The organism is Cellulomonas chengniuliangii, from assembly GCF_024508335.1.
In the GTDB taxonomy this organism is placed as follows: Bacteria; Actinomycetota; Actinomycetes; order Actinomycetales; family Cellulomonadaceae; genus Cellulomonas_A; species Cellulomonas_A chengniuliangii.
The window spans coordinates 2,969,685-3,027,355 of sequence record NZ_CP101988.1; the positions used below are offsets into that span (position 1 = coordinate 2,969,685).

At 74.0% G+C, this 57,671-nt stretch carries 45 protein-coding genes, 3 tRNA genes and 1 pseudogene (2 of these 49 cut by a window edge); 14 read left to right on the forward strand and 35 right to left on the reverse strand.

What is annotated here, in order from left to right; translation table 11 throughout:
• Positions 1-113, reverse strand: partial view of an MFS transporter gene (locus tag NP064_RS13805; RefSeq protein ID WP_227570286.1) — the 5' end (the start) only. It extends 1,291 nt beyond the left edge of the window; 113 of the gene's 1,404 nt are visible here — the first part of the coding sequence; its start codon is at positions 111-113; its stop codon lies off the left edge, out of view.
• A 177-nt stretch (positions 114-290) separates the two neighbouring features.
• Here NP064_RS13805 and NP064_RS13810 point away from each other — a divergent pair, with 177 nt between their 5' ends.
• Positions 291-1,352: a LacI family DNA-binding transcriptional regulator gene (locus NP064_RS13810; protein ID WP_227570408.1), complete on the forward strand. Its 1,062-nt coding sequence runs from the start codon at positions 291-293 to the stop codon at positions 1,350-1,352.
• Between the two features lie 35 nt (positions 1,353-1,387).
• Here NP064_RS13810 and NP064_RS13815 read toward each other — a convergent pair whose 3' ends face one another.
• From NP064_RS13815 to NP064_RS13840, 6 genes are all read right to left on the reverse strand, one after another.
• The gene (locus NP064_RS13815; protein ID WP_227570285.1) at positions 1,388-2,725 is read right to left on the reverse strand and encodes a Tat pathway signal sequence domain protein; all 1,338 of its coding nucleotides are present in this window, start codon (positions 2,723-2,725) and stop codon (positions 1,388-1,390) included.
• Between the two features lie 289 nt (positions 2,726-3,014).
• Positions 3,015-3,464, reverse strand: a complete 450-nt coding sequence (locus NP064_RS13820) for a MaoC family dehydratase (protein ID WP_227570284.1) — start codon at positions 3,462-3,464, stop codon at positions 3,015-3,017.
• Entirely contained in the window at positions 3,461-3,910 is a 450-nt protein-coding gene (locus tag NP064_RS13825) for a MaoC family dehydratase N-terminal domain-containing protein (RefSeq protein WP_227570283.1), read from the reverse strand. The genes NP064_RS13820 and NP064_RS13825 overlap by 4 nt, the downstream gene beginning before the upstream one ends.
• Positions 3,911-3,921: 11 nt before the next feature.
• Positions 3,922-4,092 (reverse strand): 50S ribosomal protein L33, encoded by a 171-nt coding sequence (gene rpmG / locus NP064_RS13830; protein WP_066582309.1) that lies wholly within the window; start codon positions 4,090-4,092, stop codon positions 3,922-3,924.
• Between the two features lie 79 nt (positions 4,093-4,171).
• A tRNA-Met gene (locus NP064_RS13835) sits at positions 4,172-4,248 on the reverse strand.
• Positions 4,249-4,311: 63 nt separating this feature from the next.
• Positions 4,312-4,384 (reverse strand) — tRNA-Thr (locus NP064_RS13840).
• A gap of 190 nt (positions 4,385-4,574) precedes the next feature.
• Between NP064_RS13840 and NP064_RS13845 the strand changes: the two genes are divergently transcribed.
• Complete coding sequence (locus tag NP064_RS13845; protein WP_227570282.1) at positions 4,575-4,772, forward strand: hypothetical protein; 198 nt, start codon at positions 4,575-4,577, stop codon at positions 4,770-4,772.
• Between the two features lie 88 nt (positions 4,773-4,860).
• Entirely contained in the window at positions 4,861-5,301 is a 441-nt protein-coding gene (locus tag NP064_RS13850) for a hypothetical protein (RefSeq protein ID WP_227570281.1), read from the forward strand.
• Positions 5,302-5,393: 92 nt separating this feature from the next.
• Here NP064_RS13850 and NP064_RS13855 read toward each other — a convergent pair.
• Positions 5,394-5,475: transfer RNA gene (locus tag NP064_RS13855), tRNA-Tyr, on the reverse strand.
• 125 nt (positions 5,476-5,600) lie between these two features.
• Here NP064_RS13855 and NP064_RS13860 point away from each other — a divergent pair.
• The gene (locus NP064_RS13860) at positions 5,601-6,098 is read left to right on the forward strand and encodes a YajQ family cyclic di-GMP-binding protein (protein ID WP_227570280.1); all 498 of its coding nucleotides are present in this window, start codon (positions 5,601-5,603) and stop codon (positions 6,096-6,098) included.
• A gap of 123 nt (positions 6,099-6,221) precedes the next feature.
• On the opposite strand, the gene NP064_RS13865 is transcribed toward NP064_RS13860, so the two are convergent.
• Both NP064_RS13865 and htpX read right to left on the reverse strand, forming a co-directional pair.
• Positions 6,222-7,493, reverse strand: coding sequence for an FAD-dependent oxidoreductase (locus NP064_RS13865; RefSeq protein ID WP_227570279.1), 1,272 nt, complete (start codon positions 7,491-7,493; stop codon positions 6,222-6,224).
• 108 nt (positions 7,494-7,601) lie between these two features.
• On the reverse strand, positions 7,602-8,465 hold the full coding sequence (gene htpX, locus NP064_RS13870) for a zinc metalloprotease HtpX (protein WP_227570278.1): 864 nt from the start codon (positions 8,463-8,465) through the stop codon (positions 7,602-7,604).
• 99 nt (positions 8,466-8,564) lie between these two features.
• Here htpX and NP064_RS13875 point away from each other — a divergent pair, with 99 nt between their 5' ends.
• From NP064_RS13875 to NP064_RS13885, 3 genes are read left to right on the forward strand one after another with little or no spacing between them, the layout of a single operon-like run.
• Positions 8,565-9,398, forward strand: coding sequence for an ABC transporter substrate-binding protein (locus tag NP064_RS13875; RefSeq protein WP_227570277.1), 834 nt, complete (start codon positions 8,565-8,567; stop codon positions 9,396-9,398).
• Entirely contained in the window at positions 9,398-10,285 is an 888-nt protein-coding gene (locus NP064_RS13880; RefSeq protein WP_227570276.1) for an amino acid ABC transporter permease, read from the forward strand. The genes NP064_RS13875 and NP064_RS13880 overlap by 1 nt, the downstream gene beginning before the upstream one ends.
• Complete coding sequence (locus NP064_RS13885) at positions 10,282-11,085, forward strand: amino acid ABC transporter ATP-binding protein (RefSeq protein ID WP_227570275.1); 804 nt, start codon at positions 10,282-10,284, stop codon at positions 11,083-11,085. The genes NP064_RS13880 and NP064_RS13885 overlap by 4 nt, the downstream gene beginning before the upstream one ends.
• An 85-nt stretch (positions 11,086-11,170) precedes the next feature.
• Here the strand turns inward: NP064_RS13885 and NP064_RS13890 are convergent, their stop codons facing one another.
• From NP064_RS13890 to NP064_RS13900, 3 genes are all read right to left on the reverse strand, one after another.
• Entirely contained in the window at positions 11,171-18,913 is a 7,743-nt protein-coding gene (locus NP064_RS13890) for a DUF5979 domain-containing protein (protein ID WP_227570274.1), read from the reverse strand.
• Between the two features lie 162 nt (positions 18,914-19,075).
• A complete protein-coding gene (locus NP064_RS13895) occupies positions 19,076-20,773 on the reverse strand; it encodes a helix-turn-helix domain-containing protein (RefSeq protein WP_227570273.1) in 1,698 nt (565 codons plus the stop codon).
• 194 nt (positions 20,774-20,967) lie between these two features.
• Positions 20,968-22,365 carry an FAD-dependent oxidoreductase gene (locus tag NP064_RS13900; protein WP_227570272.1) on the reverse strand — a complete coding sequence of 466 codons (1,398 nt, stop codon included), beginning with the start codon at positions 22,363-22,365 and terminating at the stop codon, positions 20,968-20,970.
• A gap of 265 nt (positions 22,366-22,630) precedes the next feature.
• Between NP064_RS13900 and rarD the strand changes: the two genes are divergently transcribed.
• Complete coding sequence (gene rarD / locus NP064_RS13905; protein WP_227570271.1) at positions 22,631-23,626, forward strand: EamA family transporter RarD; 996 nt, start codon at positions 22,631-22,633, stop codon at positions 23,624-23,626.
• Here rarD and NP064_RS13910 read toward each other — a convergent pair.
• Genes NP064_RS13910 through NP064_RS13920 form a run of 3 tightly spaced genes read right to left on the reverse strand, consistent with a single transcriptional unit; the run spans position 23,602 to position 27,609 of the window.
• On the reverse strand, positions 23,602-24,876 hold the full coding sequence (locus NP064_RS13910; RefSeq protein ID WP_227570270.1) for a S8 family serine peptidase: 1,275 nt from the start codon (positions 24,874-24,876) through the stop codon (positions 23,602-23,604). The genes rarD and NP064_RS13910 overlap by 25 nt on opposite strands.
• Complete coding sequence (gene eccB / locus NP064_RS13915) at positions 24,873-26,255, reverse strand: type VII secretion protein EccB (RefSeq protein ID WP_227570269.1); 1,383 nt, start codon at positions 26,253-26,255, stop codon at positions 24,873-24,875. Before eccB ends, NP064_RS13910 begins: the two co-directional genes overlap by 4 nt.
• Positions 26,256-26,259: 4 nt before the next feature.
• On the reverse strand, positions 26,260-27,609 hold the full coding sequence (locus NP064_RS13920) for an EsaB/YukD family protein (protein ID WP_227570268.1): 1,350 nt from the start codon (positions 27,607-27,609) through the stop codon (positions 26,260-26,262).
• Between the two features lie 289 nt (positions 27,610-27,898).
• Here NP064_RS13920 and NP064_RS13925 point away from each other — a divergent pair, with 289 nt between their 5' ends.
• The 5 genes from NP064_RS13925 to NP064_RS13945 all read left to right on the forward strand — a co-directional run bounded on the left by NP064_RS13925 (position 27,899) and on the right by NP064_RS13945 (position 31,850).
• A complete protein-coding gene (locus NP064_RS13925; RefSeq protein ID WP_227570267.1) occupies positions 27,899-28,210 on the forward strand; it encodes a WXG100 family type VII secretion target in 312 nt (103 codons plus the stop codon).
• A gap of 26 nt (positions 28,211-28,236) precedes the next feature.
• Complete coding sequence (locus tag NP064_RS13930) at positions 28,237-28,521, forward strand: WXG100 family type VII secretion target (RefSeq protein ID WP_227570266.1); 285 nt, start codon at positions 28,237-28,239, stop codon at positions 28,519-28,521.
• Between the two features lie 131 nt (positions 28,522-28,652).
• Complete coding sequence (locus tag NP064_RS13935) at positions 28,653-29,009, forward strand: hypothetical protein (RefSeq protein WP_227570260.1); 357 nt, start codon at positions 28,653-28,655, stop codon at positions 29,007-29,009.
• Positions 29,006-30,319 (forward strand): S8 family serine peptidase, encoded by a 1,314-nt coding sequence (locus tag NP064_RS13940; RefSeq protein ID WP_227570259.1) that lies wholly within the window; start codon positions 29,006-29,008, stop codon positions 30,317-30,319. The genes NP064_RS13935 and NP064_RS13940 overlap by 4 nt, the downstream gene beginning before the upstream one ends.
• A gap of 13 nt (positions 30,320-30,332) precedes the next feature.
• Entirely contained in the window at positions 30,333-31,850 is a 1,518-nt protein-coding gene (locus NP064_RS13945) for a hypothetical protein (protein ID WP_227570258.1), read from the forward strand.
• Positions 31,851-31,905: 55 nt separating this feature from the next.
• Here NP064_RS13945 and NP064_RS13950 read toward each other — a convergent pair whose 3' ends face one another.
• The 3 genes and pseudogenes from NP064_RS13950 to NP064_RS13955 form a co-directional block, all read right to left on the reverse strand.
• Complete coding sequence (locus NP064_RS13950) at positions 31,906-32,028, reverse strand: hypothetical protein (protein ID WP_255624007.1); 123 nt, start codon at positions 32,026-32,028, stop codon at positions 31,906-31,908.
• A gap of 563 nt (positions 32,029-32,591) precedes the next feature.
• Positions 32,592-33,236, reverse strand: a pseudogene (locus tag NP064_RS16775) (hypothetical protein); the annotation flags it as partial.
• Between the two features lie 31 nt (positions 33,237-33,267).
• Complete coding sequence (locus NP064_RS13955) at positions 33,268-34,635, reverse strand: hypothetical protein (protein WP_227570257.1); 1,368 nt, start codon at positions 34,633-34,635, stop codon at positions 33,268-33,270.
• A gap of 256 nt (positions 34,636-34,891) precedes the next feature.
• Between NP064_RS13955 and eccCa the strand changes: the two genes are divergently transcribed.
• Positions 34,892-38,869, forward strand: a complete 3,978-nt coding sequence (eccCa, locus tag NP064_RS13960; protein WP_227570256.1) for a type VII secretion protein EccCa — start codon at positions 34,892-34,894, stop codon at positions 38,867-38,869.
• A gap of 52 nt (positions 38,870-38,921) precedes the next feature.
• On the opposite strand, the gene NP064_RS13965 is transcribed toward eccCa, so the two are convergent.
• The 16 genes in view from NP064_RS13965 to NP064_RS14040 are tightly spaced (at most 34 nt apart) and all read right to left on the reverse strand, a layout consistent with a single transcriptional unit that may run on beyond the window.
• A complete protein-coding gene (locus NP064_RS13965; protein ID WP_227570255.1) occupies positions 38,922-39,656 on the reverse strand; it encodes a PP2C family protein-serine/threonine phosphatase in 735 nt (244 codons plus the stop codon).
• Positions 39,653-40,894 (reverse strand): RDD family protein, encoded by a 1,242-nt coding sequence (locus NP064_RS13970; RefSeq protein ID WP_227570254.1) that lies wholly within the window; start codon positions 40,892-40,894, stop codon positions 39,653-39,655. The genes NP064_RS13965 and NP064_RS13970 overlap by 4 nt, the downstream gene beginning before the upstream one ends.
• Positions 40,895-40,928: 34 nt before the next feature.
• Complete coding sequence (locus NP064_RS13975) at positions 40,929-41,936, reverse strand: polyprenyl synthetase family protein (protein WP_227570253.1); 1,008 nt, start codon at positions 41,934-41,936, stop codon at positions 40,929-40,931.
• A complete protein-coding gene (gene nuoN / locus NP064_RS13980; protein ID WP_227570252.1) occupies positions 41,933-43,606 on the reverse strand; it encodes an NADH-quinone oxidoreductase subunit NuoN in 1,674 nt (557 codons plus the stop codon). Before nuoN ends, NP064_RS13975 begins: the two co-directional genes overlap by 4 nt.
• Positions 43,603-45,165 (reverse strand): NADH-quinone oxidoreductase subunit M, encoded by a 1,563-nt coding sequence (locus NP064_RS13985; protein WP_227570251.1) that lies wholly within the window; start codon positions 45,163-45,165, stop codon positions 43,603-43,605. The genes nuoN and NP064_RS13985 overlap by 4 nt, the downstream gene beginning before the upstream one ends.
• A 15-nt stretch (positions 45,166-45,180) precedes the next feature.
• Positions 45,181-47,154, reverse strand: a complete 1,974-nt coding sequence (gene nuoL / locus NP064_RS13990) for an NADH-quinone oxidoreductase subunit L (RefSeq protein ID WP_372456404.1) — start codon at positions 47,152-47,154, stop codon at positions 45,181-45,183.
• 10 nt (positions 47,155-47,164) lie between these two features.
• A complete protein-coding gene (nuoK, locus tag NP064_RS13995) occupies positions 47,165-47,464 on the reverse strand; it encodes an NADH-quinone oxidoreductase subunit NuoK (RefSeq protein WP_227570250.1) in 300 nt (99 codons plus the stop codon).
• Positions 47,461-48,354, reverse strand: a complete 894-nt coding sequence (locus NP064_RS14000) for an NADH-quinone oxidoreductase subunit J (RefSeq protein WP_227570249.1) — start codon at positions 48,352-48,354, stop codon at positions 47,461-47,463. Before NP064_RS14000 ends, nuoK begins: the two co-directional genes overlap by 4 nt.
• Complete coding sequence (nuoI, locus tag NP064_RS14005; RefSeq protein WP_372456403.1) at positions 48,351-49,067, reverse strand: NADH-quinone oxidoreductase subunit NuoI; 717 nt, start codon at positions 49,065-49,067, stop codon at positions 48,351-48,353. The genes NP064_RS14000 and nuoI overlap by 4 nt, the downstream gene beginning before the upstream one ends.
• On the reverse strand, positions 49,060-50,427 hold the full coding sequence (nuoH, locus tag NP064_RS14010; RefSeq protein ID WP_227570248.1) for an NADH-quinone oxidoreductase subunit NuoH: 1,368 nt from the start codon (positions 50,425-50,427) through the stop codon (positions 49,060-49,062). The genes nuoI and nuoH overlap by 8 nt, the downstream gene beginning before the upstream one ends.
• Positions 50,424-53,042, reverse strand: a complete 2,619-nt coding sequence (locus NP064_RS14015; protein WP_227570247.1) for an NADH-quinone oxidoreductase subunit G — start codon at positions 53,040-53,042, stop codon at positions 50,424-50,426. Before NP064_RS14015 ends, nuoH begins: the two co-directional genes overlap by 4 nt.
• Positions 53,039-54,385 (reverse strand): NADH-quinone oxidoreductase subunit NuoF, encoded by a 1,347-nt coding sequence (gene nuoF, locus NP064_RS14020; RefSeq protein ID WP_227570246.1) that lies wholly within the window; start codon positions 54,383-54,385, stop codon positions 53,039-53,041. The genes NP064_RS14015 and nuoF overlap by 4 nt, the downstream gene beginning before the upstream one ends.
• Positions 54,385-55,266 carry an NADH-quinone oxidoreductase subunit NuoE gene (gene nuoE, locus NP064_RS14025; RefSeq protein WP_227570245.1) on the reverse strand — a complete coding sequence of 294 codons (882 nt, stop codon included), beginning with the start codon at positions 55,264-55,266 and terminating at the stop codon, positions 54,385-54,387. Before nuoE ends, nuoF begins: the two co-directional genes overlap by 1 nt.
• Positions 55,266-56,630: an NADH-quinone oxidoreductase subunit D gene (locus NP064_RS14030; protein ID WP_227570244.1), complete on the reverse strand. Its 1,365-nt coding sequence runs from the start codon at positions 56,628-56,630 to the stop codon at positions 55,266-55,268. Before NP064_RS14030 ends, nuoE begins: the two co-directional genes overlap by 1 nt.
• Positions 56,630-57,475, reverse strand: coding sequence for an NADH-quinone oxidoreductase subunit C (locus NP064_RS14035; protein WP_227570243.1), 846 nt, complete (start codon positions 57,473-57,475; stop codon positions 56,630-56,632). The genes NP064_RS14030 and NP064_RS14035 overlap by 1 nt, the downstream gene beginning before the upstream one ends.
• A protein-coding gene (locus tag NP064_RS14040; protein ID WP_227570242.1) for a NuoB/complex I 20 kDa subunit family protein crosses the window boundary here: on the reverse strand, positions 57,472-57,671 show its 3' portion. Its footprint extends 352 nt past the window's final position; only the last 200 of its 552 coding nucleotides appear in the window; the start codon falls outside the window, past its right edge; its stop codon occupies positions 57,472-57,474. Before NP064_RS14040 ends, NP064_RS14035 begins: the two co-directional genes overlap by 4 nt.

Genomic DNA, 57,671 nt, shown 5'->3' on the forward strand with positions numbered 1-57,671 from the left:
GGGATGCGGGCGAGCCAGCTCGAGAACATCAGCCCGTTGAGGGCGAAGAGGCCCAGGAGCGCCAGGCGGGTGCGCCCGAGCGACCGCGTGGATTGGGATCGCAGGTTGCGCACAACTACTCCGGAGCGACGGCAGGATGATGGCGAATCGATTCGATCACACAGGTCAGGCCTGTGTCGAATCGATTTGATCGCGTGTTCCGTCTGACAGGTACGCTGGCTGCTCCTGACCACACGCGCAGCCCTCACGTGATGCTGCCACTCGCCACGTCCGAAGGGCGGTGAACTCCCCTGTCGAGCGATCGCCCGACCCTCGCCGACGTCGCCGCGGCCGCCGGAGTGTCGGTGTCCACAGCGTCGCTCGCCTTCTCCGGCGCTGGCCCCATCGCGGCTGCGACCCGCGAGCGCGTCATCCGCGCCGCCGAGGAGATGGACTACGCCGGCCCGAACCCGCTCGGCCGCCAGCTGCGCAGCGGGCGCTCCGGCATCGTGGGCGTGGTGGTCGGCGACGCGCTGCGCCGCTCGTTCCGCGACCCCGTCGCCGTGCAGATGCTCGACGGGCTCGTCCGCACCCTCGGGCCGCTCGGGCTCGGGGTGCTGCTCATCCCCGGCTCGGGGAGCGCCGAGCAGCGCGGGGTGGACCCCCTGGTCGAGACCGCGGCGATGGACGTCGCCGCGATCATCTGGGGCGGCACGGTGGAGAACCCGAACCTCATGGCCCTGCGCCGGCGCGGCATCCCCACCGTGGTCGTCGAGGGCCAGGCTGTGGACGACGTGGCCGCGATCGGCATCGACGACAGGGCCGGGACTGCCGCGATCGGCAGGCACCTGCTCGAGCTCGGCCACCGGCGCATCGCCACCGTCACCCTCCCGTTCAACGAGATGGGCCGCGCCGGGCTCGTGGACGAGGACCGCATCGCCTCGCTGTCGTGGGAGATCACCCGTCGCCGGATCGAGGGCGTCCGCGACGCCGGCATCGTGCCGGTCGCCACGTGGGAGGCGCCCGCGTCACTCGTCGAGCACGGCACCGACGCCGGGCGGGCGCTTCTCAGCGGCCCGGACCGGCCCACCGCCATCCTGGCGCAATCCGACCTGCTGGCCTCCGGCGTCGTGCTGGCCGCCCGTGAGCTCGGCCTGCGCGTGCCCGAGGACGTGTCCATCGCGGGCTTCGACGGGCTCGACCTGCCCTGGCTGGCGCCCGACCAGCTCACCAGCGTCGTCCAGCCTCTCGCCGAGAAGGGCGCCGCGGTGGGCCACGCCATCGAGGCTCTCCTCGAGGGCAGGGTGCCGCCGCCGGTCATGCTGCCGGTGTCGCTGCGGCTCGGCACCACGACGGGACCGGCGCCCGCCTAACCCGTCGTCAGGCTGGCGCCGGTCCGGTCAGGCGGTCACCTCAACCCACCGCGGACGAACGGGTTCGCCTCCTGCGACGCCATCAGCTGCCAGGACGTGGCGCCCACGTGCTGGACCTGGAAGTAGCCGAAGCCGAACCCGCTGTCGATGAGGCTCGACGCCGCGACCACGCCGCCACCGTCCGGCAAGGGCTCGCCACCCTTGTGCTGGCCACCGCCCAGCGCCCGCTGGGCCACCCGCACCTGCTCGACGAGCGCCTGAGCGCGGGCCTTGTCGCCCCGTGCCCCGCGGTCCGCGAACGCGGTCGCGAGCTGCGCCGTCCCCTCGAGCCACACCCCCTGCGGATGCACCTGGATGTCGTTGTACCGCGCCGTCGACTCCAGGCTGGCCGAGCTGAACGTGACGCCCGAGACCGCGACGCCCGGGGGCATCTGCGAGGTGGCCGGCCCCGCCACGTCCCGTGCGGCGAGCGCCTGTGCCGCCCAGTCGAGGGCCCGGGCGTACCGCTTCTCCCGCAGGGCCAGCCAGCTCCAGGTCTGCGGGTCGAGCGGCAGCGGCTCCCGGTTGACCTCGGTCCCGTCATTGGTCCCCGTGTAGAAGTAGCCGCCCCGGGGCTCCCACATCCGGTCGACGAAGGCCCGTGCCACCTTGGCGCGCTCCTTCCACGCCCGCCCGCCCGCGACGTGGTGGAGCAGCGTGAAGAACGCCGTGACGTCGATGTTGTGCTCGGTGGACCCGTTCGGGATCGGCTGGTCCGCGCCGTCGACCCCGAACGTGTACCCGCCCAAGGGGAACGACGACGTGGCCCGGTCCACGATCCACTCAGCGATCCGCACGGCGCCGTCGAGGTGGCGGCGGTCCCGCGTGCGCTCGTAGAGCTGCACCAGCGCGATGCCCGGCCACGCCATGTCGCCCACCGCGGTGCCGAGGAACCCGAACTGCCAGCCGACGTTCGCGGCGCCGTCGCCCCGCACGAGGCCGTCGGGCTGCGGGGAGCCGTCATAGAACGTGTAGGGCCCCACGTTGTAGGCCTGGCGCAGCCGCCCGTCCGCGAAGTCGGGGTCGTGCTCCTGGGCGAAGAGCAGCCCGTCCCCCAGCGCGCGGGCGTCGGGATCGACACCGCGACGGGCGCCGAGCAGGGCGCAGATCGCGAGCGCGTTGTCATAGACGAACGCCGTGCTGAACAGGCCCAGCTCGTCGGCGTAGGACTGCGCGAGCCGCGGCCCGGTGTTCACCTCCGGGTAGGCGTTGGCCATCGTGCGCAGGAAGCCCAGCGCGGCCTCGTCGCTCGCCCGACCGCCGTGGCCGCCGTGCCCGCCGCCGCCCGGGCGTGTCCCCCCGGCCCCGCCGGCCGCCGCTGACGACGCTGTCACGCCGATCCAGGCGGCCGCCGCGCCGGCGCCTGACGCCGCGAGGAATCCTCGTCGACTGAGAGACCGCGAGGCTCCGGGCATGGGCTCCGCCACTGCGCCCGTGGCTGTGGCTCGCGCGGAGGCAGTTCTCGCGGAGGTGGACGGTGACGCGTTGGCTGACATGGCTACTCCCCTGTGCTGGTCGCCCCGTTGCGACCGGTCGCACCGTCGCGACCTGCGCGTCACGGTATCGACGTTCGGACGAATCCGACAGAGGGGTCGACCCGGGCGTCAGGGGTGGTGGGGCGCCTCAGCCGAGGCGGACGACCGCCTGCGCCTTGCCGAGCACGCGCGCGCCCTCGCAGGTCACGGTGAGGTCGATCCGGGCGGAGCCCGCCTCGTGGTCGATGCCGCCGACGACGGCAGTCACCTCGACGGTCGCGGCGCCGGGGTCGGGCACCGGGACAGGGCGGGTGAAGCGCACCTGGTAGTCCACCACGGAGCCGGGGTCACCAGCCCAGTCGGCGACGACGCCGACGGCAGCGCCCATCGTCCACATCCCGTGCGCGATGACGCCGGGCAGGCCGACCTCGGTCGCCACCCGATCGTTCCAGTGGATCGGGTTGAAGTCGCCGCTCGCGCCGGCGTACCGGACCAGGCGGGAACGGTCGACCTCGAGCGTCCTCTGGCCCACCACCTGGCCGACCTCGAGCTCGGCGAGGGAGGGGCGGGCCGGTGGCGCCGGGTGCGTGGCGGTCACGCGTCGGCCCCCCGCACGGCGAGGGTCGAGCGCACGGTCGCGACGGGCTCGTGGGCCTCGGTCGAGATCTCCGCGCGGGTGCTGACCATGGACAGCCCCGCGCGCTCGGTGATCGCGTCGACGTGCAGCACGGTGACGAGGCGGTCGCCCGCGCAGATGGGCCGGTGATGGGTGAACCGCTGCTCCGCGTGGACCACGCGGCTGAAGTCGATCCCAGCGGCTGGGTCCTGGATCAACTGCGCCTCGGCGCGCTGGGCGACGAGCACCGCGAACGTCGCCGGAGCGATGACATCGGGGTGCCCGAGCGCACGCGCAGCCGAGGCGTCAGTGTGTGCTGGGTGGGCCGCGCCCACCGACTCAGCGAACTCGCGGATCTTCTCCCGCCCGACCTCGTACGAGGCGTTCGGCGGGTACTCGCGACCGATGTAGTCGGCGTTGACGGCCACAGGCGCTGAGATCAGCGGGTCTCGCGGTGCACCGTGTGGCGACCGTCACGCGGGCAGAACTTCTTCATCTCCAGGCGGTCGGGGTCGTTCCGACGGTTCTTCTTGGTGATGTAGTTCCGCTCCTTGCACTCGGTGCAGGCGAGCGTGATCTTCGGGCGAACGTCAGAGCTCTTGCTGGCCATGGTCTTGCCACCTCTCGCGCCGCCGGGGCGCTGCGTACGGGTTGCGCACGTCGCCGGCCGACGTGCGGATGTGTCCTGTTGGTAGCGGGGGCGGGACTCGAACCCGCGACACCACGATTATGAGCCGTGTGCTCTAACCACCTGAGCTACCCCGCCATCTATCGGTGGACGGGGGTTGTGCGGCGGACGAGCCGTCGCACAACCCCCGGACACCAACAGAGCCCCGAAAGGGAATCGAACCCTTGACCTTCTCCTTACCATGGAGACGCTCTGCCGACTGAGCTATCGGGGCAGCGCGTGCAAGGTTACATGCTCTGGGGCCGTGCAGTGAAATCGGCTCCGGGAGGCCCGGAACCATCGCCTCGAAGCCTATCCAGATCCCGAGACACCCATGGCCCAGGTGGGTGATCTGCACGCGTGCCGGGGGTGGCATCTGCTCATACCCCTCGCCCCCAAGCCCTGCGCTGCGTCAGAGTACGTCCGTGCCCACAGACGACGACCTCCGCGTGGAGATCCTGGATGCCGACGTGCGTGCCGCCAAGCAGGACTGGCTGGCGGCCCGCGACGGCGGCGCGCCCACCTCGATCGTGGACGCCACGTTCTGGCTGTACACGCGCCTGATGTCAACGCAGGCCCAGCAGCTGGCCGACGAGTTCCGCAAGACGCGCAAGTTCTCCTGACGCGCACCGTGGCCAGCGCGGCCGTCAGCGCCGCGTAAACGTTTCGAATCATCGCGGGCCGCTCAGGCGGCGTGCCAGCATCCCCGGCATGCGTACCCGACGGCGCACCGCGCCCGCTGCCCCCCTCGTCCTGCTGTGCGCCCTCGTCCTCGCCTCCGGCTGCACGAGCGGGACGGAGGCCGTCGCGCCGCAGCCCACCCTGGAGTGGCCCGAGGCGCTCGCCCTGGGCCCCGACACGCCCGACCCGTTCTGGGTCGTGTGGACGGCCGTCACCGAGCAGGGCGACGCGTCCGCCGCGGCGCTGCAGCCCTCGATCGAGCAGCTCGACGCGGCCGGGTACGCCGCCGAGGCGTGGGACCCGGCCTGCCAGACGGGCGCCGAGGAGCAGCTCGCCGCGCTCACCGGCTTCACCGACGTGGTGGCAGTGGGCGTCCCCTTCGCGTCGGAGCAGGACGCCGGCGTCTTCGACACCCTCTACGAGGGCTCCGTCGTGTCCGTCACCCCCGGCGCGTACACCTGCGCCAACTGACCTGGCGCTCGAGGCCAGGCCGGCCGCATGCCGTCCGGGCCCAGACGCACGAACGGGGCGCCCTCTCCGAAGAGAGGACGCCCCGTCTGATGTGGCGGGTGAGGGATTCGAACCCCCGTAGGCGTTGCCAGCTGATTTACAGTCAGCCCCCTTTGGCCACTCGGGTAACCCGCCAGGGTCGCATCGCCGCGAACAGCGTGCGGATGGAAGGATAGCAACGAATCCGAGGGCTCACGCACGGGCGCCTCGGACGACCAACGGATCACGGCGCCCGCAGAGGCTCCGGCAGGGAGGGAACCATGGCGAGCGAGTCCTCGTTCGACGTCGTCAGCAAGGTCGACCGGCAGGAGGTCGACAACGCGCTCAACCAGGCCGCCAAGGAGGTCTCGCAGCGCTACGACTTCAAGAACGTCGGAGCGTCGGTCGCGTGGAGCGGCGACAAGATCGTGATGATCGCGAACTCCGAGGAGCGCGTCCTCGCGATCCTCGACGTGCTGCAGACCAAGCTGATCAAGCGCGGCATCTCGCTCAAGTCGCTGGACACCGGTGAGGGGACCCCGAAGGCGTCGGGGCGCGAGTACCGGCTCGAGGCGACCCTCAAGGAGGGCCTCGACAGCGAGACCGCCAAGAAGATCGGCAAGATCATCCGGGACGAGGGCCCCAAGGGGGTCAAGTCGCAGATCACCGGTGACGAGGTGCGCGTCACGGCCAAGAGCCGCGACGACCTGCAGTCGGTCATCGCGCTGCTCAAGGGCGCCGACCTGGACGCCGCCCTCCAGTTCACGAACTACCGCTGACGCCTCGGGCCCGGCCTGGTCAGCGCGCTCGTCGCCGACTAGGCCGGGCCCGGCCATGTCCGCCCGAGCACGTCTGCTCTGCCAGGGCCGACGATCACGCGCGAGCCCTGGCTGGCGCTGCCGTCAGGCCGCGGCCACCGGCTCGGCAGAGTCGGCGGGCTCCGCGGGCCTGTCCGAGGCGAACCTCGCCAGGGCGAACATCGAGAGGTCGACGCCGGGAGCGTCCGGCTCCTCCCCCAGCGCCAGGCTCGCCAAGATCTGGCCGATGCCGGGCGTGAACTTGAACCCGTGGCCGGAGAACCCGGCGCCGAGCACCACCGGGCCCACCCTGTCGAGCAGGAAGCGCTCGTCAGGGGTGGTCGTGTAGGTGCAGCTGATCGGCTCGGGCGCGTCCGCGTCGACGCCCGGGAACCACTCGCGCACGTAGTCGCGCAGCGCGGCCAGCCGCCCCGGCTCGGCAGCGAAGTCGCGCTCGTCGGGATCCACCACGGGCCCGGTGCCGTGGTGCCCCACCTTGATGCCCACGCCCGGGGTGTGATGGCCGTAGACCCCCAGCCGGGGGTACGCGGGATCGGCGCCCAGGTCGCCACGGGCCGCCGCATGGCCCTCCGGGTCGACGTGGTGGATGAAGCTGGGCCAGTCGTCGCCCGCGACCAGGGCCTCGTCCCGCACCGGGAAGTGCGCCGGCTGCTCCTGGGTGACGACCAGCCGTGGCAGGCCCTCGAGGCCGGGCACATCGGCCAGCAGTCCCGCGGTCCACGCCCCGACTGCCACCACGACCGCTCGGGCGCGGATCACCTCCACCTCGGGGGCGGCCCCGCCCTCGGCAGCCGGCGCGCCGGTGACGCAGAGCACGGCGCCGCCGTCCTCCACGGCGATCGACAGCACCCGGGCGCCGTGCCGCACCTGGGCGCCGTGCCGCACCGCCTCGGACTGCAGCGCGGCCACCGTGCGGTCCGCGTGGGCGCGCCCGGCGATGGGCTGCACGATCGCGCGGTCGTCGAGCCGCATGCCCGGCCAGCGGGCCTGCGCCTCGAGCCCGGTCATGTACTCGAACGGCACGTCGCAGTCCTGGAGGGTCTGGGCGAGGTCCCGCAGGGCGAGGACCGGCCCGTGGTCCACGCAGCCGTTGAGGGTGAGCAGCTGCTCGCCCGACTCCTCCTGCAGCACGTCCCACCAGCGGTGGGCGTGCTGGGCGAGCCGCACGTGGGATGGGTCGGTGTAGCCAAGCCGGAAGATGCGTCCCGCCCCGTGCGAGGCCCCGCGCACGTGGCCGGGCTCGAACTGCTCGAGGAGGGTGACCCGCGTCCCTCGCCGTGCCAGGGCCCACGCGGTCGCCGAGCCCATCGCGCCGCCACCGACGACGACCACGTCGACGTCCCACCCCTGGTCCATGCTGTTCGCCCCTCGTCGCCCGTCGTGTCGTGTCCGACACGGTATCTGGGGGTGTGCGGTGGACGGCGCTGCCGCTCACCCACAGGACAGCATGAGCCCACTACGGGCTCAGTACGGCGGCAGGCCCGCCATCCGCTGCAGCCGGTCGATCCGCTCGGGCATCGGCGGGTGGGTCTGGAACAGGCGGCCCACCCCTGCCCCACGGAACGGGTTGGCGATCATCAGGTGCGACACGTCCACCAGCTCGCGGTCCTGCGGCAGCGGCCGCGCCTGCGTGCCGGCCTCGAGCTTGCGCAGCGCCGACGCGAGCGCGAGCGGGTCGCCGGTGAGCCGGGCGCCGTCCTCATCCGCGTCGAACTCGCGGGTGCGGCTGATCGCGAGCTGGATGAGCGTCGCCGCCACCGGGGCCAACAGGGCCGTGGCCAGCACCGCCAACGGGTTGCCGCCGCGCTCGCGGTCCCCGCCGCCGAAGATCAGCATGACCTGCGCCGCGGAGGTGATGACGCCCGCGACCGCCGCCGCGATCGACGACGTGAGGATGTCGCGGTTGTAGACGTGCATGAGCTCGTGGCCCAGGACGCCGCGCAACTCGCGCTCATCGAGGATGTGCAGGATCCCCTCGGTGCAGCACACCGCCGCGTTCCGCGGGCTGCGGCCGGTGGCGAACGCGTTGGGCGCCGCGGTCGGGGACACGTACAGCCGGGGCATGGGCTGGCGGGCCGCCGTGGAGAGCTCACGGACGATGCGGTACATGGCCGGCTGCTCGAGCTCGCTGACCGGGCGGGCGTGCATGGCCTTGATCGCGATCTTGTCCGAGTTCCAGTACGAGTACGCCGTCATGACGACCCCGAAGAGCGCGAACAGGTAGATGTACTGACCGCCGCCCACGAGGGCCCCGATGCCGAGCAGGACCGCCCACAGCACGCCGAACAGAGCCGCCGTCTTCAAGCCGTTGAAATGTTGGTGCCCCATCGGGATGAACCTCCTAGTCGTACCTCGGACAACGCCCGATCGTGCCGCGTGGTTCCCCTACTCTGACCCCGCCCCACCCCATCCCCCCGAGGAGCACCCGTGCGCACCCACCGCGTCCTTGCCCTGGCAGCCCTGAGCGCCCTGGCGCTCGCGGCCTGCGCACCCGCCGACGAGACCCCTGCTGAGGCCGTCGACGGCGCCCTCGCGACGGTCACCGCGGGCAAGCTCACCATCGGCACCTCCGACCCGGGCTACGAGCCGTGGATCGTCGACAACGACCCGTCCACCGGGCAGGGATTCGAGTCCGCGGTCGCCTACGCCGTCGCCGCCGAGCTCGGCTTCGAGGCCGACGACGTGGTCTGGACGCCGGTCAGCTTCGAGCAGATCATCGCCCCCGGCGCCAAGAGCTTCGACTTCGCGATCAACCAGGTCTCCATCAGCGACGAGCGACGGGCCAACCTGGACCTCACCGGGAGCTACTACGACACGGCGCAGGCCGTGGTCGCCCTCGAGGGCAACCCCGCCGCCTCCGCCACGACCATCGCCGGGCTCGCCGGCCTGCGCATCGGCGCCATGGTCGGGACGACCAGCCTCACGGTGGCCACCGACGCGATCAAGCCCACGACCGACGTCGCGGTCTTCAACGACAACGACCAGGCCAAGCAGGCCCTCGTCGCCGGGCTCGTCGACGCGATCGTGGTCGACCTGCCCACCGCGCTCTACATCACCGCTGCCGAGCTCGACGGCGGCGTGCTGGTGGGCCAGCTCCCCGCCGGGGACGACCCCGACCAGTTCGGCCTGGTGCTGGACCAGGGATCGGCGCTCACGAGCGCGGTGTCCGCGGCCGTCGAGGCGCTGCGCGCGGACGGCACGCTCGCCGCGCTCGAGGCCGAGTGGCTCACCGACGCGGCCGGCGCGCCGGTCCTGCGGTAGTGGCCAGCGCCCCGCCGACGGCGGAGTGGGCGCCCTCCGCCGTCCAGCGCGAGCGCCTCGCCTACCGGCGGGCCCGGGGGCGGCGCTCGACCGTGGTGGCGCTCGCCTCGACGCTCGCCTGCGCGGCGGTGGCGTGGCTCGCCCTGACCAGCGCCCCGGGGTGGCCCCGGGTGCGCGCGTCGTTCTTCGACCCCGAGGTCGCCCTCGAGTCGCTGCCCCGCGTGCTCCAGGGACTGTGGCTCAACGTGCGCGTCATGGCGGTGTGCGCCGTGGTCATCGTCGTCGTGGCCCTCGCGCTCGCCCTCGCACGGACCCTGCGAGGGCCCGCGTTCCTGCCACTGCGCGTCGCCGCGACGGCGTACGTGGACGTCTTCCGCGGGCTCCCGCTGCTGCTCGTGCTGCTGCTCGTGGGCTTCGGCGTGCCCGGCCTGCGGCTGCAGGGCATCCCCGCGTCGGCGGTGGTGCTCGGCGGCGCCGCCCTGGTGCTGACGTACTCCGCGTACGTGGCCGAGGTGTTCCGTGCCGGCATCGAGTCGGTGCACCCGTCGCAGGTCGCCGCGGCCCGGGCCCTCGGACTCACCCGCGGCCAGGCGCTGCGGCACGTCGTGCTCCCCCAGGCCGTGCGCCGTGTCATCCCGCCGCTGCTCAACGACCTCGTCGCGCTCTCGAAGGACTCGGGGCTGATCTCGATCCTCGGCGCGGTGGACGCAGTGCGCGCCGCGCAGATCCAGACGGCGACGCACGCCAACTTCACTCCCTACGTCGTCGCCGGGGTGCTCTTCGTGCTGCTGACCATCCCGCTGACCCGGTTCACCGACGCGCTCGCGCGGCGAAGCGGCTGGCTCGGCGCCCAAGGCGCCCTCGCCGGCGCGGGACCGCTGCGATGACCGGGCAGCCGCAAGCGGCAGAGACCGCCACGACCCTGCCGGCGCCAGCGCCCGACGGCGGCGCCAGCGCCCTGCTGCGGGTGCGCGGGGTCCGGAAGGCCTTCGGCGAGCACGTGGTGCTCGACGACCTGGACCTCGACGTGCACGCGCACCAGGTGGTCGTGCTCGTGGGGGCATCAGGCTCCGGCAAATCGACCCTATTGCGCTGCGTCAACCTCCTCGAGGAAGTGGACGACGGCGTCATCGAGGTCGAGGGCCGCGACGTGACCGACCCGCGCGCCGACGCCGACGCGGTCCGGGCCCGGATCGGCACCGTCTTCCAGGCGTACAACCTGTTCCCGCACCTGCGGGTGCTCGACAACGTGACCCTCGCGCTACGGCTCGTGCACCGCACGCCGCGGGCCGACGCCGACGCGCGGGCGCTCGCGATGCTCGAGCGCGTCGGGCTCGCCGACAAGGCGCGGGCCTTCCCCGACCAGCTCTCGGGCGGCCAGCAGCAGCGCGTGGCGATCGCGCGCGCCCTCGTGAGCCAGCCCGCGCTGATGCTGCTCGACGAGGTCACCAGCGCGCTCGACCCCGAGCTCGTGGGCGAGGTGCTCGACCTGCTCGGCGAGCTCAAGGACGAGGGCACCACGATGCTCGTCGCGACCCACGAGATGGCCTTCGCGCGGCACGTCGCCGACGAGGTGGTGTTCCTCCACGAGGGCCGGGTGCACGAGCGCGGCGCTCCCGAGCAGGTGCTCGACGACCCGCGCGAGCCCCGCACACAGGAGTTCCTGCGCAGGTTCCGGGGGGCCTGAGCCCTACCCCGCATGACGCGGCGCCCCGCACCCCCGTCCGGGAGGTGCAGGGCGCCGCGTCGTCAGCAGGCAGCCGAGCCGCCCGTCAGGTCGTCCGGCGCCTCCTGCTGAACGTCACCGCCAGGACCCCGAGGCCCACCAGCAGGGCCGACGCGATCGCAGCCTGGGCCAGCGCCGCGCCGGTCGTGGCGAGCACCGAGCTCATCTGCACGGCGGCTGTCCCCGTGCCTGACGAGCGCAGGGCTGCCGGGTCGGCGGGGTCGGTCCACACGACACCCGCGGTGTTGACGAGCCGCCCCGTCTCCGGGCTGCTCGAGGCCTGCACCGCGAGCGTCACGACCGGCGCCGACGAGCGCGGCGCGAGCCAGCCGTCGAGCACGCAGGTCACCAGGCCGCCGAAGCCTGACGCGTCCCGGCCCGTCACGGTGCACGGGAACCAGGTGGGACCGTCCACGGTGGCCGCGCCAGCGACGCGCACCTCCGTGACGCGCAGCCCCGACGGCACCTGGTCGGTGAGCGTCACGTCATCCGTCGTGCCCAACCCCGTGTTGTGCACCGCGAGCGTGTACTCGAACTCCCGGTTGGGACCCGCCCGGTCGATCGACGCCGTCTTGGTCAGCCCGAGGCCCGGGGCGCGGACGAGGTCGCAGCCCACACCAGTGGCCGGGTAGACGGCCAGCAGCGTGGTGGCAGCCGCGGTCCCCGCGTCGACCCCCACGAGCACCCCGCCGCGCAGCGTCGAGGTGGCCAGCGCCGGGTCCAGCACGAGGTTCTGCCACGTGGGCGTCTCCCCGGCGCGCACGACCCGCATGCCGGGCTGCGTCAGCGCGGCGCCGTCCTGGTCCACGGTCGTGCCGGGCCACAGCAGCCGCGTGGACAGGTCGCCGCCGGCCGGGATGGTCTCGACGTGCACCGCGGCGCCGTCGGGCGCCCCGTCCTGGTCCGCGTCGGCGAACCACGTGAGCGTGACCGGTGTCGTGGCGGCGTCGATGTTGCGCAGGTCGAGGTCGACGTCGAGCCAGCGGGCGTCCGCGACGCACGTCGGGGCGGAGGCCGCCACGATCCGGCGCACCGGGACCCGCACGACGTCGTCGTCCTCGCGGACCGGCGGCGCCGGGTTGGGCGAGCCCGTGTCGGTCCAGCGCACCGTCGCGACGTTGACGAGCTCGTCGACCGCGATGCCCGCCGCGACGCCCACCGTGACGGTGACGACCGGTGCGGTCGCCCCCGCGGCGAGGGTGGCGCCCGAGCCGTATGCGCACGAGACCGTCTCGCCCGCGGCCGGGTCGGCCGGGTCGGTCGGGTCGACCGTGCAGGCCCACGGCGCCGGGGCCGTGACCGCGGCGACCGCGAGCTCGGCGGGGAGCCGGTCGGTCAGGCGCACGTCGCCCGTCGGGGCCGGCCCCGTGTTCGCGACCGTCAGCGTGTAGTCGAACGTGTCGCCGGCCTGCGCGCTCGTGACGGTCGCCGCCTTGGACACGTCGAGCTCCGAGAACGCGTTCTCGATGCCCACCACGTTGTCGGCCGCATCAGCGCCGAGGGTGAGCGTGCCGTCGCCGGCCTGCACCACGCCGCCCACGCGGTAGCCGATCGTCGCCCCGTGCGAGCTCGTCTCGGTCACGACGCACTCGGCCCCGACGGGCAGGTCGTCGACGGTGCGGCGGTCGCCCGAGCGCAGCGTGAACGCCGCGTCGGCCGCGGGCAGCGTGAGCGGGCTGCCCGCGAGGGCGCACACGAGGGTCAGGTCGAACGTCGAGGTCGCGAGCGCGCCGCTCGCCCCGTCGGACTGCTTCGTGACGGTGAGCGAGGTGGCCTCGTACACGTTGGCCACGGTGACGTGGTTGTCGGCCGCTGTCTCGCCCGCGAGCACCTCGATCGGCGCGGACGCCGACGGGTCGGCCCCCGCGGGGGTGAACGTCGTGCTGCTCGCCCCCTGCCGGTCAGGCTCGGTGACCACGCACGTCGCGCCGCCCGGGACGTGGTCGACCTGTCCCTCCCAGCCGTTGGCGGCGTCGAGCGTCACGACGCCGCCGCCTGGCAGCACGACTGGGCTGCGAGCCCCGGCCGGGTCGGTGGGATCGGTGGGCACGGTGCACGTCACGAGCACGTCGACCGACGACGGCAGCAGGCCGAGCCCGGTGTCGTCACGCATCGTCTTCGAGACGCCCAGCGAGCCCTCGGGGAACACCACGCCGGCCTTGCGGGGCTGGGTCGTGTACGTGTCGTCGGAGACTCCCTGGTAGCCGAACGTGTTCCACGCGACGGCCCCCTGCCAGGCGTCGCCCGACAAGTCGGTGGGCGCCCGCATGGTCCAGGCCGCGCGCACGGTCGACCCCGCGGGCATCTGGCCACCCGTCACACCCGTGAAGCCGAGCACGAGTTTGAAGCCCGTGAGGGTGGTCGGGTCAGCCGGCGGCGTCGCCGACCACGTGGCGTCAGGAGTCGAGGTGTAGGTGATCGCCGGGTCCGCCGCGGTCGCGTGGAGCACCGTGAGCGTGGTCCCCGCGGGGGCGCCGTCGAGCGCAGGAGCCACGCCGTCCCAGGTCGGGCGCCAGTCGGTGTTCCGGGGCAGGCCCGTCTCCTCGCCGACGTCCCCGCGGTGGGGCAGCACGTCCACCAGCACCAACGAGGTCGCCGGGACGTTGCCGGCCGTGACCGAGGTGCGCCAGCGCATCAGGCCGCCGGGCTGCACCACCGCCGCGCACGGGTACGCGACGTAGCCGTCGGCGTCGGCCGCGCAGGTCGACGCCGTGGGCCGCGTGTCCATCGCGCCGAGGTCGGTGGGCCACGCGCGGACGTCCTTGCGAGACGTGAACGCGCCCGAGCTCGTCACGTTCAACGGCACGGCGACCCGGCACGAGCGGTCCGCGCCCGCGTAGGAGCGCGTGCCGGCGCCGGTCGCGGTGCACGTCGAGTCCTCGACGTAGCGCGTCGTGGACGTCGAGCCGAAGCCGAGCGTGTTCGTCGTCGCGCCGAGCGCGCTCGAGCGCACCGCGAGCGGCAGCGTCACCTTGATCGTCTGGCCCGGGAGCAGCACGGCCCCCGGCTGCCACGTCACGACCACCGAGTGCGCGGGGACGACCACACCGTCGATCGTCACGGCCGTCTCGCCCGGGTTGTAGCGCAGCGCCTGCGGGTCGCCCAGCAGGTTCTCGCCTGGCCCCACGAGCTCGACGCCCCACGGACTGTTGCCCGATCCCGCGACCAGCCCGGTCTCGGTGGTGTCCAGGCTCAGGACCTGGCCGATGCCGTCGGTGGGCAGGTGGTCCGTGAGGACCGGGTCCGGCAGGTCGGCGGTGCCCGTGTGGGTCGAGCTGAGCGTGAACGCCACGATCGAGCCCGGCTTGACCGACCCGGTCGGGGTCTTCGAGACCTCGACCGCGATGCGCCCGGCGCGCACCGACAGGTCGTCGGTCGCCGTGCGCACGGTCGACGGCAGGGAGCCCGCGTCAGCCCGCCCGGTCACCGTGTCGCCGACCCGTCCCACGACGGCCTCGCCGGGGTTGGGCGTCGAGTCGTTCATGGCCGCCGGGACGCCGCCCGTGGCCGAGGGCGCGCCGCCCGAGCGCAGCTCGTCCCGCAGCACCGCGCCGAGGGTCACCCGGCCCACCTGGCCGGGGGACGCGAGCGCGGATCCGAGGAACACGACGCGGACGCCGACGACATCGGCCCAGGCTGTGCCGCCGGGCAGCGCGAGGGCGCCCGTCGCGGCCGGGACGGGAGCGCCCGTGGCCCACGTGCCACCGGTCACGGAGAGGTCCGTCCCGTCAGCCGTGAACGTGGAGCCCACCAGCACGTCGAGCCGCATCTGCTGCGCGCCGGTCGGGAGCGTCGTGACGGTCGCGCCGGTGAGCGTGACCGCGTCGTAGAACGGCCCCGAGGCGTGCTCGGCCGGCTGCGCGCCGGTCACCGCGTCAGCGGCCGGCATGCTGGCCGCGTCGGTGAGGGCGAGCGCTGTGGCCGGGCTGTTGCCGACGTTCTGCACCGTCAGGCGCACGTCGAACGCCTGCGCCGCGGCGAGGTCGCGGTCGATCGTCGCCCGGGAGATGTCCTTGGTCACCTCGACGTCCGTGGACGGCGCGCTGATCGTCAGGGCATCGGAGGCCTGTGCCGTGGCCGGCTCGAGCACGCACGGTGAGACCTGCTCGTTGCGGGTCGCGCCCGCGGTCGAGTCGACGCACACACGGCCGTCGGTGGCGGTGGCGAGCGCGGTGTTCGCCACCGGCGCGCCCGGGGCCGTGGCCGTCACCGGGTCACCGGCGCCGCGCACCGTCGACCGCAGCCGGGTGTCGAGCGTGAGGGCACCGGTGGCGCCGGGGGCGATGCGGCCGTTGAACTCGACCTCCACCCGCACCGCGTCCGCGAGGAACGCCGGAGTCAGCGAGCCGACGGGGACGGCGACGAGCCCCGATCCCGTGTCGACGCGGTACACCGTGCGCGCGGGGTCGGCGCCGGTCGGCGCGACCGCCGCGATGCCGGTGACCGTGAACCGGTCGAACGGGTTGCTCCCGGCGGCGCCCAGCGCCGCGGGCTCCGTGATCGTCAGGCGGTCGACGGCCGAGCTGGCCGTCGCGTTCGTCGCAGTGAGGGCCAGCGTCGCGTGCGGGTACTCGATCTCGGGCGTGCCCGCGCCGGGCAGCGCCAGGTCCTGCGGCATCTGGCCGTACGCGTCGGCGCGCAGCCACGACTTGGTCGTCTGGACCGCGAGCGCCATGGGCAGGATCGTGACGGTGCGCTCGTCCGGGAGGTTCCCCGCGACGCCGGGACCGACCGGGGTCATCGACCCCGCGGACGGCCCGCCGCGCACCAGGCCGTCGTTGACGACCTGGCCCACGCAGGCGGGCAGCGGCGGGGACACGACGGCGCCCGCCGCGCACGCGTTGTACGAGCGTGCGTCGTTGACCGGCAGGGTGCTGTCAGAGCGCAGGGTGTCGCGGAGCTGGGCCTGCAGACGGATCCCGCGGATCGTGTCACCTGCGGGCACGGCGGCGACGCCGGTCTCGCTCGGGGCGATCGCGGCGCGCCAGTCCCCTGCGGCGACGAGCGCGGCGAGCGTCGCCGCTCGCTCGCTCGCGGGCCGAGCCACGTACACCAGCCGCACGGCCCAGGCCGCGGCGCGATCGGCGGTGGTAAGCGTCACGCCGGGGAACGACCCGGTGCAGGCCGCCTCGACTGCGCACGGGTCGTTCGCCAGCCGCCGCCACGTCGTGCCGTCCCACAGCTCGACGGCGGCGACCCGGTCGAAGACGAGATAGGGGTCCCAGGCGCTGCTGCCCTGCGCGGCGGCTCCCGAGGTGATGGGCGCGACGCGCTCGATGTCGAACACGTCCCAGAACGAGTCCGAGCCGTCGATCCCGTCGCCCGTGGTGGTCTGCGCCATGTCGGAGACCTCGACGCGGGCCAGGTCGCCCGCGCCGTTGGTGCTCCACCGCAGGTCCACCGTGCGCTGGCCGGCTGCGTCGACCGCGCCCTCGACGACCGTGGACTTCGCCTGCTTCGTGAGCGGGTGCGCCTGGCCGCCGCCCGGGAGCACGACTCCCGTGAGGGTCGCGCAGGCCTGCGCGCCGTTCGCGGAGCGCGAGCCCAGGGCGGCCGAGGGCACGACGCAGTTGGTGACCTGCTCGGCGCCGAACGACGTGCCGGGACGGACGGCGAACGTGAGGTTCGCCCGCACCGTGGCGCCGTCCTCGAAGCCCGCGGCCCGGGTGACGACGAGGCGCACGCCGGTCACGGGGCCGCTCAGTCCCGCGTCCGCGACGGCGTCTTGCAGGTCGAGCTCGACGGTGGTCGGGCCGGTCGCGGTGTGCACCGCGGTCCACACTCCACCGACGAGCACCTCGGCGGTGAGCACGTCACCCGAGGCGACGGGCGTCGCGGCGACCGCGGTCGGGCCGAACACCTCCCACCAGCGCTCGGAGCCCGCGTCGCCCGCGACCCGCTGCTCGGTCAGCACGAGGCTCGAGGGGCGCGCGTTACCGCCCGTGGGGCCGCCCATGCGGGCGGTCGCCGCGAGCACCGCTGTCGTCGTGGTGCCCGGGGCGGTCGAGACGTTCGTCGACGTCAGCCGCTTGGACCCGGTCGCCGCGACCGTCGGGTCCACCAGGGTCAGCACCGCGCACGCGGGAGTGCTCGGCACGGACGTCTCCCCCGCGGCCGAGGTGCTCGCGGAGACGCAGTTGGTGAGCGGGCTGCCCGCGGCCGTCACGGTCGCCGACGGACCGGCCTGGACCCGGTACGGCACCGCGGCGCTGGCGCCGACGGGGATCGGCCCCGCGAAGGTGATCGAGAAGCCCGTCACGTCGCCCCACGACGCCACACCCAGGTCGCCCAGCGAGGGCAGCGTGTGGGCGGTCGTCGCGGTGGCGTCGTGCGTGCCCGCGCTCGTCGTGACCTCGAGCCGTGCCGACGTCGCCCCGGACGGCCACACCACGCCCGCCCCGGCGCCGTCCGTGCCGAAGCCCTCGATCAGCACCCCGGACGCGCCGAAGAAGCCGGTGGACCCCGCGGCCGGGTCGGTCAGCGTCAGGCCTTGGACCTGGACGTTCGCTGTGCTCGTGCCGCGGATCGTCACGGTCGACGTGGCTCCGGCGAGCGGCAGCTGCGCCGGCGAGAAGGCCGTCTTGGCCGACGTCGCGGCCAGCTCGGCGCGCACCAGCATGAACGCGTCGGCAGCGGAGGCGGCAGGCGAGGTGTGCTCGGCGCCGTCCACGGCGCCCGAGGCGACCACGGAGATGCTGTTCTGCACCGTGCCGGCCAGGGCCCCGCCCGATCGCGGGGTGGCGCGCTGCGTGGTGCTCACCGCGAGCGCCCCCCTCGCGCCCGTGGGCATGGCGCCGGAGAACTCGAGGCGCAGGCCGGTCACGTCAGCCGCCGTGACCCCGCCCGGCAGCCCCGCGAGGAGGTCTGTCGTCGCGGTCGTCGCGGCACGTGCGAAGGCGCCGGTGGTGTGCGGCGTCCCCCCGACGTACGCGACGACAGTCACGTCGACCGCGCCGTCGGGCCATGTGACGTCGGCGCCGGTGAGCGATGCGAGGTCGAGCACGTCGAACGCGCTGCGGGCCGCGGTCCGCGACGGGTCCGAGGGCTCGGTCACGACCAGCGACGACGCCGCGAAGTTGGAGGCGTTGGCGAATCCGAGCGTGACCTGCTTGGCCGCGCCCGGTTGGGCGATCTCGTCCGCCGCGCCCGGGCCAGGGCCGGCCACCGCGGAAGCCCACGACTTGGTGGCCGTCGCCTTCGGGGTGGGGACGACGTCGACCGTGACCTCCGCCGAGGAGGTGCGTGCTCCGCGGTTGCTCGCGGTGAGCGATGCGGTGTTGGTGACCGTCAGGTCGCCCTCGTTCGCGTCGCGCGGCAGGAACCGCGCGTAGACGCGCACCGAGCCCGTCGCCCCCTCGAACAGGCCGATCGACCCCGTGGTGTTGGGGTGCTCGAGCGCCTTGGTGAAGGTGACCGTCACCGTGTTCCCCTGCGTGCGCACGGTCGCCGGGATGTTCGCCGAGAGGGGGTCGACCCGCACCAGCTCGAGCCCCGCCGGAAGCGTGTCGACCAGGACCGCGTCCTCACAGCTGTTGACGTTGGACTTGCAGTCGAATGCGAGCTCGAACGAGAAGACCTCGTCGACCGCGACGACCGGCTTGGAGACCGTCTTCGCGAGGAACATCTCGTTCCAGCCCGGGTCGCCGGGCGCGCCCACCGCGGGGACCACCCCAGCGAGGACGGACGTCGCCGCCAGGGCGAGGGTCGCCACCACCGCGGCCACCCGGGAGCGGGCGCGAGAGACGACCGTGCGCCGATGGGGGTGGCGGGCGGCAAAGTGACGGGGCACGCGGCGGTCCTCGGGTCGACGATGGCTCGTGCACCGCAGAGCGCACGAGAGGGGACGACCCATCAGTCAGCCAGACGATCCTGCCGACGCGGGTGGGGGCCGGGGTGATTCCCGGGGTGAAGCAGACCGCCACGCCAGGCGATTCGTCGCCATTGCCCCGGGTCAGCCGACCAGCACTCCGGTCCGATAGGCCACCACGAGCGCGTCGTCGCGGCTGTGCACCCCGAGCTTGCGGTAGAGCGAGCGCACCTGGGACTTGACCGTGTTGGGCGAGACGAAGAGCCTGGCGGCGACTAGGTCGAGCGACGGCGTGGACGCGAGCTCGACGAGCACCGCGCACTCTCGCTCCGACAGGTCGACCACGTCGATGCGCGACGGCAGCGCGTCGCCGTGCGCGCGCAGGACCGGCGAGTCGAGCAGGTCCTCCAGCCAGCGCATGGCGCGTGCCGTCGCCGGGGCAGCGGTCGCCACGTCAGCCGTCGCCGCGATCTCGCGCAGTTCGGCCGACGGCACGAGGACGAACGGGTGCACGAGCTCTTGGGAGCCGGCCAGGTCGACCGCGCGGGTCAGCGCGACCAGCGCGGCGGCGGCATCGCCCACCCGATGCTCTGCGACCGCCTCGATGAGCAGCGCGTCGAGCAGGTAGCGGGGATGGACTCCCGACGTGTGCGTCAGCGAGACCGCGCGCGTCCGCGCAGCCGCGGCGTCCCCGGTGAGCAGTTCGAGCCGGGCCCGACGCAGCCGCACCGCGCTGGCCGTCCCGCGCGCGGTCTCCATCGCGGCGATCGTCCCGGGGACGTCCCTGAGCACGGCCCGGGCCCGGTCGCCCTGCCCGAGCGCGAGCAGCAGGTCCACCTGCGCGCATCCCACGACGGCCCGCAGGTACGCCCCCCGCCCGCAGGTCGCCGGATGCGACGCGACCTGCGCCTCGAGGCGGTGCAGCGCGGCGAGCGTGTCACCGCGCACGACGGCCAGCTGGGCTCGGGCGATCTCGACGAATGCCCAGAGCTCTTCGCGCACGCGCACGTCGTCGATCGAGTCCAAGCCGTCGAGCGCCTTCGCGGCCGCGTCGACGTCGAGCTCGGCAAGCGCGGCCAGCGAGCGCGCGACGATCCGCCCGGTGCGCGAGAGCTGCTCCAGGCGTCCCCCGCGCTCGGGCCGCGCATCGGCCTCGTCGAGCAGCTCGCGCGCTGCCCCCAGGTCACCGCGCAGCGCGAGCACAAGGGCCAGGTCTCCCGTCGCGCCGCGGGCCAGGGCGTCGATGCCGCTCCGTCTGGCCGCCCGCGCGGCGACGCGGAAGTCCTCGGCGGCTGCGAGCATGTCTCCCCGCAGCAGCCGCAGGATGCCCCACTCGAACCGCACCAGCGCGAGCATGTCGTCGTGGCGGCCGCCGTACCGGGGTTCGGGGATCAGCTGCTGGGCCTGCGCCGCGACCGCCTCCGCCTCTTCGAGCCGCCCCGACACGCGCAGCGAGATGACCTGCGTCAGCGCGGGCACGAGGCGGTCACGCAGCGTCGGCGGCTCGATCGGCTCCGTCGGCGCTGCGCCATCCGCGGCGGGGAGCCCCACGAGGAAGGCGCGGGCCAGGGCCAGGGCAGGCCGCCCGTGGAGCGACTCGGCCGGGACGCGTGCGAAGAAGTCGCACACGACGGAGAAGTGGTCGCACAGCAACTCGACGGGCCGGGCGTCGAGGGCCTCGATCGCCCTCTCCCAGTCCTGGGCGGCGATCGCCCGGGCGAGCGTGCGATGTGCACGGTCGGTCTCGGGCATCGCCTCCCGCGCGGGGGCGGCCGGCTGCACGGGGAGGCCTTGAGGGCGAGAGCCGCGGGCGGTGGCCCGCTCACGCTGCTCGGGGAGCATCTGGACGTCCCCTCTCTGGGGTGCGGCCGCACATCGCGCCACCGCACCGGCGCCCCCGACGGTGCGACGGTGCGACGGTGCGGCCGGGGACGCCCCACGGTAGAGGCTCGAGCCGCCGCCCTCGCCGATGTCCCGAGCCCTGGACCTCTGCGCGCCGCTAGGTGGGCAGAGGTCCAGAGACGCGCTGCAGGCGCTCAGGCCTCGGGGCGCACCGTGCCGAGCGCGATCTGCACCATCTCCTCGCGCGGGACGACCTTGACGCGCTCGCGGCCGTGCGGTGCGCCGAGCGACCGCTCGTACGCGTCGAGCTTCTCCCAGCCGGACCACTCGATGGGCCGCACGCCCCGGGCGGTGAGGAAGTCGACGATGGCCTGCGGGTCGCGCTCGGGGGCGGTGACGAACTCCTCCGACGGGCTCTCCACGCCGCCCGCGTCCTCGACGAGGTTGCGGATGGTCTCCGACGCGTCCGACTTGGTGTGGCCGATGAGGCCGACGGGCCCGCGCTTGATCCAGCCGGTCGCGTAGACGCCGGGCACGTGCTCGCCGTCCACGTCCACGACGCGGCCCCCACGGTTCGGGATGACCCCCGCGACCTCGTCGAACGGGATGTCCACCAGCGGCGAGCCGAAGTAGCCCACGGCGCGGTAGACGGCCTGGACCTGCCAGTCGTGGAACTCCCCGGTGCCCGTGACGTTGCCGTCGCCGTTGAGCGCGGTGCGCTCGGTGCGCAGCCCGACGACCTTGCCGTCCTCGCCGAGCACCTCGACCGGCTTGTGCAGGAAGTGCAGGTGGATGCGGCGGCTCGCGGTGAACTCCTCAGGCTCCTTGAGCGTCCAGTCCGTGAGGGTCTTGACGACCTGCTTGGTCTGGTTCGAGGAGTGGATCGCGGCCATCGAGCCCTCGTCGAACTCGAAGTCCTCGGGGTAGACGATCACGTCCACGTCGGGGACGTGGCCCAGCTCGCGCAGCTCGAGCGGCGAGAACTTCGCCTGGGCGGGCCCGCGGCGCGCGAAGACGTGCACGTCGGTGACCGGGGACGCCTTGAGGATCTCGTAGACGTTCGCGGGGATCTCGGTGGGCAGCAGGTCATCGGCGTGCTTGGCCAGCACGCGCGCCACGTCGAGCGCGACGTTGCCGGCGCCCAGCACCGCGACCTCGCGGGCCTCGAGCGGCCAGGTGCGCGGGGCGTCCGGGTGCCCGTCGTACCAGGAGACGAAGTCGGCGGCGCCGTACGAGCCGTCCAGGTCGATGCCCGGGATCGGCAGCGCCGCGTCGCGGATCGACCCGGTCGAGAAGATCACCGCGTCGTAGAACTGGCGCATGTCCTCGAGCTTGAGGTCCACCCCGTACTCGACGTTCGCCAGCAGGCGGATGTCGCCCCGCTCGAGGACCTTGTGCAGGGCGACGATGATCTGCTTGATCCGCGGGTGGTCGGGCGCCACGCCGTAGCGAACCAGGCCGAACGGCGCGGGCAGCCGCTCGAAGAGGTCGATGCTCACATCGAGCCCGGTCTTCGAGAGGATGTCGGCCGCGTAGATGCCGGCCGGGCCGGCGCCGACGATGGCCACACGCAGGGGTCGGTTCGTGCTCACGGGACGCGGGTGCCTTCCGGTCGAGGAGCCCTCGCAGCGGGGTGGGTGGCGGGCCCGTCCTGGGTCCTCGTCCAGGGCGCGCCGCGCGACAGCTGCCGGGCATGCTGATGCCCGGCCAGTGTACGGCGGTGACCAAGGCAACCCTCAGCCGGTCGCCACGATGCGGACGGAACGGACATCGCCCAGCACGCCGCCGCCTCCCGGCGATGCCGCGCGCATGGGCTGGGCGGGCGTCGTCGGGCCGCCGATCCCCTAAGTTCGGGTCGTGAGCCCTGAACCCGCGACCACCGCCCCGGACCGGGTCGGACTCGCCACCGGCGTCGCCGCCTACCTCCTGTGGGGCATGCTCCCGCTGTACTTCCCGCTGCTGCAGCCCGCGGGCGCCGTCGAGATCATCGGCCACCGGATCGTGTGGTCGCTCTTGTTCTGCCTGCTGCTGCTGGCGGCGACCCGGGGATGGGGGCCGTTCCGCGCGGTGCTCCGCTCGCCACGAAGCGTCCTGCTGCTCCTCGCGGCCGCCACGCTGCTCGCCGTCAACTGGCTCGTCTTCGTCTACGGGGTGCTCTCCGGGCAGGTCGTCGACGCCGCGCTCGGCTACTTCATCAACCCGATCGTGACGGTCGCCCTCGCCGTCGTGGTGCTCCACGAGAGGGTTCGGCGCATCCAGTGGGTCGCCCTCGCGATCGCGGCGACAGCGGTGGTGGTCATCACCATCGGCAATGGCCGGCTGCCGTGGATCGCGCTCGCCGTCGCGGGCACCTTCGGGGTCTACGGGCTGCTCAAGAACCGCGTGGGCCGCACGGTCGGCGCCGTCCCCGGGCTCGCGGTCGAGACGCTCGTCCTGGCCCCCGCGGCGCTGGCCTACCTCGTCGTGCTCGAGGCCCGCGACGACGGGTCGTTCGGCGCGCTGGGCGGGTGGCACGCCGCCGCGCTCGCCGCGTCCGGCGTGGTCACCGCAGTGCCGCTGCTGCTGTTCGGCGCCGCGGCGCGACGACTGCCGCTCAGCGTGCTGGGGATGCTGCAGTACCTGGCGCCCATCCTCCAGCTGGTCGTCGGCGTCGTGGTGCTCCACGAGGCCATGCCGGCGGCCCGTTGGGCCGGGTTCGCCCTCGTGTGGGTGGCGCTCGTGATCCTCACCGTCGACGGCGTGCGCCAGCACCACCGTCAGGCGGGTGTGGCCCTCGCGCTGGCCGCAGCCGAGGCGCCGGGCGCGGGGAGCGCGGCGGAACCGCCCGATCAGGACGAGGACGCTTTGGCCTGACGCCGCCGGGTCCCGCCCAGACGCGCCGCGAGCACCGCGAGCAGCACTGCCGTCAGGCCGCCGAGCGTCCACCACGCGCCCACGCTGCGGGTCGTGGCGAGCGGGTCCGCGCGCACCTCGACCATGACGTGCTCGACGGCGTCGGACGCCGCGGGGGGACGGCCGTGCACCGGGCTCACGGGTCCGGCGGCCGAGCCGTCGTCCACGAACGCGAGGGCCTGGTCCGGGCGGATCAGGCCCCAGCCCATCTGGTCGTCGCGCTCGCCGGGGTGCACGCGGGCGGCCGTGACCTCGAGGCGGTGCCGCCACTGCGCCGGGGTCTCCTCGGGGTAGCGCTCGACGAGCAGGGCCGCCGCGGCGCTCACATACGCCGTGGCGAAGCTCGTCGACGCCAGGTCACCCGCGAGCATGCAGTCCCCCGCCGCGTGGTACGTGGTGAGCACGTTCGTGCCCGGCGCCGCGACGCCCACGTGCGCGCCGCGCACTGAGCCCTCGGCGACCTGGTCCGCGTCGTCGACGGCCGTGACCGCGAGCACCTCGGGGTACGCGGCGGGGTACCGCGGGCCGTCCGCCACGCCGGCCGCTGCGCCCGCCGCTGCGCCGGACGCCGCGCGGTTGCCGACACTCGCCACGACCAGCGCCCCCGCCCGGGTCGCGTCCTGCACCGCCGCCCGCAGCTCTGGGGAGTCCTCCGTGGTGCTCATGGACACGTTGACGACCCGGGCTCCATGCTCCGCGGCGTAGCGGATGCCCGCCGCGACCCGGTCGGCGCGAGGGCCGACCCCGTCCCGCACGGCCTGCTCGTCGTCGGCGACGAACACCCGCACCGGCAGCACCATCGCCTCGGGGGCCAAACCCACGACGCCCGAGCCGGGCACCGCGCGTGCCGCGATCTGCCCGGCGACCGCGGTGCCGTGCCCATCGGTGTCCGTGAGCCCCGCGGGGTCGCCGTCCGCGCCCACCAGGTCGACTCCGGGAAGCACCGCGTCGGCGAGGTGCGCGTTGCCCGCGTCGACCCCGGAGTCGACCACGGCGACGACCACGCCCGCGCCCGTCGCCGTGCGCCAGGCCGCCTCGCTCGCGAGCCGGGCGAGCGCCGGCGGCGCGTCGGGCACGTACATCGTGGTCCCGGGGGCACACGCAACCTCCGCGGCCACCGCAGCGGAGCCCTGCGACACGACGCCGCCCGCGGCGACGATCGCGACCAGCCCGACGACGAGGTGGGTGCTCCGCCGGGCGCCCGGGGTCACGAGCCGTGGGCCGCGACGACCTCGGTCGCCGCGGCCGCCTCGGTCAGCGCCGGGCCGACGGCGAACAGCCCTGCCCACGCGGGGGGCACGGTCACGACCGCGTCAGGGGTGTACCCGAGCCGGGCGAGGATCTCGTCGTTCGCGTCGGGCACCGGGAACGCCACGCCCGACTGGTCGACGAGCAGCACCTGGGACGTGGCCCCTGCGGCCCCCTGGGCCCGCACGAGCGCGCCACCGCCCGCCACCACCCGGACGCCGAGGCCGGTGACCGGGTCCGTCGCCGCAGGAGGCGTCGGCATGGGCGTGGTCACCAGGTCGACCCCCGCGCCATCTCCTGTGGCCAGCCGCGCGCACGGCGTCTCGTCGGCGCCTACCGCTGTTGGCAGCTCGAGCGGCCAGTCCGCCGGGGCGACCGGCCGGGCCGCGGTGCGCACGTTCGCCACCTGCGCCGCGCTCACGGTGATCTCTGGCCCCGTCGAGGCGCCCGACCCGAGCTGGTACAGCGGGTAGGCCAACGGGCTGAGCGCCGCCAGCTCGCCCTGCGCGTCGACCACGTACCGGGTGCCGCCCTCCGCCGCGCCCGCGACCACCACCACCGAGCCGACCACCGCTCCCCCGGGCAGCACGACGCCGAGCGGCGCTGGATCCCCGGCTCCGGGGATCTCGAGCGGCGCCAGGTCGGCGCCGGGCGCGAACAGCCCGAGCCACCCCGCGGGAGCCTCGAGCGGCGTGCCCGACTCGAGCTCGAGCGCTCGGCGCACCGCCGCGACGTGCTCGTCGGGGACGAGGTACCTGTAGCCGCCCGCGACCACGTACAGGTCGCCCGCGACGGTCACGAGCGAGGCCCGGGGCGGGTCGCCCGAGGCGTCGGCCGTCAGGGGGAGGTCCGCGCCGAGCAGCGTCGTCGCGGACCCGTCACCCGCCGCGCACGAGAGCCAGCCGGTCGGGACGAGCCGGGACGCCGCGGGCAGCGAGTCAGGGGCGCCGGCGATGCCGATCGTGGGCCCGCGCGGCGTGTCGACGATGTCGCTGTCCTTGACCGTCACGACCTTGAACGCCTGCGACGGGATCACCAGGCGCGCGCTCGTCGTGTTGAGCACCGGGTAGAGCGTGCCGTCGACCGCGACGTACCTGCTGCCGTCCGCCTTCACGAGCACCAGGGAGCTGTCATCCCACCCAGAGGGCAGGCTCGGCGCGAGGAGCCCGAACGCCCACGAGCCGGCCACCAGCAGCACTGACAACGCCACCCCCGCCGCCACACCTCGCAAGGGCTTGGTGGGCTCGAGCTCCTGGCCGCCGGGCGCGCCGCTCACGAATGCCGTGAGCAGGCGCCGGCGGCTGTAGGTCTGCGCCTCGACGAGGTCGCGCTTGGAGGCCACGGGCTCAGACCACGCCAGCGGCGGTCAGGGCGACGGGGAGCAGCAGCGCGAGGAACAGCAACTCGCCGGTGTCGGCGAGCCGTCCCAGCCACAGCCGCCGGCCAGGGCTCACCAGTCCCAGCGCGACGACGATCGCGGCGAGCAGCCCCGCGGCGCCCGCGAGCCCGCCGCGCCAGCCGGGGTGGACGAGCGCGGCCGCGAGGGCGGTCGCCGCCAGCCCTGCCACGCCGACGGACACGACCAGCAGGACGTCGGTGCGCGAGGAGGTCTGGCGGACGCTCAGCAGCAGGCCGCAGTAGCAGAGCACGAGCAGGATCGTCCCGGCCACGCCCGTCCCGACGATCGCGGGTGTCGCCACGAGCGCCAGCCCGCCGACCGCGGCGCGCAGCGTGAGCTGCAGGCGGTGGCCGGTGGCGTACTGCTGGCGCACCACGGCCGGGTCGACCTCGACCGGGTCGAGCAGGATCTCGGCGTCCGAGCGGGCGGTGACGACGCGCAGCGGGGTGCTCGACAACGCGAGCCACGGCACCCCGATCGAGCAGGCGACCACGACCGCGACGACGACGGCCAGCACGGCGCCCGGATCAGCGCCCATCGCGGCGACGACCGTCCCGCTCGCGGCCAGCGCCAGGCCGACGAGCATCGGCCCGACGCACAGCTCGCGGCGGTCCGGCATGGCCAGCAGCCCGATCGCTCCCGAGGCGAGCAGCCCTGCCCCGGCGAAGGCCGTCGACCACCCCCAGGTGGGAGGCCCGTCGAGCGCGGTCAGCCCGGCGACCGCGCCGAGCACCGTCGCGGTGAGGACCAGCACGCGGCCAGCGCCGGGCTCAGCGCCCACCCGCCCGACCACGGCGCCTGCCACGAGCACGAGCACGCAGCCCACGGCCGCCAGGACCGGCGGGAGCAGAGAGGCCGGGTCGGCGCCCACGAGGAGCGCTGCCGCCGCGAGGAGCAGCGCCACCGCGGCGCCGGCCGCGCTCCGTGCGCTGTCCTGCGCGGTCCACGGGGCGTGGTGCGCCTCGACCGCGTCTGCCACCGCCTCCACCACGTCGTCGTACACGCGGGGCTCGGCCCGGGTGGCGCCCGCCTCGAGGGTGAGCACCGCGCCGTCCTCGACGCCCTGCGCCACGAGGCTCCGCGCGGAGTCGACGGCTCGGCCGTCGGCCCGCAGCAGGCGGTAGCCGCCGTAGACGGTCGCGGCGTCGAGAAGGCCGAGGGTCCGCGCCAGCCCGGGGATCAGCTCGGCGACGGGGACGCTGCCCGGCGCGCCGAGGTCCGCGCGGCGGTCGTCGGCGACGACGGACAACCGGACGAGCGTCCCGACAGGCGTCAGGGACGAGGTCAACTCGGTCATCCGTGTCCTTCGGTCCAGGCCACCGGCCGCGTGAGGTCGGAGGTGAGCATAGCCACGCGGGGGCCTCCGCCGGCGGCCCGTCCCCCGGTTGCGCGGCCCGTCCGCGTCCCGGGCCGGAAAGCGACGACAGGCGGTGACCCGATTGGGTGATTGCGCCGACCTGGGACGAATGCGACGCCAGCCTCCACTACGGTTCCCGTGTCACCGACGCACGTCCGTGACGGCGTCGCCGCTCGGTGGTGCTAGAGGTCCGGCCTCCGCAATGGGGTCGTGTAAACGGGAGGTGACGATGGCGGTCGAGGTTTCCGCTGCCGACGGTGCGCTCAAGCAGGGCGCGACCGCGGTCGCTCAGTCCAAGGCAGACCTGCAGCGCGAGCTCTCCGCGCTCGAGGGCAAGCTCGCCGGGATCGGCTCGCACTGGCAGGGCCAGGGCGCGGTCGCGTTCAGCGCCCTGATGGCCAGGTGGCGCGAGGACGCGCAGAAGATCGTGCGCGCGCTCGACGACTTCGAGGCGAACCTCGTGTCGTCGCAGTCCACCTACACCGCCGCGGACGACGCCCAGCAGTCGGCCATGAGCCGCCTGCAGGGCCGGCTCGGCTGACCCGCGCGACGAGAGGAACGACGACGATGAGCAACCTCAAGGTCAACTTCGGCGGTCTGCAGACCGCTGCCGCCGACATCGCCTCGGGCGCGAACCAGATCGAGAGCCGCCTGGCGGACATGGACCGCTCGCTGCAGCCGTTGCGCGCCAACTGGACGGGCGCCGCCTCCGAGTCCTACGAGGCCTCGAAGGCCTCCTGGACGGCGGCCATCACCGACATGAAGGCCCTCCTCGCGGACATCGGCCGCGCGGTCGCGGTCTCGGGTGAGGACTACCAGGCCACCGAGCGGGCGAACGCCCAGCGCTGGTAGTCGACCCGCGCGCCGCAGGGCGCGCACCACTGCACCACGACGTGCGCCGCGCCGCCATCCCCTCAGGGCTGGCGGCGCGGCGCACGTCGAGCACATCAGCCCCCGGTGCGGGGCGGCGACGAGGAGACGGCATGGCAGGCGAGATCGAGCTCGACAGCGAGGTCCTCACGGCACGGCTCGCGCGGCTGACGTCCATCCTGGACAACCTGGAGATCCTCCAGGGCGCGGTCGCCGAGATCGGCGGCAGTCAGGACACGAGCCGGTGGTCCGCGGCCCCTGGACCCGACGACTTCGCGCGGTCGCTCGCCGCCTCGCTCGACGACGCGCGGCGGTACATCTCGCGCCTGCACGCGACCATCGACAAGCAGATCACGGGGCTGCGCACCAGCGCCTCGTCCCTCCTCGCGCAGGACGAGGCCGCGGCGGCCTCGCTGACGGCGGCGGCGAACCGGCTGTCCGGGCTCCAGGGCCGCATGGTCCCGATGTGATCCGGTCAGTCGAGACCCGGCGGCCGCTGCGCCGCGGCGCCGTCGCCCTGCTCGCCCTGGCCGCGCTGCTGGCGACCCCCGCGCCGGCCACGGCGGCGGACGCTGGCGACGGCCTGTGGTACTTCACCCAGACCGGGATCGCCGAGGCCCATCAGCACACCCGGGGCGAGGGCATCACGATCGCCGTGCTCGACGGACCGATCAACGCGGCCGTCCCCGAGCTCGCGGGCGCGAACCTCACCGTCCGCGAGCCCGCGTACTGCTCGAGGACCGCCGGCGGGCCGCCCATGGACACGCAGAGCACCGACGCAGACGCGACCCACGCCACCACGATCGCCTCGCTGCTCCTCGGGAGCGGCGCGGGGGCTGCCGGCCAGGCGGGCGTCCTCGGGGTGGCTCCCGGCGCGCAGGTCCTCCACTACGTGGTCAACTTCGACGGCGACCGTGCCCGGGCCCTGGCGTGCCTCCACGTCGGAGGCGCCGACACGGGCGACATCGTGGCGACCGCGATCGACCAGGCGGTGGCCGATGGCGCCGACATCATCAGCCTGTCGTTCAGCGCCCACGCCACCGACGACCTGGTCGACGCGATCGCCGACGCCCAGCGGGCGGGCGTGATCCTGGTGGCGGCCGTGCCCAACGGAGATTTCGAACCCCACAACTCAATCCTGGAGAGTGCGAACGGCGTCGTGGCGGTCGAGCGGAGCGACGTGAACGGCCGGTCTGCCACGGAGACCTTCGAGCCGTCCCCGTGGATCACGGTCGCCGCCCCCGGGCAGGAACTCCGGGCACTCGTGCCCCCGTGGGAGAGCTACGCGCTCACGTCAGGAACATCCTTCGCGACTCCATACACCGCGGGGGTGCTAGCCCTCGCGTGGTCCGTCTACCCCGACGCGACCGCAAACCAGATGATCCAGTCCCTCATCCGTAACGCCGGGCCCGACGACCAGGAGCCCACCCGGGACGCGCACCTGGGCTACGGCATCGTCAGCATCGAGCGCATGCTCGCCCATGACCCGACCGCCTACCCGGACGAGAACCCCCTGCTCCGCGACGACGCCGAGCCGTCGACCGCCCAGATCCTCGGCGAGCCCGCGCCCGGTGACGACTCGACCCCCGCACCGCTGGCGGACACGCAGGACACCGCGAGCCCCGGGAGCTCACCGGGTCCGCTGCTGCTGGCGGCGGCCGGCGTCCTCGGGCTGCTCGTGCTCGCCGGCATCGCGCTCGCCATCGTGCTCACCCTCCGTGCACGACGCCGCTCCGCGCAGCCCGCGTCGCCGCCACCGACCCCCGGCCCGTGGGCCTGAGAAGGGACCCCTGATGGGACAGCACGCCGACGAACTCGCGCTGACGCTCCAGGCGCAGCTCGACGCGATCACCCAGGACGCCACCCGGCTGCGCTTCGCCGCGTCCGCCCTCGACTCGATGGCGGACTCGATCACAGCGATCGTGGGCGACCTCGGCATCACCGGGGAGATCGCCGACGCCTCAGAGGCCGACCTCACTGTCCTGGTGAGCCAGATGCGCACCACGGCCGACTCGATCACCGGCGCCCAGAAGGCAGCCGAGCAGGCCCGGGCCGCGGTCGCCGCCGCACAGGAGGCGTACCACGCCCTGCCCGACGGCAAGCTCACCTTCGCCCAGCGCGCGGCGCTGACGGCGGGCGGCACGATCGCCATCCCCGGCGTCGGCGCCGTCGCGGCGACCGTCGCCGGAGAGATCTGGTCCAACCAGCGCGAGAAGGACCGCGAGGCCGCCGCGAAGAAGGCGCTGGCCAACCTCGCCACGGCGACGGCCGACGCCACGTCCGCCCTGATGGTCAGCAAGGGGGCCGAACCGCCCACCCCCTTGCCGCTGGCCGCCGCCGCGCCTCCTGCCGAGCAGGGCTCGCCCACGGGCCCAGCCCCGACCGGCCTCAGTCGGCGGCCCGGCGCGTCCGGCGTCCCGGCGTTGTCGGCTGCCGGGGCCACGGCCGTCGCAGCTGCGGGCGTGACCCCTTGGACCACCGACAGGGACTCGACGGTCCCGCCCGCCCCTGTCATCGGAACCCCCAGCGGCGGCGGCGCCACCACCATCGGCGGGGTCGTCGTCAGCGGCGGGACCACCGGCGGGGCCTTGCCGTCGCCTGGTGGCACGACCACCGCGGACGGCACGGTGAGCGGCTTCGTGCCCGGTACGGGCGCCACCGGCACGGGGCTCGGAGCGGGCGGCACCCCGGGCATCGGCGGGCTCGGCGGGAGCGGGCACGGCGCCGGGCTCGGTGGCTCGGCGGCGGGGGCTGGGGCGCTCGCCGGCGGCCTGGCCGTGGGTGGCGCAGCGCTCGGCGCGGCGGGCGTCGGCAGGCTCGGTGGAGCCCCGACTGCCCTGGGCGCGGGCGCCGGGAGCCTCGGCGGCAGCCTGGGGGTCGGCGGCGCCCCGGGGATCGGGATGACGGGCGCGGCCTCGGCTGGCGGCGCGGGCACGGCCGGTGGCACGTTCCTCGGCGGCGGCCAGGGCGCCGCCACCGCGGGATCGCGGTCGACGGCGGGCGTCTCGGGTTCGAGCCTCACGGGCGCCACCGGGCGGTCGGGCCTGGTCGCCGGCTCGTCGATGACCGCGTCCACGACACCCGGCGCCGGGCAGGGCTCGACGATGATCGGTCCTCAGGGCGCGGGAGCGGGCGCCGCGGGCGGCTCCGCGAAGTCCCGCCGCACCACCTCGGCGGGCTACATCGCACCCCAGTTCGACGATGAGGACGCCCCGGCTCCCGCCACGCTGACCGGGCGGGCGCGCGCGGGCTCCCGCGACGATCTCCCCGCAGCCCCGGAGCCGGACCTCGAGGCCGACGAGACGTGGTGAGCCGCGCCACGCCGCGCACGGCGCCGGCCCCGACAGCTGGCGGCGGCCGCCCTCGCTAGCGCGTCGCGGGCCGGACCGTGAAGGTCCGGCTGCCGATCTGCACCGTGGCCCCGGGGGGCACGGTGACCCGGCGGTCCGTGGGCACCACGACCGTCGGCCTGCCCGGGACCAGCAGCACGGTGCCGTTCCCCGATCCCGCGTCGGAGATCCAGAAGCCAGTGCCGTCGATGCCGGGGCGTGGGTCCGTGAGAGCGAGCGGCCCGGGTCGTCGACCTGCACGACGTGGTCGCAACGCTCGTCGGGCGAGACCCGCGGCGCACGGCCGATGACCCCCGGCCCGAGCACCACCGTCGACTCGCCGCTGTCGAGCGTGAGGACGAACCCGGCGGGGGCCGGCACGGCGGGGGCGGGCACGGCGGGTGCGGGCACGGCGGGTGCGGGCGCAGCAGGGCTGGCCACGACCTCGTGCGGCAGGGCTGAGCGCGCGCTGCCGACATCCGGCAGCTCGTGACGGTCCGGGAGGCTGGTCCTGCCCCCGGCCGTCCCGTGGCCGGCGGCGTCGGGCCGCAGCCGCGGCTGGGCCTGGGTGACCGCCGACGCCGTCGGAGGCTCTGACACGCGTGGCTGCGAGGACTGGACGGCGCTGACGGCCGGACCGGTGACCTCGTGCGTGGCCGGCGGCGGCGCCGGGGCGCGGCGAGGCGCCCGCACGTCGACCACCACGGTCCGCGCGGCGCGGTCATGCCAGCCGCGCACGCGCCCGGTGGGGTCGAAGGCGCCGGAGGCCACGACGAGCCATTGCCCGACGCCCAGGCCGAGGTGCCCGGCGCCGAGCACGAGGGCCCGACGGGTCGACCGGCCCGAGCCTGCGGCGTGCGGCGACTCGACGCGGGCGGTGCGAAGCCCGACCAGGAGGTTGCCGAACGACGCCCCCGTGCGCCCTTCCCACACCACGATCCCGATCACGAGCTCGACTCCGGCCAGCGCCGTCAGCACGATGCTGCGGGTCAGGACGAGGACCAGGGCGCACACCGCGGTGACCACCAGCGCGTCGACGGCGTAGGCGAGGAGCCGCTGGCCCACCCGGGCGGGCCTGACGCCGTCGAACTCAGGACCGAGGCTCACGGCCCGGGCGCCGGTCGGAGCAGGCCCGGCCTCGAGCCCAGCAGCCGAGCCCTGGGCGCGGCGCGGCGCGGCGGGCTGGGCGTCGTCGATGACGACCATGTCGGCCACGGCCACGACGACCGCGCTGCCGCAACCCGTGCAGAACCGGGCGCCGGCGTGCAGCGGGCGCCGGCAGCCCGCGCAGACTGCCCCCTGGGCGGTGCTGGTCATCGGCTCTCCCGGAGGTCGCAGGACGGTGAAAGGCCAGGGGTCCGCGGCCATGGCGGCGCGATCGGGCCGAGGGGCGTCATCGTCATCCGGACGCCGCCGCGCGGACCAGGGCGATCGCGTCGACAGCGACCAGGGCTGCGGGCAGTGCGAGCACCACCGCGAGCGACTCGATGCCGTCAGCGAACCGCGACGCGGCGACCGAGCGCCATCCGCGGCCCATTGGCAGGCTCGTGGCGGCGACCACGAGGCCCACCACCACGAGGACGGCCGCCGCGGCCACGGCAGGGGCGCCCCCGAGGTCGGTGAGGAGGACGGTCTCGAGCAGCACCGCGGCTGCGGCGAGGCGCGGCATGACACGGGCCGTGGTCCCGCGTGCGGTGCGGGGCAGCAGCGCGAGGGCGAGCGCGACGCAGGCCGCGAGCACCAGGCTCCCCCACCGCGCGGCGGCGCTGGGCGCCGGCGCCACGAGCACCACCGGCAGCAGCAGGGGGCTCACCAGCGCGACGAGCACCGTCCCCGAGTCCTTGCGCCGCTCGGCGCGCCCGACGGTCCGCTCGACCTGCTGCCAGGTGGCCCGTGGGGGCGCCGGACGACGCGGTCCGCGCACCGACAGGGCTGTTCGCGCGGTCAAGGTGAGGTCGACCAGCTGCTCGTCGGGCACCGTGATCGTCAGGCTGGGCAAGGCGCGCAGGCCGATCGGCGAGGCCCCCACGAGGACGGCCGCCGCGAGCGCGCCGGGAAGGCCGGCGAGCAGCGCGGCAGCAGCCACGGCAGCCGCGACGCCGAGGGCCACGAGCACGACGCCGGACAACTCGGCCGCGGCGGAGCGCGCCGTGCGGCTCACCGTGTGGCGCGCCGCGGCGACGGCCGCGGCCACCACCAGGCCGACGGCCACGCCGAGCTGGCGCCCGCCGGCGAGGGAGGGGTCGACGGCCAGGGCCCCGGCCGCGAACCCCAGGGCGGGCGCGGCGAGCGTCGCCGCGTCGGCCACCCCGCGGTCGCTCGATCGGGCCGCGACGAGCGCGACGGCGGTCAGGCCCAGGACGGCGGCGAGCGCCTGCTGCCCTCCCGAGCCGGTCAGCGCGGCCGGCATGGCCAGCAGCGCGGCGCCAGCGGCGACGAGCCCTCCGACGCCGCCGAGCACCACGAGCCCGGCCTGCGCGGGCGGGCGACGCGACACCACCCCGGAGGCCCTCCGCCCTCTCGGCTGGGGGTCGGCGGGGCGGACGACGTGCACCACGGCGCCGTCGGGCACGTGGGGCCCGATGCCCTCGTCGAGCGGGAGCGGGCGGCCCGAGGAGTCGAGCACGACCACGCCGGGCTGCCGAACGTCGACCCCCGCGGCCCAGAGCGCCGCCGCGAGGCTCACCTCGGGGGTGAGGGCTACGTCGAGCCGGTCGCCGCCGACATGGAGCGCGAGACGGACGAGCGGCGCGGCAGGTGCGCTCACGCCAACCTCCTCCGATGGGGGCCGGTCGACCCGGGCAGGACCGGCGACATGCTACTGGGGCGGCAGGCGTCCAGGGGCCGCGCAACCCTCCAGGTCACGCAGGTGGGTGAAGCCTGCGTCCCTTCGGCGGTCTGTCCCGGATCACACACCCGCCGCCCGATATGGTGTGCGGCGGCTCAGGGACGGCGCGCGGGCTCCTCGCCCAGCAGGCCCGTCCCACGAGGCCGAGCCCGGCACGACGGAGGAGCAGCTCGGAATGTCGATCGCACCGCACCGGGCGCACCGCGTCGCACCGCCCAGCGTCCCCTCCGGCCGCGTCACCCTCCAGGCCCCGCCCGAGATCCAAGCCTCCGACGGGGTGAGCGGGCTCCTGGCCACCATGCTCCCCATGCTGGGCAGCGTCGGCTCGATCGTCTTCGTCGCCGTCTCCTCCCCCGGCCCTCGCGGGATGATCGCGGCCGGCATGTTCCTCGTCGCGTCACTCGGGTTCGTGGGCGTCAACGGCTGGCGCCAGCGCTCGCAGCACCAGGCGCAGGTGGTCGGGGCCCGGCGCGAGTACCTGGCCTACCTGGCCGACCTGCGCGGCACCGTGCGCCAGGCGGCGCGCCAGCAGCGCCGGGCCGCGGAGTGGGTCATGCCGGACCCGAGCGCGCTCGCCGTGGTCGCCGAGGAGGGCAGCCGGGTGTGGGAGCGCGGGCCCGACCACGACGACTTCCTGATGGTCCGCGTGGGCCAGGGCGCCCAGCCGCTGTGCCTCGAGCTCGAGGCCCCCGAGACCGCCCCGCTCGCCCAGCTCGACCCCGTCGCGGCCTCGGCCGCCCACCGGTTCCTGGTGACGCACCGGGTGCAGCGGGACGTGCCGGTGGGCGTCGACCTGCGCTCGGTCGCTCGCGTCGAGGTCACCGGTGGCGAGGACGAGGCGCGCGCGCTGGCCCGCGCCCTCGTGAGCCAGGCCGCGGTCTTCCACTCCCCCGAGCACCTGCAGATCGCGGTCCTCACCAGCGAGCGCAACGCCGCGGCGTGGGACTGGGCCAAATGGCTCCCGCACACCCACTCGGCGCGCGTGCGGGACGCGGTGGGGCCCGCACGGATGATCGGCACGGCGCTGACCGACATCGAGGGGCTGCTCCCCGAGGACCTGCGGGAGCGGCCGCGCTTCGGGCCGGGCGCCGAGCCCTCCTCGCCCCACGTGCTCGTGGTGGTCGACGGCGGCCACGTGCCCGGCGGCAACGCGATCCTCACCCCCGACGGCGTGCTCGGCGTCACGGTGCTCGAGCTGCCCGAGACCTGGGCCGACCTCGACACCCCGAGCACCCTGCGCTTGGGCTTGGGGGTCGCCCCCGCGTCGGGGCCGAACGCCGGACGGGCGCCCATGGAGGTCCTGCGCGTCGGACACGAGCCCTACCGCGTGGTCGCCGACCAGCTCGCGGCCGCCGACGCCGAGGCCGCCGCGCGTCGCCTCATGCCGCTCCACATCGAGCAGGGCCCCGCGCGCGCCGACGGCGCCACCACGTCCTCCGAGCTGACGGACCTGCTCGGCATCGGCGACATCCGCGACCTGGACCTGGGCCTCACGTGGCGGCCCCGGCTGCCCCGGGACCGGCTCCGGGTGCCGATCGGGCTCACCATGCAGGGACAGCCCATCGCGCTCGACATCAAGGAGTCCGCGCAGCAGGGCATGGGCCCCCACGGCCTCATCATCGGGGCGACCGGCTCGGGCAAGTCCGAGGTCCTGCGCACCCTGGTGCTGGCGCTCGCGCTGACCCACTCGTCGGAGGACCTCAACTTCGTCCTCGTCGACTTCAAGGGCGGCGCCACGTTCGCCGGCATGGCAGACATGCCGCACGTGTCCGCGATCATCACGAACCTCGGCGAGGAGCTCACGCTCGTCGACCGCATGCAGGACGCCCTGCAGGGCGAGATGGTCCGCCGTCAGGAGCTGCTGCGCGCCGCGGGGAACTTCAGCAACGTCACCGAGTACGAGAAGGCCCGGGCGAACGGGCGCACCGACCTGGACCCGCTGCCCGCGCTGCTCATCGTGTGCGACGAGTTCTCCGAGCTGCTCTCCGCCAAGCCCGAGTTCGTCGACCTGTTCGTGACGATCGGACGGCTGGGGCGCTCGCTGCAGATGCACCTGCTGCTGTCGTCGCAGCGTCTCGAGGAGGGGCGGCTGCGCGGGCTCGAGTCGCACCTCTCCTACCGGATCGGGCTGCGCACGTTCTCGGCGGCCGAGTCGCGCACCGTGCTCGGCGTGCCCGACGCGTACACGCTGCCGTCAGTGCCCGGCATGGGGTTCCTCAAGCCGGACACCACCACCATGGTCCAGTTCCGCGCGGCCTACGTCTCGGGGCCGCCCCCGGCCCGCCGGCGCGCGGCGCACGCGTCCGGGCCCGCGGGCCCGGCCCGCCTCGAGCCGTTCACCGCGGCGCCTGTGCTGAGCCTCGTGTCCCCGGTCAGCGCGGCCCCCGCGGAGGCCCCCGTCGAGGAGTCCGACGAGCGCGCCACCTTCGACATCGCGGTCGAGCGCATGCGCGGCAAGGGCCCAGCGGCACACCAGGTGTGGCTGCCGCCGCTCGTCGTGCCGAGCACCTTCGACCAGCTCATGCCCGACCTCGTCGCCGACCCGCGGCTCGGGCTCGTCTCCCCCACGTGGCGGGCCGCGGGCGACCTGACCGTCCCGCTCGGGATCGTCGACCGGCCCCTCGAGCAGCGCCGGGAGAACCTCACCGTCTCGCTGGGGGGCGCCGGTGGGCACCTGGCCGTCGTGGGCGGGCCGCGCACGGGCAAGAGCACCCTGCTGCGCTCGGTGGTGACCGGCCTGGCGCTGACCCGCACCCCGCAGGAGGCCCAGGTCTACGTCCTCGACTTCGGCGGCGGCACGTTCAGCCCGCTCGCCCGGCTCCCCCACGTCGCCGGTGTCGCCGGACGCTCCGAGCCCGACGTGGTCCGACGTGTCGTGGCGGAGCTGCGCAGCCTGGTGGACGCCCGCGAACAGTACTTCCGGGCGCACGGCATCGACTCGATCGAGACGTATCGCGCCCGCCGCCTCGAGGGCCGCGCCGACGACGGGTACGGCGACCTGTTCCTGGTGGTCGATGGTTGGGGGACGGTCCGCGCCGAGTTCGACGAGCTCGAGCCCGAGCTGCAGGCCCTCGTCGGGCGCGGCCTGACGTACGGCCTGCACCTGCTCGCCTCGGGAGCCCGGTGGATGGACTTCCGAGCCCAGGTCAAGGACCTCCTCGGCACCAAGATCGAGCTGCGGCTGGGCGACCCTGCCGACTCGGAGATCGACCGCAAGATCGCGGTCGACGTCCCGAAGGACCGGCCCGGGCGGGGCCTGGCGATGTCCCGGCACCACGTGCTCGCCGCCCTCCCCCGCATCGACGGCTCGCCCGATCCGGCGACCCTCGGCGCGGGCGTCGACCACCTGGTCGACGCGGTGGCCGCCGCGTGGCACGGCGCCCCCGGCCCCAAGCTCCGCCTGCTCCCCGAGCAGGTCACGCTCGACCAGGTGCGGACGCTCGCCCAGCACGACACCAGCCGGCTGCTGCTCGGGATCGACGAGGCCCGCCTCGCCCCCGTCGGCATCGACCTCGCCGAGGAGAGCCACCTGTACGCGTTCGGCGACGGCGGATCGGGCAAGTCCGCCCTGCTGCGAGCCGTCGCCGAGGAGGTCCGCCGCGTGTGGACCCCCGACGGCGCGCAGATCTTCGCCGTCGACCTGCGCCGCTCATTGCTCGGCGAGATCCCCGGCGAGTACCTCGCGGGCTACCTGACGACCCAGGAGCAGGCCACCGAGGAGATCGCCGCGCTCGCCGCGTACCTGCGCGGGCGGCTGCCCGGGCCCGACGTCACCCCCGAGCAGCTGCGCGCGCGCTCGTGGTGGACGGGCGCCGAGGTGTTCGTGCTGGTCGACGACTACGACCTGGTCGCCACCAGCGCCGGCAACCCGCTCGCGCCGCTCGTCCCGCTGCTCGCCCAGGCCGGCGACGTCGGCCTGCACCTGGTGCTGACCCGGCGCACCGGCGGCGCCGGGCGGGCGATGTACGAGCCCGTGCTGCAGGCGCTGCGGGACCTCGCCGCGCCAGGGCTCGTGCTCGCGGGGAGCCCCGACGAGGGCGCGCTCGTGGGCGCCGCCCGCCCGACGCCGGGTGTCCCCGGTCGCGGGCAGCTCGTCACGCGCGACGGCGGCCGCCAGGTGGTCCAGCTCGCGTTCAGCGCCCCCACGCACTGAGCGCGGGGCGGGTCGGGCGCCCAGGCCCAGGCAGTCAGGTCAGGCAGTCAGGTCAGGCGCTCAGGTCACGCGGGGCGTCGACCACGACGGCGGTGACGTTGTCCCTGCCCCCGGCGGCGACGGCGGCCGCGACCAGCGCGTCCGCCGCGTCCTGCGGGTGCGGGTACGAGCGCAGCAGCCCGGCGATCACCGTGTCGTCGAGCTCTCCGGTGAGCCCGTCCGAGCACACGAGCATCCGATCGCCCTGCTCGACCGGCACCAGCAGGTAGTCGACGGCCAAGGACGACGTCGCGCCGAGGGACCTGGTCAGGACGTGGCGGCGTGAGTGGCGCAGCGCCTCCTCCGGGGAGATGTGGCCCTGGTCGACGAGCTCCTGCACCTCCGAGTGGTCGACGCTCAACTGCTCGATCACGTGGCCCTGCAACCGGTACGTGCGCGAGTCGCCCAGGTTGAGCACCAGCCAGTGCGGCGCCCCCTCGTGCTCGGTGAGGACGACCCCGGCCACGGTCGTGCCCGGGCTGCGCCCCAGCGTCGGCGGCAGTGCCTGCAGCCGGGCGCGCGCCGCCTCGAGCCTCTCCTGCACGTCCCGCGCGGTGACCTCCGGCTTCCCTGCGAGGCGTGCGAGCGCGCGGGTGGCGGCCGCGCTCGCGACCTCCCCCGCCTCGTGCCCGCCCATCCCGTCGGCGACGGCGAAGACGGGCTCGGCCGCCACGTAGCTGTCCTCGTTGGACGCCCGGCGCGTCCCGACGTCGGTCGAGGCGCCCCAGACCGGCCCGTCGGCGCTCATCGCGCCTCCACCCGGAACGCCCGCTCACCGAAGCGCACGACCCACCCGGGCGCCACGTGGGCCCGCACCCCGGCGGGCAGCGCCCGCATGACGCCGTCTGGGGAGACGATGACCGTGCCGTTGGTCGATCCACGGTCGACGACCCACAGCCCGCCGGGCTCGGGACCGAACACGAGGTGCAGCTTGGAGATCGACCTCGACGGGTCGTCGATCGCCATGGCGTGGGCGAGGGAGCCACCGTCGGCGCCGTGCGGGTGACGTCCCACCGCGCCGTCGCCCGACACCGCGATGCTCTCGCCGGTGTCGAACACCAGCCAGATCTGGGTGGCCAGGGTGACCGGCGAGGAACCCGACGGCGGCCGGGGACCCGAAGCGTCTTCGCGGGCGGCCGCGGATGCGGGCGCCGGAGCCGGTGGGGAGACGGGCGTGGGCGGCAGGGCGTCGGGAGCGGGCGTCGGCTCCTGCCCCGACGCGGCCGGACGCGCCGCGCTCGGGGTGGGCGCTGTCAGCGTCCGCTCACGTCCCACGGGATCGCGCCTCAGCACCATGGTGCCGGCGGCCTTGTCGTGCCAGCCACGCTGAGTCGGCGAGGCGTCCCACGCCCCCGAGCCGGCCACCACGTAGACGCCCACAAGCGGGACCACCGAGCCCAGCCCTTGCACCACGGCGCGCAGTATGACGCGCCCGAGGCCCGCGGGCAGCCCAGTCGACGAGGCGACCGTGCGAATGCCGACCAGCAGGTTCCCGACGGTGAGCCCGGTGCGGGCCTCGGCGGCCCACTGGGCCATGACGGCCACGGCCATGGCCGTACCGGCGGCGATCGGCGCGGGCACGGCGCCGTCACCCGCGCCGATCAGCCCGGCGGCGGCGAACGCGACGGCGCCGATCGCGCACACGAGCACCTGGTCGATGGCGAGCGCTCCGATCCGGGCGCCCACCGGAGCCACCTCGCGCGGGGAGACCGTGAGGACGCCCGGCCCCGCCGACCGCTGCCCTGCGCCGGACGCCGCCGCGCCCGTGCCCGACGCCGCGGCGACGCTGCGCCGCGTCGCGACGGGCGTAGGCAGGGCGGGCACAGGCAGGGCGGGCGAGGGGACGTCCGGCGACGACGCGACGGCGTGCCCGGGTGGGAGCCGGGGAGCAGGCGCCCCGCAGGCCCCGCAAAACAGCGCGTCGGGCGCGAGCGGGACGTCGCACGTGAAGCAGGCCACCGACTCGGGCGTCGCTCGTGCGGTCATCGTCCCTCCCGTCGGGGTGTGCGAGGCGTGGGCCTCAGGAGGCGCGATCCACGAGCGACTCGGCGAAGGACACGAGCGCGTCCTTGACCGGCCCGGCGGGCAGCGGGTCCAGCTCGGCCACAGCGGCCTGCACCAGGGCGATCGCCTGGGCACGCGTGTCCTCGACCACCGGATGGGTGCGCAGGGCCGCCACGGCCCTGGCGAGGTCCTCGTCCGAGGAGAGGTCGCCGTCGAGCATCGCGACGAGCTCGCGCTCGGCCTCGGTGCCCTCAGGCGAGGACGCCCGGCGGCGCAGCAGCAGCACCGGCATCGTGGGGACGTGCTCGCGCAGGTCGGTGCCGGGCGTCTTGCCGGTGACGCTGGCGTCGGACGTGAGGTCGATGACGTCGTCGGCCAGCTGGAACGCCACGCCGACCTTCTCCCCGAAGCTCGTCACGATCTGCACGGCGTCGGGCCGGCAGCCGGCGAACATCGCGCCGAAGCGGGCCGACGTCGCCACGAGCGAGGCGGTCTTGTCGGCCAGGACCTGCAGGTAGAACTCGACCGGGTCCTCCCCCGCGGCAGGGCCCACGGTCTCGTGCAGCTGGCCCAGGCACAGTCGCTCGAACGTGGTGGCCTGGATGCGCACGGCCTCCGGGCCCAGCCCCGCAACCATGACCGACGCCCGCGCGAACAGCAGGTCTCCGGTGAGGATCGCGACCTGGTTGCCCCAGACCTCGTGCGCCGCCGGGGCTCCGCGCCGCACGGGCGCGGAGTCCATGACGTCGTCGTGGTAGAGCGACGCCAGGTGCGTGAGCTCCACGACGACCGCCGCGTCCAGCACCTCGCGCCGGCCGCCATCCCCGAGCTCCGCCGCGAGCAGCGTCAGCAACGGCCGCAGCCGCTTGCCGCCGGCGTTGACCAGGTGGCGGGAGGCGTCGTCCGCCAAGGTGTCGGCGTGCGCGACGGCGTCGCGCAGCCGTTCCTCGACGAGGGAGAGCCGCCCCGTCAACAGCTCCGCGAGAGCCGGGTCGGTCAGCGGGAGGGAGGTTGCAGAGCTCACGGGATGAACTTAGCCGCCTCGGCGACCAGATCGAGAACCGGGGACGGCGCCACACCGAGCGCGATGGTGATCACGGCGCACGCTGCGACCGCCACCGCCGTGAGGCCCTGGGCGGACACGACCGTGGTGGTGGACGTGGCGGGCGTCCCGTCGGCCGCCTCCTCGGAGCCCGCGGGGGCCGTGAAGAACATCAGCACGATGATCCGCACGTAGAAGAACACCGCCGCCGCCGAGGCGAGCACGCCGATCAGCGCCAGCGGCCAGGCGCCACCGGCCACCGCCGCCGAGAAGACCGTGAACTTCCCCATGAAGCCCGCGGTCAGCGGGATGCCCGCGAAGGACAGCAGGAACAGCGTGAAGGTGAGCGCCGTCCACGGGTGCGTGCGGCCGAGGCCGGCCCACTGGGACAGGTGCGTGGCCTCGCCGATGACGACACCGCTGTCCGCCGCGCCGTCGACCGTCGCCTCGGACCCGTCGCCGTCGCCCGCGGCGACCGCGACCGCCACGGGGGCGACGCTCCGCTCACGGACCAGCGAGACGATGCCGAAGGCGCCGACCGTGGCCGCGCCGTACGCGATCAGGTAGAACATGACGCCCGCGATGCCCTCGGCGTTCAGCGCGATGACGCCCGTCAGCACGAAGCCGGCGTGCGCGATCGACGAGTAGGCGAGCATCCGCTTCATGTCCGTCTGGACGAGCGCGGCGATCGTGCCGACCACCATCGTGAGGATGGCGACGGCCCACATGCCGACCTCGAGGTCCCACTCGAGCCCGGGCATCACCACGTAGAACACGCGCAGCAGGGCGCCGAAGGCCGCGATCTTGGTGCCGGCCGCCATGAACCCGGTGATCGGGGTCGGGGCGCCCTGGTAGACGTCGGGCGTCCACTGCTGGAACGGGACGGCGCCGACCTTGAAGAGCAGGCCCACCAGCACCAGCACGGAGCCCACGATGAGCAGCCCGTCGAGGCCCGTGACCGTCTGCGTCGCGGCAGCGATCTCGGCGTAGCGCAGCGAGCCGGAGAACCCGTACAGCAGCGCGATGCCGAACAGCAGCAGCGCCGAGGCGAAGGACCCCAGCAGGAAGTACTTCATCGACGCCTCCTGGCTCAGCAGGCGACGGCGGCGCGCCAGCCCGGTGAGCAGGTACAGCGGCAGGGAGAGCACCTCGAGCGCGACGAACAGCGTGAGCAGGTCGCCCGTGGCGGGGAAGATCAGCATGCCGCCGGTGGCGAACATCAGGAGGGGGTAGACCTCGGTCTGTTGCAGCCCCTTGCGCAGGGCCACCTCCTCGTAGTCCGACCCGGGGATCGCGGAGGCCTGGGGCGCGAACGCGTCCTCGCCCCCACGGGTCCGGTCGGCCACCACGAGGATCGACAGCAGCGCGAGGATGGCGATGGTGCCCTGCATCACCACGGTGGGGCCGTCGACGATCACGGACCCGCCCAGCACCACGGTGCCGCCGGTGTCACGGACGTCGGCCCAGAGCAGCGCCGCGGCGACGAGCGCCCCCGCGGTCGCCAGCAGGGCGATGGCGAGCTGGATGACGCGGCGGTGCTGCCGGGGCGCGAACGCCTCGACGAGCACGCCGATCACACCAGCGCCGAGCACGAGGATGATCGGCGTGAGCTGGGCCCAGGCGATCTCCGGTGCCGTGAAGGCCGCGTTCACTTGTCACTCCCCTCGGTCGCCGCGCTGTCGTCGACCAGCACGGTCGACGGCACGTCCTGCATTCCCACCTGGTCCAGCGTGATCTGCGCCGGCTCGTTGACGAACTCGAGCGCGGGCGCCGGGTAGAAGCCGACCACGAGCATGAGCGCGATCAGCGGTCCCACCGCCCACCGTTCATGGGCGTTCAGGTCCGGCATGGTCTCCAAGCCGTCCCGCACCGGGCCGGTGAAGATCCGCTGGTAGGTCAGCAGGATGTACAGCGCGGCGAGCACCACGGCGAACGCGGAGACCACCGCGGCCGGGCGGTCCCGGGCGAAGGTGCCGATCAGCACCATGAACTCGCTGACGAAGGTCGACAGGCCCGGCAGCGACAGGGCCGAGAGGCCCGCCACCAGGAACGAGCCGGCGAGCACTGGCACGACCTTCTGCAGACCGCCGAAGTCGGCGATCTTGCGCGAGCCGCGCCGCGAGATCAGGTACCCGGCGATCAGGAACAGCGCGCCGGTGGAGAGCCCGTGGTTGACCATGTAGAACGACGAGCCGGCGACGCTCAGCGACGTGAAGGCGAAGATCCCCAGCACGATGAAGCCGAAGTGCGAGACCGAGGTGTAGGCGATGAGCCGCATCAGGTCCTGCTGCGCGATGGCGAGCAGCGCGCCGTACAGGATCGAGATGACGGCCAGCACGATGATCACCGGCGCGGCCCACGTCGACGCGTTCGGGAACAGCGGCAGGCACAGGGTCAGCATCCCGAAGGTGCCGACCTTGTCCAGCACGCCGACCAACAGCACCGAGGTGCCCGCGGGGGCCTGCTCGGCGGCGTCGGGCAGCCACGTGTGCACGGGGAACATGGGCGCCTTGATCGCGAACGCGAGGAAGAACGCCACGAACAGCCAGCGCTCGACGCCCACCGGCAGGTCGAGGCCGGCCAGGTTCTCGGTGAGGAAGCCCTGCGGGCCTCCCGGGCCCTCGAGGTAGAGCGCGATGACGCCCACGAGCATCACCAGGCCGCCGGCCAGCGAGAACAGCAGGAACTTCACGGCCGCGTAGCGCCGGCGCACCCCGCCGAACTGCCCGATCAGGAAGTAGACCGGGATCAGCATGGCCTCGAAGAGCACGTAGAACAGGAAGACGTCGCGCGCCGCGAACACCGCGACCATGAACACCTGCGTGAGCAGGATCAGGGCCATGTAGTGGCGCAGCTGGCCGCTGACGACCTCCTTGGTGCTGCCCTGCTCGTTCCAGGCCGCGAGCAGCACCAGCGGCACGAGGACGACGGAGAGCAGGATCAGGAGCAGCCCGACGCCGTCGACGCCCACCGCGTAGCTGACCCCCAGGGCGGGGATCCACGAGTGGGTCTCGACGAGCTGGTGCACGCCGGCCTGGGCCGTGTCGAAGGACAGGACCGCGCCGACGGCGAGGGCGACCTCAGCGAGGGAGAAGCCGAGCGCGACAGGCCGGACGAGCCGACGACGCGTGGCAGGGAGGGCCCAGACCGCCGCGGCTCCGAGGAGCGGCAGGACGATGAGGGCTGTGAGCCAGGGGAATCCGGAGGACATCGACGCTGCTCTCTCTCAGATCCGGGGGGCCATGACGGCGACGACGAGGACAACCAGCCCGATGAGCATCGACGCGGCGTACTGCCGCACGAAGCCCGTCTGGAGCTTGCGGACCGCGTCTCCGCTGCGGACCACGAGCCGGGCCAGGCCCGAGAACCCGCCGTCCACGACCTGGCGGTCGAGGTAGACGAGCGATCGGGTCAGGTGCTGGCCGGGCTCGACCAGCAGCGCGTCGTTGACCGCGTCCTGGTACAGGTCCGCGCGGGCCGCGCGGGTGAGCACCGAACCAGGTGGTGGGGTGACGGGCACAGGGGAGGCGGCGTACTGGCGCCAGGCGAGCACCAGTCCGACCACCACGAACAGCATGGTGAGGGTGATGATCAGCCACACCGGCAGCACGGGGGCCTCGTGCGCGGCGTGGCCGGTGACCGGCTCGAGCCACGTCTGGAAGCCGCCGGCCACCAGGAGGCCGCCGAGCGCCACCGAGCCGATCGCGAGCACGATCATCGGCACCGTCATCAGGCGCGGCGACTCGTGCGGGTGCTGCTGCTCGCCGTCGGCCTTCGGGGCCCACCGGCGCTTGCCCTCGAACGTCATGAAGAACATCCGGGACATGTAGAACGCGGTGATGCCCGCGCCGATCAGCGTGACCGTGCCGAACACCCAGGCACGCCACTGGGCGCCGTCCACCGGGACGAAGGCCGCCTCGATGATCCGGTCCTTGCTGAAGTAGCCGGAGAACGGCGGGATGCCGAGGATGGCGAGCCAGCCGAGGCCGAACGTCACCCAGGTGATCCGCATGTACCGGGCCAGCCCGCCGAAGCGGCGCATGTCGACCTGGTCGTCCATGCCGTGCATGACGGACCCGGCGCCCAGGAACATGCCGGCCTTGAAGAAGCCGTGCGTGACCAGGTGGAAGATCGCCAGCGCGTAGCCGATCGGGCCGAGCCCGGCCGCGAGGATCATGTAGCCGATCTGCGACATGGTCGAGGCCGCGAGGGCCTTCTTCATGTCGTCCTTGGCGCAGCCGACGATCGCCCCGAAGAGCAGCGTGATGGCGCCGATGATCACCACGACCAGGCGCGCGTCCGGGGCGCCGTCGTAGATGACGCCGGAGCGGACCACCAGGTAGACGCCGGCCGTGACCATGGTCGCGGCGTGGATCAGCGCGGAGACGGGCGTGGGGCCCGCCATCGCGTCACCGAGCCAGGACTGCAGCGGGAACTGCGCCGACTTGCCGCACGCGGCGACCAGCAGCACGAGGCCCATCGCGGTCAGCGTGCCGGTGGACGCCGCGGGGACGCCCGCCTCGACGGCGGAGAAGCTGACGCCGCCGAACGTGGAGAACATCAGCATGAGCGCGACCAGGAGGCCGATGTCGCCGATCCGGTTGGCGATGAACGCCTTCTTGGCGGCCACCGCGTAGGGCAGCTTGTGGTTCCAGAACCCGATCAGCAGGTACGAGGCCAGGCCCACGCCCTCCCATCCGACGAACAGCAGGAGGTAGCTGTCGGCCAGGACCAGCAGCAGCATCGCTGCGACGAAGAGGTTGAGGTAGGCGAAGAACCGGCGCTTGTCCGGGTCGTGCTCCATGTAGGCGATCGAGTAGACGTGGATCAGCGAGCCGACGAACGTCACCAGCATCACGAAGGTGAGCGACAGGGGGTCCAGCCGCAGGCCCGCGCTGAGGTCGAACGAGCCGACGGATATCCAGTCGAACATGTGCAGGTCGAGGACCCGCTCGTCGGCCGGGCGGCCGAGCAGGCCGATGATGGTCAGCAGGCCGACCACGAAGGCGCCCGCGGACATCGCCACGGCGAACCAGGGGCCCCAGCGGTCGGATCGGCGCCCGGCCAGCAGCAGGACGGCCGCGCCGAGCAGCGGGAGCACCACCATCAGCGGCGCGAGCGCGAACACTCCGCCGTCGATGGCCTGCGCCGCGGCGGCGGGGGTCTCGGTGAGCAGGGCGAGGGGGGTCAGGGTGTGCACGTGCCGGCCCTCAGCTCTTCAGCAGGTTGGCGTCGTCGACCGAGGCCGAGCGACGGGTACGGAAGATGGCCACGATGATCGCGAGCCCGATGACGACCTCGGCGGCCGCGACGACCATCACGAAGAACGCCATCACCTGGCCGCTCAGGTTCCCGTGGATGCGGGCGAACGTCACGAGCGCGAGGTTGGTCGCGTTGAGCATCAGCTCGATGCCCATGAACGCGATGATCGCGTTCCGGCGCACCAGCAGGGTGGCGGCCCCGATGCTGAACAGCAGCGCTGACAGCACCAGGTAGTGGGTGAGGGTCATGGCGTCTCCTCCGTGCCCCGCGGTGTGGTGATCGGTGTGGTGGGGCCGGACGTCTCCCCGACGTCACCTGCCTCCTGCACAGGCGGGCCGACCTCGGCGCCGCCGCTGAACGGCTGGATCTCCGCGCGGTAGCCGGCGGTGCCGGCCTCCTGCCCGCGGATGCGCAGCACGCGCGACACGGAGGACGGGATGGGCCGGCCCTGCGGGTCGAGCGCGGGCACGTCCATCGCGTTGTGCCGCGCGTAGACGCCCGGCGCCGGGTGCGGGGTGAGCGAGCCGCCGCCGATCACGCGGGCCTCCGAGCGCTCCCGCTGCCCGATGCGCGGGATGAGCCGCTGGCGGTGCGTCAGGACGAGCGCGCCGAGCGCGGCCGTGACCAGCAGCGCGCCGACGACCTCGAACGAGAACACGTACTGGCCGAAGATGATCCGTGCGACGCCCACCGGGTTGGAGTCGGCGTTCGCCTGCTCGAGCCCGACGGGAGGGCCGTAGCTGGCGCGGCCGACGACGCCCACGAGCACGCTCGCCAGGCCGATGCCGGCCAGGATCCCGATCCAGCGCTGACCGCGTAGCGTCTCGACCAGGGAGTCCGAGGCGTCGACGCCCACGAGCATCAGCACGAACACGAACAGCATCATGATCGCGCCGGTGTAGACGACCACCTGGACCACCCCGAGGAAGGGCGCGTCCTGCGCGACGTACATGAACGCGAGCGAGATCATCACGAGCACCACCGCCATCGCGGCGTGCACGGCCTTGCGGGCGAACAGCAGGCCCAGCGCGGCGATGACCATGACGGGTGCGAGCACCCAGAACAGCACGGCTTCACCCGTGGTCGTGACGCCGCTGTCGGTGAGGACCGTCGGCAGCACCGAGGCGAGGGGGCTCATCGGTTCTCCGGGTTGTGGGCGTGGGCCAGGCGCTCCGCGGCGCGCTCGGCGCCGGGCAGGGTCGGGTCGTCGGGGCGGTGCTCGGCGACCCACTCGACCTGCGCGGGGGCGGGGCCGGTGATCTCGCCGCGGTAGTACTCGGTGTCGGTGGCGCCAGGGGCCATCGGGTGCGGCGCCGCGAGCATCCCGTCGAGCATCGGGGCCAGCAGGTCCTTCTTCTCGAAGATCAGGCCCTCACGGGTGGGGCCCGCCAGCTCGAACTCGTTGGTCATCGTCAGGGCGCGCGTGGGGCACGCCTCGATGCACAGCCCGCAGAAGATGCAGCGCAGGTAGTTGATCTGGTAGACGCGGCCGTACCGCTCCCCCGGCGACATCTGCACGCCGGGCGAGTTGTCCGCGCCCTCGACGTAGATCGCGTCCGCGGGGCACGCCCACGCGCACAGCTCGCAGCCGATGCACTTCTCGAGCCCGTCCGGGTACCGGTTGAGCTGGTGCCGCCCGTGGTAGCGGGGCTGCGGCGGGACCTTCTCGTACGGGTACTGCTCGGTGATCACCGGGCGGAACATGTTCGAGAACGTGACGCCGAAGCCGCCGACCGGGGCCAGCACCTCCCGGATGCCCGAGCGGGTCGGGATCAGGGACTCGTAGGCGCCGGGGGCCGCGACCTCGCCGCCGCGCTCGCTCGGCGTGACGTCCTTGGGCTGGTCAGCCACGATGCGCCTCCTGGGTGACCTGGGGGGTCTCGGTCTGGTCGCCCGCGCTGCGTGAGCGGCGCGGGGACGGGGGCAGAGCCTGGCCGGGCAGCGGCGGGACGGGGTAGCCGCCGGCGAAGGCGTCGATGACCACGGGGTCCTCGACGGTGCCGCGCGGCGGCCCGTCAGGCTCCGGCGTGGGCTTCTCGGGGATGAGGAACGAGATGCCGACGGCGACGATCACGACGCCCGCCAGCACGAACAGCACCGTGTTCAGCTCCAGGTCGGTGAACTGGCGCACGCCCTGGACCACGGACACGCACACCACCCAGCCGAGCGCGACGGGGATGAGCACCTTCCAGCCGATCTTCATGAACTGGTCGTAGCGGAAGCGCAGCACCGAGCCGCGGATCCACACGAACACGAACATGAGCATCCAGATCTTGGCGACGAACCACAGCACCGGCCACCAGCCGGTGTTGAACATGCCGTCGTTGATCCAGGAGATGGGCCACGGGGCGCGCCACCCGCCGAGGAACAGGGTCGTCGCCACCGCGGAGACGTTGAGCATGTTGATGTACTCCGCGAGGAAGAACCACGCGAACTTCATCGACGAGTACTCGGTCATGTAGCCGGAGACGAGCTCGCCCTCGGCCTCGGGGAGGTCGAACGGGAGCCGGTTCGTCTCGCCCACCATCGCGATGATGTAGATGACGAAGGCCGGCAGGAGCGGCAGGAACCACCACACCTGCGTCTGCGAGTCCACGATCTGCGACGTGGACATCGAGCCGGCGATGATGAACACGCTGACCAGCGACAGGCCCATCGCGAGCTCGTAGGAGATCACCTGGGCGGTGGACCGCACCGAGCCGAGCAGCGGGTACGTCGAGCCGGAGGACCAGCCGCCGAGCACGATGCCGTACACGCCCACCGACGCGCAGGCCAGGATGTAGAGCACCGCGACCGGGAAGTCGGTCAGCTGCAGCGGCGTCATGATGCCGAACATGCTCACGCTGGGGCCGAACGGGATGACCGCGAAGGTCAGCAGCGAGCAGAACACCGCGATCATCGGCGCGACGATGTAGACGAGCTTGTCGGCCGCCTTGACGGTGATGTCCTCCTTGAACAGGAGCTTCATCGCGTCCGCGACCGGCTGCAGCAGGCCCACGGGCCCGTGCACGTTGGGGCCGGGCCGCACCTGCATGCGGGCCACGACCTTGCGCTCGAACCAGATGGCGATGAGGACGCTGACCAGCAGGAACACGATGATGGCGACGGCCTTGAGGAGCCAGATCCACCCGTTGTCGTTACTGAAGTCAGCCACCGTCGGGTCGCCGGTCGCCGCGGGGAGCGCCGCCCCCACTGCACTGAGCAGGCTCATGCCCGCACCTCCGCGTCCGTGACGTCGTTCTCGGTCCCGGGAGCCAGGCGCACCAGGGCGCCCGGTCCGGCGTGCAGGGACTCGCGCACGGCGGACCCGGGCGAGTTGGTGGGCAGCCAGACCACGTGGTCCGGCATGTCGGTGACGACCACGGGCAGCTCGATCGTGCCGGCGTCGGTGCTGACGGCCAGGAGCCCTCCATCGACGACGCCTGCCCCTGCGGCGGTCGCCGCGGAGATCCGGGCCACGGGCCGCTTGGCGGTGCCGGCGAGGAACGCCTCGCCGTCCTGCAGGCGGCCCGAGTCGAGCAGCATGTGCCAGGTGGCGAGGACCGCGTGGCCGGGCGCCACCGCGGGCGGCTCGGCCGGGGCGGTGGCGGGGGCGTCGACCCGGGCGCCGTCCCAGGCGCCGAGCTGGTCGAGCTCGGCGTGCACCTGGGCCAGCGTGCCGACGCCCAGGGTGACGCCCAGGGCGTCGGCCAGGCGGTCGAGCACCCGGTGGTCGCTCACCGCGGTCGAGGTCAGCGCCTGCGGGAAGGGACGCGGGCGCCCCTCCCAGGTGACGAACGTGCCGCCCTTCTCGACCGGCGGCGCCACGGGCAGCACCACGTCGGCCACGGCGGTGACCTCCGAGGCGCGCACCTCGAGGGAGACGACGAACGGCGTGGCGCTCAGCGCCTCGCGGGCGGCCGCCGGGTCCGGCAGGTCGCGCAGGTCCACGCCGCCGACCACGAGCGCCCCGAGCGCGCCCGTGCGGGCGGCCTCGAGGATCTGGGTGGCGGTGCGGCCAGGGGTGGCGGGAAGCTCGGCGACGTCCCAGGCGGCGGCGACGTCGACCCGGGCGGCGGCGTCCGCGACCGGCCGGCCGCCGGGCAGCAGGCTCGGCAGCGCGCCGGCCTCGACCCCGCCCCGCTCCCCCGCGCGGCGGGGGATCCAGGCGAGGCGTGCGCCGGTGCGCTCGGCGAGGCGCAGCGCGGCGGTGAGCCCGCCGGGGACCGCGGCGAGCCGCTCCCCCACCAGGATCACGGCGCCGGGCAGGGCCAGGTCGGAGGCCAGGGCGCTCAGGGTCGGCACGTCGGAGGAGGGCTCGACCGCGTCGAGCACCTCGGCCTCGGTGCCGGGGGCGGCCGTGACGAGCGTCCCGTCGAGGCGCTCGAGGCCACGGCTGGCGAACGGCGCGACGGCGACCACGCGGGTCGTGCCGCCGACGACGCCCTTGCGCAGGCGCAGGAAGGTGATCCCGGCCTCCTCCTCCGCCTCGAGGGCGGCGAGCAGGACGACGGGCGCCTTCTCCAGGTCGGCGAACGTGACCTGCATCGCGCGGCCCGCGACGTGGTGGCCCAGGAAGGCGTCCTCCTCGGCGGACAGCGGCCGGCTGCGCAGGTCGACGTCGTTGGAGCCGAGGGCGACACGGGCGAACTTGCCGTACGCGTAGGCGTCCTCGAGCGTGATGCGGCCGCCGGGCAGCACGCCCACGCCCGCGGCCGAGCCGTCGCCGGCGGCGAGCGCGGAGCGGAGCCCCTCGGCCGCGACGTCCAGCGCCTCGACCCAGCTCGCGGGCCGGAGCTCGCCGGTGGCCTCGTCGCGGACCATCGGGGTGGTGATGCGGTCCGGGGCGGACTGCCAGGTGAACGCGAAGCGGTCCTTGTCGGTGATCCACTCCTCGTTGACCGCCGCGTCCTCGCCCGCCAGGCGGCGCAGCACGACGCCGCGACGGTGGTCGACGCGGATCGCGGAGCCGCACGAGTCGTGCTCGGAGACGCCGGCCGTGGACACCAGGTCGAACGGGCGGGCCCGGAACCGGTACGAGGCGCTGGTCAGCGCGCCCACCGGGCAGATCTGCACGGTGTTGCCGGAGAAGTACGACGCGAACGGCTCACCGGACTCGTCCTCCTCGGCGGGGCCCACGGGCACGTCGCCGCGCGGGGCTCCGGCCGGGGCCTCGAAGCCGAGGACCTCGGGGGCGAACCGGCCGATCTGCTGGTTCGCGCCGCGCTTCTGCAGGTCGATGAACGCGTCGCCCGCGATCTCCTTGGAGAACCGGGTGCAGCGCTGGCACAGCACGCAGCGCTCCCGGTCGAGCAGGATCTGCGTGGAGATCGCGATCGGCTTGGGGAACGTCCGCTTGATGTCCACGAACCGCGTCGTCGCGCGCCCGTTGGTCATGGCCTGGTTCTGCAGGGGGCACTCGCCGCCCTTGTCGCACACCGGGCAGTCGAGCGGGTGGTTGATGAGCAGCAGCTCCATCACGCCGTGCTGGGCCTTGTCGGCCTCGGGCGAGGTGTGCTGCGTCTTGACCTGCATGCCGGGGGTGGCCTCGAGCGTGCAGGAGGCCTGCGGCTTCGGCATCTTCGCGAGCTTGCCGTCGCGGCCGGGCGCCCAGACCTCGACGAGGCACTGCCGGCAGGCCCCTGCGGGCGCCAGCAGCGGGTGGTCGCAGAACCGCGGGATCTGGATGCCGACCTGCTCGGCGGCCCGGATGACGAGGGTGCCCTTGGGCACCGCCACCTCGAGGCCGTCGATCGTGAAGGTCACCGCGTCGGCGGGCGCCGGCGTGGCGCCGCCCGCGCCCTGGGCCGCGGCGTCCGAGCCGGGCTTCGGTGTCGTGATGGTCATGCGTGGACCCCCGCCAGCTGCCCGGCCGGACGGCGCGGGGTGTAGGTGAACTTCGAGCTGCGCTCGGGCGGGAAGAGCTCGTCGGCCGGCGTGTGCGTGCCCGCCTCGAACTCCTCCCGGAAGTACTTGATCGCCGAGGTGATGGGGCTGGTGGCCCCGTCGCCGAGCGCGCAGAACGCGCGGCCCAGGATGTTGTCGCACAGGTCCAGGAGCAGGTCGATGTCCTCGCTGGTGCCCTTGCCCGCCTCGATGCGGCGCAGCACCTGGGCGAGCCAGAACGTGCCCTCACGGCACGGCGTGCACTTGCCGCAGGACTCGTGCTTGTAGAACTCGGTCCACCGCGTCACGGCCCGGACCACCGAGGTGGTCTCGTCGAAGATCTGCAGCGCGCGCGTGCCCAGCATCGACCCGGCGGCTGCGACGGACTCGTAGTCGAGCGGGATGTCGAGGTGCTCGGCCGTGAAGATCGGCGTCGACGACCCGCCGGGCGTCCAGAACTTCAGCTCGTGGCCCTCGCGGATGCCGCCCGCCATCTCGAGCAGGCGGCGCAGCGTGATGCCCAGCGGGGCCTCGTACTGCCCGGGCCGCTGCACGTGGCCGGAGAGCGAGAAGATGCCGAAGCCCGGGGAGCGCTCGGTGCCCATCTCCCGGAACCACTGCGGGCCGCCCTTGAGGATGGCGGGCACCGAGGCGATGGTCTCGACGTTGTTGACGACCGTGGGCCGCGCGTACAGGCCGGCGACGGCGGGGAACGGCGGCTTGAGCCGCGGCTGGCCACGACGGCCCTCGAGGGAGTCGAGCAGCGCCGTCTCCTCGCCGCAGATGTAGGCGCCGGCGCCGGCGTGGACGGTGATGTCCAGGTCGAAGCCGGACCCCATGATGTTCTTGCCGAGGTAGCCGGCCGCGTAGGCCTCCTCGACCGCGCGCATCAGCCGGCGGTAGACGTGCACCACCTCGCCGCGCAGGTAGATGAAGGCGTGCGAGCAGCCGATGGCGTAGGACGTGATGATCGCGCCCTCGATGAGCAGCTGCGGGCTGGCCATCATCAGCGGGATGTCCTTGCAGGTGCCCGGCTCGGACTCGTCCGCGTTGATGACCAGGTAGCGGGGGCCGCCGTCGGGCGCGGGCAGGAAGCCCCACTTCATGCCCGTGGGGAACCCGGCGCCGCCACGGCCGCGCAGGCCGGAGTCCTTCACCGCGGTGATCACGTCGCCCGGGGCCTGCGCGAGCGCCGCCCGGAGCCCGGCGTAGCCGCCGCCGTCCAGGTAGGCCCGCATCGTCCAGGACTGCTCGACGCCCCAGTCCTTGGTCAGGACGGGGGTCAGGGTCGTCACGTCGCTCATCACGACTCCTTGGCCTGGTCGGAGGTCTGCTTCTTCTGCTGGGCCGCAGCGGAGGAGTCGTTCGCCCCGGTGGGCGTGCGCTGGGCGCTCGACTGCTGGGCGCCGACCTCGGGCGCGGAGCCGCCCGACGCCGAGGCGGTGGGCGTCGTGGTGTCGGGCTCCGCGCCGCCCTCGCCGGGGAGCGGCGGGGCCGCCCAGCCCTCGGCCGCGGCGAGCACCGTGCCACGCTCGGTCTCCGGGCCAGCGCTCGGGCCCTCGTCGGCGAGGCCGTCCGGGAAGCCGGCGAGCACCCGCGAGACCTGCTTGAACGAGCAGATCTTCCCCGGCCCGCGGGTCGACGCGACGGGCTCGCCCGCGCGCAGCTTGTCCACCGTCTGCACCGCGGACTCGGGGGTCTGGTTGTCGAGGAACTCCCAGTTGACCATCACCACGGGCGCGTAGTCGCACGCCGCGTTGCACTCGATGCGCTCGAGGGTGACCTTGCCGTCGGCGGTGGTCTCGTCGTTGCCGAGGTCCAGGTGCTCGCTGAGCTCCTCCCAGATGGCGTCGCCGCCCATGATCGCGCACAGCGTGTTGGTGCAGACGCCCACGGTGTACTCGCCGTTGGGCCGGCGCTTGTACTGCGAGTAGAACGTGGCCACCGCGGACACCTCGGCGGCCGTCAGGTCCAGCGTCTCGGCGCAGAACGCGATGCCGGCGGGGCTGACGAAGCCGTCCTCGCTCTGCACCAGGTGCAGCAGCGGGAGCAGGGCCGAGCGGGCCTGCGGGTAGCGGGCGATGACGAGCGCCGCGTCGGCGGAGAGCCGCGCGTGCGTCGCGTCGTCGTACCGGGCTGCGGGGCGCGCCGTGCCGGCGGGCCGCTCGCTGTTCTCGACGGACATCAGCGGTCCACCCCTCCCAGGACGGGGTCCAGCGAGGCCACCGCGACGACGACGTCGGCCACCTGGCCGCCCTCGCACATCATGGAGACGGCCTGCAGGTTGTTGAACGACGGGTCGCGGAAGTGCGCCCGGTACGGCTTGGTGCCGCCGTCGGAGACGAGGTGGACGCCCAGCTCGCCGCGCGGGTGCTCGACCGAGACGAAGGCCTGGCCGGCGGGGACCCGGAAGCCCTCCGTCACCAGTTTGAAGTGGTGGATCAGGGCCTCCATCGAGGTGCCCATGATCTCCCGGATGTGGTCGAGCGAGTTGCCCATGCCGTCCGACCCGATGGCGAGCTGCGCGGGCCAGGCGATCTTCTTGTCCTCGACCATGACGGGGCCGGGGCCCATCGCCTGGAGGCGCTCGACCGCCTGCTCGATGATGCGGATCGACTGGTAGCACTCCTCGAGCCGCAGCACGACACGCGACCAGGCGTCGGCGTCCGTGGACGTCGGGATGTCGAAGTCGTAGGTCTCGTAGCCGCAGTACGGCTCGGCCTTGCGCACGTCGTAGGGCAGGCCCGTGGACCGCAGGACCGGGCCCGTGATGCCGAGGGCCATGCACGCCGGCAGCCCCAGGTAGCCGACGCCCTTGAGGCGCGCCTGCAGGATCGGGTTGGCGAGCATCAGGTCCTCGAGCTGCCCGAAGTCCTTCTTCATCACGGTGATCGCGTCCCGCACCGCGTCCAGGGCGCCCGGGGGGATGTCCTGCACGACACCGCCGGGGCGGATGTACGCGTTGTTCATGCGCAGGCCGGTGATCAGCTCGAAGACGCGCAGCACCTGCTCACGCGCGTTGAACCCGACGATCATGATCGTCGTGGCGCCCAGCTCGTTGCCGCCCGTCGCGAGGCACACCAGGTGCGAGGCGATGCGGTTGAGCTCCATCATCATCACGCGGATGACGGTGGCCCGCTCCGGGATGTCGTCGGTGATCCCGAGGAGCTTCTCCACGGCCAGGCAGTAGCCGGCCTCCTGGAAGATGTTCGCCACGTAGTCCATGCGGGTGCAGAACGTGACGCCCTGCGTCCAGGACCGGTACTCCATGTTCTTCTCGATGCCGGTGTGCAGGTAGCCGATGCCCGCGCGGGCCTCGGTGACCGTCTCGCCGTCGATCTCGAGCATGAGCCGGAGCACGCCGTGGGTCGACGGGTGCTGGGGGCCCATGTTGACCACGATGCGCTCGTCGCCGAGGCGCGCGGCCTCCTCGGCGATGTCGGACCAGTCGCCGCCGGACGCCTCGAAGGACGGGATGCCCGTCGCCTCGTCGTCGACGATGTGGCCCGTCGCGGTGGGGGGACCCTGGTGGGTGCTGTGGGTGGACATCAGCTGTACGACCTCCGCTGGTCCGCGGGCGGCACGGTGGCGCCCTTGTACTCGACCGGGATGCCCCCGAGGGGGTAGTCCTTGCGCTGGGGGTGCCCCGGCCAGTCGTCGGGCATCTCGATGCGCGCGAGCGCCGGGTGACCGTCGAAGACGATCCCGAAGAAGTCCCAGGTCTCGCGCTCGTGCCAGTCGTTCGCCGGGTAGACCCCGGTGGTCGAGGGCACGTGCGGGTCGCCGTCGGGGACGGCGACCTCGAGGCGCAGGCGGTGGCTGTGCGTCACCGACACCAGGTGGTAGACCGCATGCAGCTCGCGGCCCGTCTCGTGCGGGTAGTGCACGCCGGACACGCCCAGGCTGAGCTCGAAGCGCAGGTCCTGGTCGTCGCGCAGCAGCTGGCACACCTCGACGATGTGCTCGCGGGCCACGTGCAGCGTGAGCTCGCCGCGGTCCACGACCACGGACTCGATCGCCGCGGCGAAGCCGGTGCCCGAGGCGTCGAGCAGCTCGATGAGGATGTCGACGGCCTCGTCGAACCAGCCGCCGTAGGGACGCTCGCTCGCGCCCGGCAGGGCGACCGTGGTGACCAGGCCGCCGAAGCCGGAGGTGTCGCCCGATCCCGGGCCGCCGCCGAACATGCCGTGGCGCACCTCGATGACCTCGGGCTCGGGCGAGCCGATCGGCCCGATGTTCTGCGAGCCGCCCTCGAGGGCCGCCTCGCTCGTGCTCTGCGCGGCCAGCGACGCGGACGTCGCCGTGTCGCCGGGCTTGGCGGCCGCGGCGGCGTCGACCTTCTCGGCGGAGGGCTCGGGGGACTTCCCCTCGGGCGCCCCGGACTTCTCACTCATGCCAGCAGGCCCTTCATGTGGGACGTCGGCGTGGCCGCGAGGGCCGCGGCCTCGGCGGCACGGGCCGCCTCCTTGCGGTTCACGCCGAGCGGCTCCGCCTGGATCTGCTCGTGCAGCGCGAGGATCGCGTTGATGAGCATCTCGGGGCGCGGCGGGCAGCCGGGCAGGTAGATGTCGACGGGCACGACGTGGTCCA

Bases quoted from the DNA above. Each gene is read 5' to 3' on its own strand.
- rpmG (WP_066582309.1), bottom strand. From the start codon at position 4,092: ATGGCCAGCAAGAGCTCTGACGTTCGCCCGAAGATCACGCTCGCCTGC.
- NP064_RS13850 (WP_227570281.1), top strand. From the start codon at position 4,861: ATGCGTACCCGACGGCGCACCGCGCCCGCTGCCCCCCTCGTCCTGCTG.
- NP064_RS13860 (WP_227570280.1), top strand. From the start codon at position 5,601: ATGGCGAGCGAGTCCTCGTTCGACGTCGTCAGCAAGGTCGACCGGCAG.
- NP064_RS13865 (WP_227570279.1), bottom strand. From the start codon at position 7,493: ATGGACCAGGGGTGGGACGTCGACGTGGTCGTCGTCGGTGGCGGCGCG.
- htpX (WP_227570278.1), bottom strand. From the start codon at position 8,465: ATGGGGCACCAACATTTCAACGGCTTGAAGACGGCGGCTCTGTTCGGC.
- NP064_RS13885 (WP_227570275.1), top strand. From the start codon at position 10,282: ATGACCGGGCAGCCGCAAGCGGCAGAGACCGCCACGACCCTGCCGGCG.
- NP064_RS13895 (WP_227570273.1), bottom strand. From the start codon at position 20,773: ATGCTCCCCGAGCAGCGTGAGCGGGCCACCGCCCGCGGCTCTCGCCCT.
- NP064_RS13920 (WP_227570268.1), bottom strand. From the start codon at position 27,609: ATGACCGAGTTGACCTCGTCCCTGACGCCTGTCGGGACGCTCGTCCGG.
- NP064_RS13925 (WP_227570267.1), top strand. From the start codon at position 27,899: ATGGCGGTCGAGGTTTCCGCTGCCGACGGTGCGCTCAAGCAGGGCGCG.
- NP064_RS13930 (WP_227570266.1), top strand. From the start codon at position 28,237: ATGAGCAACCTCAAGGTCAACTTCGGCGGTCTGCAGACCGCTGCCGCC.
- NP064_RS13935 (WP_227570260.1), top strand. From the start codon at position 28,653: ATGGCAGGCGAGATCGAGCTCGACAGCGAGGTCCTCACGGCACGGCTC.
- NP064_RS13945 (WP_227570258.1), top strand. From the start codon at position 30,333: ATGGGACAGCACGCCGACGAACTCGCGCTGACGCTCCAGGCGCAGCTC.
- eccCa (WP_227570256.1), top strand. From the start codon at position 34,892: ATGTCGATCGCACCGCACCGGGCGCACCGCGTCGCACCGCCCAGCGTC.
- NP064_RS13965 (WP_227570255.1), bottom strand. From the start codon at position 39,656: ATGAGCGCCGACGGGCCGGTCTGGGGCGCCTCGACCGACGTCGGGACG.
- NP064_RS13970 (WP_227570254.1), bottom strand. From the start codon at position 40,894: ATGACCGCACGAGCGACGCCCGAGTCGGTGGCCTGCTTCACGTGCGAC.
- NP064_RS13985 (WP_227570251.1), bottom strand. From the start codon at position 45,165: ATGTCCTCCGGATTCCCCTGGCTCACAGCCCTCATCGTCCTGCCGCTC.
- nuoK (WP_227570250.1), bottom strand. From the start codon at position 47,464: ATGACCCTCACCCACTACCTGGTGCTGTCAGCGCTGCTGTTCAGCATC.
- NP064_RS14000 (WP_227570249.1), bottom strand. From the start codon at position 48,354: ATGAGCCCCCTCGCCTCGGTGCTGCCGACGGTCCTCACCGACAGCGGC.
- nuoH (WP_227570248.1), bottom strand. From the start codon at position 50,427: ATGAGCCTGCTCAGTGCAGTGGGGGCGGCGCTCCCCGCGGCGACCGGC.
- NP064_RS14015 (WP_227570247.1), bottom strand. From the start codon at position 53,042: ATGACCATCACGACACCGAAGCCCGGCTCGGACGCCGCGGCCCAGGGC.
- nuoF (WP_227570246.1), bottom strand. From the start codon at position 54,385: ATGAGCGACGTGACGACCCTGACCCCCGTCCTGACCAAGGACTGGGGC.
- nuoE (WP_227570245.1), bottom strand. From the start codon at position 55,266: ATGTCCGTCGAGAACAGCGAGCGGCCCGCCGGCACGGCGCGCCCCGCA.
- NP064_RS14030 (WP_227570244.1), bottom strand. From the start codon at position 56,630: ATGTCCACCCACAGCACCCACCAGGGTCCCCCCACCGCGACGGGCCAC.
- NP064_RS14035 (WP_227570243.1), bottom strand. From the start codon at position 57,475: ATGAGTGAGAAGTCCGGGGCGCCCGAGGGGAAGTCCCCCGAGCCCTCC.